Source organism: Moorena sp. SIO3E8, assembly GCF_010692445.1.
Lineage (GTDB): Bacteria > Cyanobacteriota > Cyanobacteriia > Cyanobacteriales > Coleofasciculaceae > Moorena > Moorena bouillonii.
Map to the genome: position 1 here is coordinate 57672 of NZ_JAAHHM010000010.1, position 56643 is coordinate 114314.

65 protein-coding genes (1 of these 65 cut by a window edge) are annotated in these 56643 nt (G+C 43.8%); 22 read left to right on the forward strand and 43 right to left on the reverse strand.

The genetic code is table 11. The annotated features are described in order from the left end of the window. Window positions 1-434: 434 nt before the first annotated feature. The 3 genes from ndhL to trpA are packed head-to-tail and all read left to right on the forward strand — an operon-like array spanning window position 435 to window position 1888. A complete protein-coding gene (ndhL, locus tag F6K46_RS06545; protein ID WP_293051480.1) occupies window positions 435-680 on the forward strand; it encodes an NAD(P)H-quinone oxidoreductase subunit L in 246 nt (81 codons plus the stop codon). A 30-nt stretch (window positions 681-710) separates the two neighbouring features. Next, on the forward strand, window positions 711-1076 hold the full coding sequence (locus F6K46_RS06550; RefSeq protein WP_293051318.1) for a DUF3007 family protein: 366 nt from the start codon (window positions 711-713) through the stop codon (window positions 1074-1076). A gap of 14 nt (window positions 1077-1090) precedes the next feature. After that, the gene (trpA, locus tag F6K46_RS06555; protein ID WP_293051315.1) at window positions 1091-1888 is read left to right on the forward strand and encodes a tryptophan synthase subunit alpha; all 798 of its coding nucleotides are present in this window, start codon (window positions 1091-1093) and stop codon (window positions 1886-1888) included. Window positions 1889-2079: 191 nt separating this feature from the next. On the opposite strand, the gene F6K46_RS06560 is transcribed toward trpA, so the two are convergent. The 3 genes from F6K46_RS06560 to F6K46_RS06570 all read right to left on the reverse strand — a co-directional run bounded on the left by F6K46_RS06560 (window position 2080) and on the right by F6K46_RS06570 (window position 4340). Next, complete coding sequence (locus tag F6K46_RS06560; RefSeq protein WP_293051312.1) at window positions 2080-3078, reverse strand: haloacid dehalogenase-like hydrolase; 999 nt, start codon at window positions 3076-3078, stop codon at window positions 2080-2082. A gap of 405 nt (window positions 3079-3483) precedes the next feature. Beyond that, window positions 3484-4131, reverse strand: coding sequence for an SUMF1/EgtB/PvdO family nonheme iron enzyme (locus tag F6K46_RS06565; protein ID WP_293036114.1), 648 nt, complete (start codon window positions 4129-4131; stop codon window positions 3484-3486). 8 nt (window positions 4132-4139) lie between these two features. After that, window positions 4140-4340 (reverse strand): SUMF1/EgtB/PvdO family nonheme iron enzyme, encoded by a 201-nt coding sequence (locus F6K46_RS06570; protein ID WP_269086982.1) that lies wholly within the window; start codon window positions 4338-4340, stop codon window positions 4140-4142. A gap of 1 nt (window position 4341) precedes the next feature. On the opposite strand from F6K46_RS06570, the gene F6K46_RS06575 reads away from it, so the two are divergent. Beyond that, on the forward strand, window positions 4342-4611 hold the full coding sequence (locus tag F6K46_RS06575) for a hypothetical protein (protein ID WP_293017499.1): 270 nt from the start codon (window positions 4342-4344) through the stop codon (window positions 4609-4611). An 11-nt stretch (window positions 4612-4622) separates the two neighbouring features. On the opposite strand, the gene F6K46_RS06580 is transcribed toward F6K46_RS06575, so the two are convergent. From F6K46_RS06580 to F6K46_RS06600, 5 genes are all read right to left on the reverse strand, one after another. Next, window positions 4623-4964, reverse strand: a complete 342-nt coding sequence (locus tag F6K46_RS06580; protein ID WP_293017500.1) for a XisI protein — start codon at window positions 4962-4964, stop codon at window positions 4623-4625. A gap of 198 nt (window positions 4965-5162) precedes the next feature. Further along, window positions 5163-7397 (reverse strand): pyridoxal-dependent decarboxylase, encoded by a 2235-nt coding sequence (locus F6K46_RS06585; protein ID WP_293051309.1) that lies wholly within the window; start codon window positions 7395-7397, stop codon window positions 5163-5165. Between the two features lie 1161 nt (window positions 7398-8558). Further along, the gene (locus F6K46_RS06590; protein ID WP_293051306.1) at window positions 8559-10691 is read right to left on the reverse strand and encodes a bifunctional metallophosphatase/5'-nucleotidase; all 2133 of its coding nucleotides are present in this window, start codon (window positions 10689-10691) and stop codon (window positions 8559-8561) included. Window positions 10692-10809: 118 nt separating this feature from the next. Then, complete coding sequence (locus tag F6K46_RS06595) at window positions 10810-11100, reverse strand: hypothetical protein (RefSeq protein WP_293051303.1); 291 nt, start codon at window positions 11098-11100, stop codon at window positions 10810-10812. Window positions 11101-11243: 143 nt separating this feature from the next. After that, entirely contained in the window at window positions 11244-11387 is a 144-nt protein-coding gene (locus tag F6K46_RS06600; protein ID WP_293017503.1) for a hypothetical protein, read from the reverse strand. A 51-nt stretch (window positions 11388-11438) separates the two neighbouring features. On the opposite strand from F6K46_RS06600, the gene F6K46_RS06605 reads away from it, so the two are divergent. The 3 genes from F6K46_RS06605 to F6K46_RS06615 all read left to right on the forward strand — a co-directional run bounded on the left by F6K46_RS06605 (window position 11439) and on the right by F6K46_RS06615 (window position 12853). Beyond that, the gene (locus F6K46_RS06605; protein ID WP_293017504.1) at window positions 11439-11567 is read left to right on the forward strand and encodes a hypothetical protein; all 129 of its coding nucleotides are present in this window, start codon (window positions 11439-11441) and stop codon (window positions 11565-11567) included. Window positions 11568-11669: 102 nt separating this feature from the next. Further along, a complete protein-coding gene (locus F6K46_RS06610) occupies window positions 11670-12683 on the forward strand; it encodes a hypothetical protein (protein WP_293051300.1) in 1014 nt (337 codons plus the stop codon). Then, window positions 12680-12853, forward strand: a complete 174-nt coding sequence (locus tag F6K46_RS06615; protein ID WP_293116868.1) for a hypothetical protein — start codon at window positions 12680-12682, stop codon at window positions 12851-12853. Before F6K46_RS06610 ends, F6K46_RS06615 begins: the two co-directional genes overlap by 4 nt. A gap of 27 nt (window positions 12854-12880) precedes the next feature. On the opposite strand, the gene F6K46_RS06620 is transcribed toward F6K46_RS06615, so the two are convergent. The 4 genes from F6K46_RS06620 to F6K46_RS06635 all read right to left on the reverse strand — a co-directional run bounded on the left by F6K46_RS06620 (window position 12881) and on the right by F6K46_RS06635 (window position 14750). Continuing rightward, entirely contained in the window at window positions 12881-13066 is a 186-nt protein-coding gene (locus tag F6K46_RS06620; RefSeq protein WP_293066951.1) for a hypothetical protein, read from the reverse strand. A gap of 11 nt (window positions 13067-13077) precedes the next feature. Continuing rightward, window positions 13078-13209, reverse strand: a complete 132-nt coding sequence (locus tag F6K46_RS06625; RefSeq protein ID WP_293062264.1) for a hypothetical protein — start codon at window positions 13207-13209, stop codon at window positions 13078-13080. Window positions 13210-13378: 169 nt separating this feature from the next. Then, window positions 13379-13861: a DUF2656 domain-containing protein gene (locus F6K46_RS06630; protein ID WP_293062262.1), complete on the reverse strand. Its 483-nt coding sequence runs from the start codon at window positions 13859-13861 to the stop codon at window positions 13379-13381. A 169-nt stretch (window positions 13862-14030) separates the two neighbouring features. After that, complete coding sequence (locus F6K46_RS06635; protein WP_293062260.1) at window positions 14031-14750, reverse strand: metal ABC transporter ATP-binding protein; 720 nt, start codon at window positions 14748-14750, stop codon at window positions 14031-14033. Between the two features lie 125 nt (window positions 14751-14875). Here F6K46_RS06635 and F6K46_RS06640 point away from each other — a divergent pair, with 125 nt between their 5' ends. Further along, the gene (locus F6K46_RS06640) at window positions 14876-15964 is read left to right on the forward strand and encodes a zinc ABC transporter substrate-binding protein (protein WP_293062258.1); all 1089 of its coding nucleotides are present in this window, start codon (window positions 14876-14878) and stop codon (window positions 15962-15964) included. A gap of 88 nt (window positions 15965-16052) precedes the next feature. Next, window positions 16053-16184 (forward strand): hypothetical protein, encoded by a 132-nt coding sequence (locus tag F6K46_RS06645; protein WP_269087090.1) that lies wholly within the window; start codon window positions 16053-16055, stop codon window positions 16182-16184. 356 nt (window positions 16185-16540) lie between these two features. Here F6K46_RS06645 and F6K46_RS06650 read toward each other — a convergent pair whose 3' ends face one another. The 7 genes from F6K46_RS06650 to F6K46_RS06680 form a co-directional block, all read right to left on the reverse strand. Beyond that, window positions 16541-17833, reverse strand: coding sequence for an MFS transporter (locus tag F6K46_RS06650; RefSeq protein WP_293062255.1), 1293 nt, complete (start codon window positions 17831-17833; stop codon window positions 16541-16543). Between the two features lie 9 nt (window positions 17834-17842). Beyond that, window positions 17843-18760, reverse strand: a complete 918-nt coding sequence (locus F6K46_RS06655; RefSeq protein WP_293062253.1) for a sulfotransferase domain-containing protein — start codon at window positions 18758-18760, stop codon at window positions 17843-17845. 39 nt (window positions 18761-18799) lie between these two features. Next, the gene (locus F6K46_RS06660) at window positions 18800-19618 is read right to left on the reverse strand and encodes a sulfotransferase domain-containing protein (RefSeq protein ID WP_293062251.1); all 819 of its coding nucleotides are present in this window, start codon (window positions 19616-19618) and stop codon (window positions 18800-18802) included. 79 nt (window positions 19619-19697) lie between these two features. Continuing rightward, the gene (locus F6K46_RS06665; RefSeq protein WP_293062249.1) at window positions 19698-20231 is read right to left on the reverse strand and encodes a hypothetical protein; all 534 of its coding nucleotides are present in this window, start codon (window positions 20229-20231) and stop codon (window positions 19698-19700) included. Between the two features lie 8 nt (window positions 20232-20239). Then, window positions 20240-21004: an MBL fold metallo-hydrolase gene (locus F6K46_RS06670; protein ID WP_293062247.1), complete on the reverse strand. Its 765-nt coding sequence runs from the start codon at window positions 21002-21004 to the stop codon at window positions 20240-20242. Further along, window positions 20988-21920: a hypothetical protein gene (locus tag F6K46_RS06675; RefSeq protein WP_293062245.1), complete on the reverse strand. Its 933-nt coding sequence runs from the start codon at window positions 21918-21920 to the stop codon at window positions 20988-20990. Before F6K46_RS06675 ends, F6K46_RS06670 begins: the two co-directional genes overlap by 17 nt. Before the next feature lie 115 nt (window positions 21921-22035). Further along, the gene (locus tag F6K46_RS06680; protein ID WP_293062243.1) at window positions 22036-22176 is read right to left on the reverse strand and encodes a hypothetical protein; all 141 of its coding nucleotides are present in this window, start codon (window positions 22174-22176) and stop codon (window positions 22036-22038) included. 26 nt (window positions 22177-22202) lie between these two features. Here F6K46_RS06680 and F6K46_RS06685 point away from each other — a divergent pair, with 26 nt between their 5' ends. After that, a complete protein-coding gene (locus F6K46_RS06685) occupies window positions 22203-22415 on the forward strand; it encodes a hypothetical protein (RefSeq protein WP_293062241.1) in 213 nt (70 codons plus the stop codon). A 27-nt stretch (window positions 22416-22442) separates the two neighbouring features. On the opposite strand, the gene F6K46_RS06690 is transcribed toward F6K46_RS06685, so the two are convergent. The 4 genes from F6K46_RS06690 to F6K46_RS06705 all read right to left on the reverse strand — a co-directional run bounded on the left by F6K46_RS06690 (window position 22443) and on the right by F6K46_RS06705 (window position 27254). Further along, on the reverse strand, window positions 22443-23219 hold the full coding sequence (locus F6K46_RS06690) for a hypothetical protein (RefSeq protein WP_293062239.1): 777 nt from the start codon (window positions 23217-23219) through the stop codon (window positions 22443-22445). Between the two features lie 644 nt (window positions 23220-23863). Next, the gene (locus tag F6K46_RS06695; RefSeq protein WP_293062237.1) at window positions 23864-24574 is read right to left on the reverse strand and encodes a PHP domain-containing protein; all 711 of its coding nucleotides are present in this window, start codon (window positions 24572-24574) and stop codon (window positions 23864-23866) included. Between the two features lie 383 nt (window positions 24575-24957). Beyond that, entirely contained in the window at window positions 24958-26166 is a 1209-nt protein-coding gene (locus tag F6K46_RS06700) for a HetZ-related protein (RefSeq protein ID WP_293062235.1), read from the reverse strand. Between the two features lie 446 nt (window positions 26167-26612). Then, the gene (locus F6K46_RS06705) at window positions 26613-27254 is read right to left on the reverse strand and encodes an L-threonylcarbamoyladenylate synthase (RefSeq protein WP_293018607.1); all 642 of its coding nucleotides are present in this window, start codon (window positions 27252-27254) and stop codon (window positions 26613-26615) included. Window positions 27255-27536: 282 nt separating this feature from the next. Between F6K46_RS06705 and larC the strand changes: the two genes are divergently transcribed. Beyond that, entirely contained in the window at window positions 27537-28976 is a 1440-nt protein-coding gene (larC, locus tag F6K46_RS06710) for a nickel pincer cofactor biosynthesis protein LarC (protein WP_293062233.1), read from the forward strand. On the opposite strand, the gene F6K46_RS06715 is transcribed toward larC, so the two are convergent. Beyond that, window positions 28917-29168, reverse strand: a complete 252-nt coding sequence (locus F6K46_RS06715) for a hypothetical protein (protein ID WP_293062231.1) — start codon at window positions 29166-29168, stop codon at window positions 28917-28919. The two genes, larC and F6K46_RS06715, sit on opposite strands and share 60 nt — an antisense overlap. Window positions 29169-29416: 248 nt before the next feature. Further along, entirely contained in the window at window positions 29417-30391 is a 975-nt protein-coding gene (locus tag F6K46_RS06720) for a M48 family metallopeptidase (RefSeq protein WP_075904318.1), read from the reverse strand. Between the two features lie 254 nt (window positions 30392-30645). Here F6K46_RS06720 and F6K46_RS06725 point away from each other — a divergent pair, with 254 nt between their 5' ends. The 6 genes from F6K46_RS06725 to F6K46_RS06750 all read left to right on the forward strand — a co-directional run bounded on the left by F6K46_RS06725 (window position 30646) and on the right by F6K46_RS06750 (window position 35648). Continuing rightward, the gene (locus tag F6K46_RS06725) at window positions 30646-31101 is read left to right on the forward strand and encodes a helix-turn-helix domain-containing protein (protein ID WP_293018617.1); all 456 of its coding nucleotides are present in this window, start codon (window positions 30646-30648) and stop codon (window positions 31099-31101) included. A 111-nt stretch (window positions 31102-31212) separates the two neighbouring features. Continuing rightward, complete coding sequence (locus tag F6K46_RS06730; protein ID WP_293062229.1) at window positions 31213-32955, forward strand: serine/threonine-protein kinase; 1743 nt, start codon at window positions 31213-31215, stop codon at window positions 32953-32955. A gap of 265 nt (window positions 32956-33220) precedes the next feature. Next, on the forward strand, window positions 33221-33811 hold the full coding sequence (locus F6K46_RS06735) for a DUF2808 domain-containing protein (protein WP_293062227.1): 591 nt from the start codon (window positions 33221-33223) through the stop codon (window positions 33809-33811). Window positions 33812-34192: 381 nt separating this feature from the next. Beyond that, window positions 34193-34462 carry a hypothetical protein gene (locus F6K46_RS06740; RefSeq protein WP_293062225.1) on the forward strand — a complete coding sequence of 90 codons (270 nt, stop codon included), beginning with the start codon at window positions 34193-34195 and terminating at the stop codon, window positions 34460-34462. Between the two features lie 225 nt (window positions 34463-34687). Next, window positions 34688-35056: a DUF4351 domain-containing protein gene (locus tag F6K46_RS06745; protein ID WP_293062224.1), complete on the forward strand. Its 369-nt coding sequence runs from the start codon at window positions 34688-34690 to the stop codon at window positions 35054-35056. 256 nt (window positions 35057-35312) lie between these two features. Then, window positions 35313-35648: a hypothetical protein gene (locus F6K46_RS06750; RefSeq protein ID WP_293062223.1), complete on the forward strand. Its 336-nt coding sequence runs from the start codon at window positions 35313-35315 to the stop codon at window positions 35646-35648. Here the strand turns inward: F6K46_RS06750 and F6K46_RS06755 are convergent. The 9 genes from F6K46_RS06755 to F6K46_RS06795 all read right to left on the reverse strand — a co-directional run bounded on the left by F6K46_RS06755 (window position 35620) and on the right by F6K46_RS06795 (window position 42858). Continuing rightward, window positions 35620-37128: a HEAT repeat domain-containing protein gene (locus tag F6K46_RS06755; protein ID WP_293036614.1), complete on the reverse strand. Its 1509-nt coding sequence runs from the start codon at window positions 37126-37128 to the stop codon at window positions 35620-35622. The genes F6K46_RS06750 and F6K46_RS06755 overlap by 29 nt on opposite strands. Before the next feature lie 56 nt (window positions 37129-37184). Next, a complete protein-coding gene (locus F6K46_RS06760; RefSeq protein WP_293062222.1) occupies window positions 37185-39533 on the reverse strand; it encodes a HEAT repeat domain-containing protein in 2349 nt (782 codons plus the stop codon). A gap of 96 nt (window positions 39534-39629) precedes the next feature. Then, window positions 39630-39923 (reverse strand): hypothetical protein, encoded by a 294-nt coding sequence (locus F6K46_RS06765; protein WP_293062220.1) that lies wholly within the window; start codon window positions 39921-39923, stop codon window positions 39630-39632. Between the two features lie 39 nt (window positions 39924-39962). Then, on the reverse strand, window positions 39963-40721 hold the full coding sequence (locus F6K46_RS06770; RefSeq protein ID WP_293062266.1) for a phosphoadenylyl-sulfate reductase: 759 nt from the start codon (window positions 40719-40721) through the stop codon (window positions 39963-39965). A gap of 502 nt (window positions 40722-41223) precedes the next feature. Continuing rightward, window positions 41224-41418, reverse strand: a complete 195-nt coding sequence (locus F6K46_RS06775) for a hypothetical protein (protein ID WP_070395662.1) — start codon at window positions 41416-41418, stop codon at window positions 41224-41226. Window positions 41419-41558: 140 nt separating this feature from the next. After that, entirely contained in the window at window positions 41559-41687 is a 129-nt protein-coding gene (locus F6K46_RS06780) for a hypothetical protein (protein WP_293062218.1), read from the reverse strand. Between the two features lie 231 nt (window positions 41688-41918). After that, a complete protein-coding gene (locus F6K46_RS06785) occupies window positions 41919-42068 on the reverse strand; it encodes a hypothetical protein (RefSeq protein ID WP_293062216.1) in 150 nt (49 codons plus the stop codon). 28 nt (window positions 42069-42096) lie between these two features. After that, window positions 42097-42576 (reverse strand): cupin domain-containing protein, encoded by a 480-nt coding sequence (locus F6K46_RS06790; protein ID WP_293062214.1) that lies wholly within the window; start codon window positions 42574-42576, stop codon window positions 42097-42099. Between the two features lie 141 nt (window positions 42577-42717). Further along, window positions 42718-42858, reverse strand: coding sequence for a hypothetical protein (locus F6K46_RS06795; RefSeq protein ID WP_293062212.1), 141 nt, complete (start codon window positions 42856-42858; stop codon window positions 42718-42720). Window positions 42859-42879: 21 nt separating this feature from the next. Here F6K46_RS06795 and F6K46_RS06800 point away from each other — a divergent pair, with 21 nt between their 5' ends. Further along, the gene (locus tag F6K46_RS06800) at window positions 42880-43104 is read left to right on the forward strand and encodes a hypothetical protein (RefSeq protein ID WP_293062210.1); all 225 of its coding nucleotides are present in this window, start codon (window positions 42880-42882) and stop codon (window positions 43102-43104) included. On the opposite strand, the gene F6K46_RS06805 is transcribed toward F6K46_RS06800, so the two are convergent. The 8 genes from F6K46_RS06805 to cofG all read right to left on the reverse strand — a co-directional run bounded on the left by F6K46_RS06805 (window position 43040) and on the right by cofG (window position 53156). Then, a complete protein-coding gene (locus F6K46_RS06805; RefSeq protein WP_293062208.1) occupies window positions 43040-45310 on the reverse strand; it encodes a zinc metalloprotease HtpX in 2271 nt (756 codons plus the stop codon). The two genes, F6K46_RS06800 and F6K46_RS06805, sit on opposite strands and share 65 nt — an antisense overlap. 197 nt (window positions 45311-45507) lie before the next feature. Next, window positions 45508-46188: a 2OG-Fe(II) oxygenase family protein gene (locus F6K46_RS06810; protein WP_293062206.1), complete on the reverse strand. Its 681-nt coding sequence runs from the start codon at window positions 46186-46188 to the stop codon at window positions 45508-45510. A gap of 57 nt (window positions 46189-46245) precedes the next feature. After that, window positions 46246-46632 carry an aminotransferase class I/II-fold pyridoxal phosphate-dependent enzyme gene (locus F6K46_RS06815; RefSeq protein WP_293062204.1) on the reverse strand — a complete coding sequence of 129 codons (387 nt, stop codon included), beginning with the start codon at window positions 46630-46632 and terminating at the stop codon, window positions 46246-46248. 518 nt (window positions 46633-47150) lie between these two features. Beyond that, window positions 47151-47984, reverse strand: coding sequence for an aminotransferase class I/II-fold pyridoxal phosphate-dependent enzyme (locus F6K46_RS06820; protein ID WP_293062202.1), 834 nt, complete (start codon window positions 47982-47984; stop codon window positions 47151-47153). Window positions 47985-48098: 114 nt separating this feature from the next. Beyond that, on the reverse strand, window positions 48099-49412 hold the full coding sequence (gene iscB / locus F6K46_RS06825) for an RNA-guided endonuclease IscB (RefSeq protein ID WP_293116873.1): 1314 nt from the start codon (window positions 49410-49412) through the stop codon (window positions 48099-48101). 420 nt (window positions 49413-49832) lie between these two features. Further along, the gene (locus F6K46_RS06830) at window positions 49833-51224 is read right to left on the reverse strand and encodes a transposase (protein WP_293053985.1); all 1392 of its coding nucleotides are present in this window, start codon (window positions 51222-51224) and stop codon (window positions 49833-49835) included. Window positions 51225-51363: 139 nt separating this feature from the next. Further along, complete coding sequence (locus F6K46_RS06835) at window positions 51364-51801, reverse strand: SET domain-containing methyltransferase (RefSeq protein ID WP_293053988.1); 438 nt, start codon at window positions 51799-51801, stop codon at window positions 51364-51366. A 356-nt stretch (window positions 51802-52157) separates the two neighbouring features. Next, window positions 52158-53156 (reverse strand): 7,8-didemethyl-8-hydroxy-5-deazariboflavin synthase subunit CofG, encoded by a 999-nt coding sequence (gene cofG, locus F6K46_RS06840; RefSeq protein WP_293053991.1) that lies wholly within the window; start codon window positions 53154-53156, stop codon window positions 52158-52160. 55 nt (window positions 53157-53211) lie between these two features. On the opposite strand from cofG, the gene F6K46_RS06845 reads away from it, so the two are divergent. Beyond that, window positions 53212-53373, forward strand: a complete 162-nt coding sequence (locus tag F6K46_RS06845) for a hypothetical protein (RefSeq protein ID WP_293079679.1) — start codon at window positions 53212-53214, stop codon at window positions 53371-53373. Here the strand turns inward: F6K46_RS06845 and F6K46_RS06850 are convergent. Next, complete coding sequence (locus F6K46_RS06850; protein ID WP_293053994.1) at window positions 53370-53999, reverse strand: helix-turn-helix transcriptional regulator; 630 nt, start codon at window positions 53997-53999, stop codon at window positions 53370-53372. The genes F6K46_RS06845 and F6K46_RS06850 overlap by 4 nt on opposite strands. Window positions 54000-54418: 419 nt before the next feature. On the opposite strand from F6K46_RS06850, the gene F6K46_RS06855 reads away from it, so the two are divergent. The 3 genes from F6K46_RS06855 to psbA form a co-directional block, all read left to right on the forward strand. Continuing rightward, window positions 54419-55480: a hypothetical protein gene (locus tag F6K46_RS06855; RefSeq protein ID WP_293053997.1), complete on the forward strand. Its 1062-nt coding sequence runs from the start codon at window positions 54419-54421 to the stop codon at window positions 55478-55480. Window positions 55481-55544: 64 nt separating this feature from the next. Further along, on the forward strand, window positions 55545-55754 hold the full coding sequence (locus F6K46_RS06860; RefSeq protein WP_293054000.1) for a hypothetical protein: 210 nt from the start codon (window positions 55545-55547) through the stop codon (window positions 55752-55754). Window positions 55755-56434: 680 nt separating this feature from the next. Then, on the forward strand, window positions 56435-56643 hold the start of the coding sequence (psbA, locus tag F6K46_RS06865; protein WP_293054003.1) for a photosystem II q(b) protein. Its footprint extends 871 nt past the window's final position; the window shows 209 of its 1080 coding nt (coding positions 1-209); the start codon lies at window positions 56435-56437; the stop codon falls past the right edge of the window.

The window sequence follows — 56643 nt, forward strand, 5'->3', positions numbered from 1 at the left end:
CTCTCCCTTTACCCTCGGCTTGACGTTAGGGTAGCTCCCGTCGAGTCTCTGCACCTTCCGAGAGGTTTTCCCGGCTTGGCTCAGGATTGCCTTATCTGTGACCAGACTTAGGTTTCCCTGAATTTGAGAGCATTCACATGACAGATTTCTCTATCAGTGCTCAATTTCCTTAAGTCCGTAGCGTCTACCATTCCGCCACGCCCCCTGGTTGATATCACATAGCGGTGGGTTTGCGTTTACCCATCAACCACTGTGATTTCACTGTTTTCTATTTAACCATGAACTGGGGCTACTATGCAAGTATACTGTTGAAATTTTTGAAATTTTTAAGAGGGGGCAAAGTCTGGCTCTGGGGGAACACAGGGCAGCATGTTCGACCTAAGGTAATATAGTAGGGTTGAGCGATTGACCTGCATGTCACGCTACGCGATCGCATTTTTGTCTTCTGTGTCTTAAACCAAAATTTTATGATTACTGCGATACTATACCTGTCTTTGGCAGGAGCCTACTTATTGGTATTCCCTCTCGCCATATATCTCTACCTACAGAAACGGTGGTACGTTGCTAGCTCCTTCGAGCGAGGCTTCATGTACTTCCTGGTCTTCTTATTCTTTCCCGGTCTATTACTCTTCAGTCCAATCTTAAACCTCCGCCCCAAGCGGCGTCAGCCACAAGGGTAAGTCAGTCACTTAAGCGATCATTAGTAATTCATGCGACGAATTGACGCGATTGGAATTGCCCTTGGTATCTTTGCTACTGGCGGCATAGCCTACTTGATCTTTCAGCTCGCTGGGTACGATCAAATCCAAGCCGGGATTTGGAGTCAAGTCCTCTTGGTTGGGGGGTTAGTTGGGTGGGTGCTAACCTACCTGTTTCGAGCCTTCACCCAAACCATGACCTATAACCAGCAGGTGAAAGACTATAAAGATGCTGTCCTGCAAAAGCGACTCGAAGAAATGACACCAGAAGAACTTGCCCAACTCCAAGCAGAGGTGGAACAGGAAAAGCGTTTGACCAAGGCAGAGGGCGATTCCTCCATATCCCCCCTTAAGCAGGAGGGGCAGGGGCAAAACTAGATGACGAATGACCAATGACAAAAATTTCCGATTGCTTCGGATCCCTGAGATCTAACTCCCAGTGTGCTCTGATTCCTTTTATCACCGCTGGGGATCCCGATTTAGAAACCACAGCCAAAGCCTTGCGGGTACTCGACCAATCCGGTGCTGACATCATTGAACTGGGAGTACCCTATTCTGACCCCTTGGCCGATGGTCCAACTATCCATGCTGCAGCTACTAGAGCATTACAAAAAGGTGTGCAGTTGGATGATGTTCTGGCAATGGTAAAGGACGTTAGCCCAGAGTTACAAGCGCCAATTGTCCTATTTACCTACTACAATCCCATTCTCAACCGAGGGATTAATTCCTTTTTAGAGCAGATTGCTGAAGTGGGGGCGAAAGGCTTAGTGGTGCCTGACTTACCCCTGGAAGAAGCTCAAATATTGCTCAAACCTGCAGCAGAGCTTGGGATTGAAGTGATATTGTTAGTGGCACCAACTACACCAACAGAACGGATTGAAGCGATCGCTAAACAGTCTCAGGGCTTTATTTACCTAGTCAGTGTTACCGGTGTCACCGGGATGAGAACTCAGCTGGAATCACGGGTAAAAGACTTACTCAATCAGATGCGTGGTCTGACCGATAAGCCAATCGGGGTTGGCTTTGGTATCTCCCAGCCAGAACAAGCTAAGCAGGTCAAAGATTGGGGTGCAGATGCAGTGATTGTGGGTAGCGCTATAGTAAAGCGTTTGGCAGATGGCACTCCATCAGAAGGCTTGTCAGCCATTGGAGACTTTTGCCAAAGCCTGAAATTAGCAATTACGGAGTGAAGCCATGGATCCTAGGGCTTGGCATTTACTGTCACGGTCTAGGATACGGATCAGAAACTACTGAGCAGATTAATCGTTCGTATTTAGCTTCTGTTTCATATCCAGATAGGTTCTCGGATTGAAATTCTTTCTGGGATTTATAGCAATCCGTGTAGGAATTGAGAGAATTTTGATGCCATATTCCCTACTCCCTACTTCCTACTCCCTGTTCCCTGTTCCCTGTTCCCTGTTCCCTTTGCTATATCAATTTCGTTTCCAAACACTGTTACGAAATCCTCTTTCATACTGATAACTGTCCAACCACGAGCTTCGGCCTCCCGAAGAGCATTCTCGGCACCTGTATCGTATACATATTCCCGGGGATCATCGTGGTGAACCAGCATCATCAAAGCTGGACCGTCTTGCTCGTCAGTGTACTGAAGCATTTCTAAATCACCATCGGAATTACCAACTGTGATAATTGGTTTTTTACCAATGTAGCGCTCAATCCCCACTACTTTACCTCCTTTAGTATTAATGGGTTGCACCAGTTCTGGCTTCCGAACCAAGACATGGGATCCATCGTCTTTGGTGATAAACTCGGTTTGGATGCTACTACCAATGATGTTTTCAGGGGGAATACCGTAGGCATCTTCGGCATAGGAGCGAATGAAATCAATCCCCCCCCCAGAGCAAATATAGACCTTGAAATCATTACTCCTGAGATAGTTGACCAGTTCAACCATGGGCTGGTAAGTCACCTTTATGTATGGAACTCCAAAGTCTGGATGCTTTGAGTTATCCAAAAATTCCCTAGCCTTCTGTTGATAGTCTTCTGTTGTCATTCCCTGGAGTTGAAGATCGTCTAGGATTACATCCTTTTGACTTAAAGAAGCAAGTTCTTTGAAATCTGGCAATGGATTACCTAGCTGTTCTAGGATAAATAACCGCTGAATAGTTGTGGGTTTTTCAGTCCACAGGGTTCCATCATTATCAAACGTGGCGATGCGATCGCTAGGACGAACGTAGTTATCACTGTTGGGATTGGTAACCTGTTGCACAAAGTTAACAATCCCTTGCTTAGCCGCACCCTGATTCCAAGAGAGTAAGGGGTCATAATCTGCAGCAGCAGGGGGACATCCGACAAAGCCTGCTAGGCAAAACACTGATAATAGAATTGACAGGAAAACTAAGAACGTTCTTTTTTTCATGATTAAGGCTTTTCGCCTGTAATTGCTGTTCCGCTTCAAGGCAAACAAGGCTATTTTTACCGACTAAACCAATCTTGTCAATATAATCTTTTCCCATTAGTTAACCCTGTTCCAAGACACAAAAATGTTTCCTAGAACAGGGTTATAGCAGTCGAATTATAGATTAGGAGGTTAGCGGAACAGCCATGTCTACTCCCTCTCGTAAATCTTCAATCGTACCACGTGACTTTCTCCGTTGGTTTTTAATCGGAAACCAATAATGTTCTATCTCATTTCAATCAGGAGAGTAACCAAGCAAATAATCAATTCTATAGCAATTGTCTTTCCCATGAGGTACAAAGGGATCCCCCTAAATCCCCCTTAAAAAGGGGGACTTTGAATAAATGCTATATAATTTTTTCAGATTTAGGAAAAATTATCAGGCTTAACTAACCTAAATCCAATGTGAGTCGTTCCTGTATCCGGTGATTGAGACTCCCGAGCAGCAGGACGATAGCGACTACAATAATTAGGAGCACACAGGTAAGACCCGCCTTTAATTACATGTTTAGCAACACCCGGTTCTCTCGGGTCGAAGCTTTCTTTTTGATTAGGTCCTGTAGGATTAAGGCTGTGGGCTTTGCCATTGTGACCGATGCTATACCAATCTGAAGTCCACTCCCAGACATTACCAGTTATGTCATACAAACCATAACCATTTGGTTCAAAAGAACCTACAGGTGCAGTGCCGGTGTGACCATCAGCTTTGGTGTTGAAAAAGGGGAAGAATCCTTGCCAGGTATTCGCCTTCTGGGCCGAGTATTGCTCACCCCAGCTGTAGGTGGCATCATCCATTCCACCGTGAGCAGCATATTCCCATTGGGCTTCTGTGGGTACTGACTTCCCTGCCCACTTAGCATAGGCTTGAACGTCTTCATAGGCAACATGGACGACGGGATAGTTCTTTTTACCCTTAATGTCGCTCTTTGGACCAAAGGGATGTCGCCAGTCAGCCCCAGGAGTCCACTTCCACCAGCTCAGGTAACCCACTGGTCTAACCCCATTGTCCGGCATCTGAAAGACTAGGAAGGTGCCCGTTGCTCCTCTGTTAAGTCCGGAAACTGTTCGGAGGAGAGGGGACGCTCTGCTACTGTAATATAACCAGTTTCCTTGACAAATTTGGCAAATTCGGCATTAGTGACTTCGTATTTATCGATGCAGAAGCTCTCAACGGTAACATCTTCGGCAGAGCGCTCGGAAGGATAGTAAACGTCGGAACCCATCTTGAAAGTACCGCCAGGGATTAAGGTCATACCTTCAGGGCAGCTATTTACGGTGGGAGATGCCTTGACTTGTGTGGCAGTGCAAAGGACTAGGCATACTGTCAGGAAACTGAGGAAAAGTTTGAAGAGAAGTGATTTTAACCAAGGAGTCTTCATTGTTGAGTCAGAAAAGCTATTAGTACGTAGGCATTTAGCGGTCAGCGATCCGTTCAGCTATCAGGCGTTGCCCAAAGACCAATGGCACCTCAAGTACCGTGCCCATAGCCCATAAGCTGAATATCACTAAGCCACTCCATAGCCTGTGTAAGGACGTTTATAACTGGGATGTAAACCGAGAATAATATCGTCTTTTGGTATACCCATTTCCACCAAATCTTGTGCCAAATCAGCTTCTGTCATATTTCGCTGAATCCAAATTCTACCATCTTTGATATCTAAATGGATGAAACAGTTATAAACTCGTTTGAGTCCATCCCAGCCGATATCTAGAAGTTGATAATGGTCATGTTCTGTGTCAAAAATAAGTTGACCCTCAATCTCTGAATCTGAATTATTCGCTTCTAATGTGGCATGATTAGTTAATAGTTGGCGAATTATTAATCGGTACTTTTCTAATTTTTTCATAACAAAGGGGAACCATTATAATGAGTAGTAGACTGACACAGTTAAAGTAGTAGAATTGATTTTTGCTAAAAACCTTAATTGACAAGGGATTAAGGGATTTTACTAAACCACCATTTTAGCTGTGTCAGTCCAGTAGAATTGAAGTGAATTGCAGTGAATCAGCAGCCTGGATTTGCCTATATTTCAGCAACCACTTCCCTAACTCTGCATTTCAGCAACCACTTCCCGAACAATATCAAAGAGTTTGGCTACGATATAATCAACAAAGGGTTTACCATCCACATCTTCCGTGATCCACGGGTCCATGATCACCGATCGCAAAACGGAAATCTCCTTGTCGTGATCATTATTACCAGTCCCCTGGGGTAACCCTAACAAGCGTTCCTTGTAGTCGTTGAAAAATACATCCCCGTAGCTGTATTTTAGGAAATCGGTGGTACTGACAATAATCTCATAGTTGTAAATGTCACGACCATCGGTTTTGATGCTCATGCGATCGTAGATTTTCTCGTTGAACTGATTGACCTGATCCAGATTGTCGTTGAGTACGCCGTTTACTTTGTAGTTAAAGGCATAAGTCAGAATGTTCAAGTCAGAGCCGACTTGCCGCAAGGCATCGAAATCATCACCAGTGGGATCGTTGATGATAGATTGAGGGGTTTTGCCAGACAATTTTTTCAGTAATGGTATACGCTCAAGCTCAATCTTAGGCGTAGGAACAACTACAAAATCGGTTTCCTTTTCACTGTACTCCAACAACTTCCAATGGAAGACTTTGCAGTTGTAGAGGGTGCGACCCAGAATTTTGCCGTAGCCTTGGCGAGTAGGACGGATGGCTGCATGACTGAGATAAACCCCTGCCGCTGCTGCACCCGGTTTAGATCCTTCAATGCCATAAGTCCCCAGCACCAACTCTTCTTCTGTGGTTGCGCCGCCAGAGTTGATGTAGGGGGCTTCAAAGGCAATCAAACTCCGCATCGCCATGTTACGATAACACAAGCCCCCCGCCGGATAGGGGAGGTATCCGGTTTTGTGAGGATCAACAGTGATGGTATCGGTGTGCTTGAGGTGTTGATATTGCTCAATCACATAGTCGCTCAGGGGCAACGGGGGCAGGGGTTTATCCTCAGGATCATCTAAATTATCCCACAACAGAGAAGCAAAGTAGCCACCCCAGGCACAGTCAGCATGAAGCGCAAAGTCTACATTCGCTGGACGATATTTTTGATCGCGCAATTTGACAACATCTGCCAGGGGATCGACATTACCCTCCTCGGTAGTTCCAAAGATAGAGACCACAGAGATAATGGGATGCTTGCTGGCAATGTACTCATCAATCGCCTCTTCCAATTCAGCCACATCCATGCGACCATAGACATCTAGGGGAAGGGTGTGCATATTATTGGCTCCCAGCCCCAGAATGGCAGCCCCTTTGGGTAAAGAGTAGTGTTTAGAAGCGGGGACGATAACTACTGGATCTCCTACACCGGTTCCGACTAAAAACTTCTGGGCAAAGTCCAAAAAGCCCATGTTTTGAAGGGAATAGGGAGAAAGGGCATCATTGAAAGCGACTGGATCGACGTTATATTCTTCGATCAAGCGGTTAGAGAGATTCAACACTTCATCTACAGACAAGTTCAACAAATCCCAAGTGTCTAACTTGTGAATTTTCTTAGACTTACCAGAGGGCAAGTTAACTTTAAACTTGTCTGCTAGTTTCGGGTCTAAATCGTTCAGGGCTTCTTTGAAGGAAAGGGGATAGAATTTGAGGTTACGGGCAGCCCAAATCGATTCAATATTGGCAGTGGAGCCGCCACAGGTGAGATGTCCCCAGGATTGAGGGTTGGTAGCACCATAGCCGAACATCCGGCACAAGTCCCGCATCGCTTCCACTTCAAATAGAGTGGTGATGGGGGAGGCTTCCAAGGCCACGTTGTTTTGGTTGTAGAGCATGGCGGCGACATAGCCCACCATACCGGGCAGGGTCTGATCCCAGTTCATATGCCCCTGATAGCGCATACTGAAAAAGGGAGCAGATTTTTTCAGTTCCGCCAGCATACTATATAACTCGGTTTTAATAGTATCCACAGCCTGGACATAACCCGGCTCCTGCTTCATGGTTTCGGTGATGGGGGAGGGGTCGCTGGGGTGGAAGTTGCGTCGCCAAAACACGTGGTCGTTGACCGCCAGTAAAATTAACTCGGAAAACAGATCGACGTTTTCCCCCCGTGGACCAATAAACCAAGCCGCCACTTCTCGCTCGGTTTCATTTTCCCCACCGAGCAAGTCTTGGAGGGTTTGGGAAACAATCCGCTTTTTGCTTGCCAGTTCAGGAATGCTACGGTAACCTAACAACTTACCGATGCTTTTCTTCAAGTTGCTCAGTGCTTTACCGGAATAATCGGGGGTTAAATCAATGGAAAGTTTCTTCATGTTTGTTACTTGTTGAAAATAGATTGAAATAGATGGGGAGATGGGGAGATGGGGATAATTTTGGACGAATAGTCGTTATTTTGGCCAAATTGATCTAAGCATCCCCTTAGGTCAATTAACGAATTGTTAGTCATTTCAGTTGATTGAACTCGACTAATTTGTCAAATTTTCATGATTAAATTTGCTTAAAAATCAGCAAATTTTGGTTTATTTGCCTATCCCGCTATCTCCTCTAATCGTTAATTTCTGGCATTTTGAAACAGCCCTGCCGCAGTATTGGGGGGCTCAATCATAACCAGAATCAGCAACACCGTAAAAATTGATAGCTGGAATCTGCACGGAGCATGTCACTTATGCAGAGCATTTGTACTAAAGCTATAGCTCCCTGATGTGTTTTAGCACGCTCTAATAGTACATAGTTCATATGTTCTACAATTTTGACCTGCTCCCGAATCTGCATAAGTAAATTTATGTTAAGATTCCAAAAATAAATTGTTATTTGCAGATTCTTTATAACTATTACCAAGAATTATCAGTGAAAGTATATTTTTTTAGGAAAGATTTTAGATTTAACTTAACTTGACAATATAGCTTTCACCCATAACAAACATGACCACGATTGGCCGTTGGCCACGCTACGGGAACGCAACTGTGAACAGCATTCTTTAAATTCCGTTCAAACTGATTGATAAAACTTAATATTTCGGTTGTTTACCGAATCAATTAATTGCCCTTTTTTGTGCTACTAGATCCCAAAGGAATACCAAACAACCACCTCCTATCTCTAATCCCTAGCTATTCAACTAAATAGTCATTTTTGTTTCACCTTAAACATAAACGGTTCCCCTGAACATTCAAAAATTCCAACTTTACTAACCATACTAATAAAATAGTCTTTGAGGGGATAATGATTAGTTTTATCTATGATTCGTTTTGTTAAGCATCGCGATCAATTGTCTCAAAACCTGGTATAGCGCTATGCCCAAGTCAGAAGTTAGAAGTCAGAAGTTCAACTCACGGGGTGACAACAAAAATAGCTAGGAAGCCGACAGAATCAGCTACCTAGCCATCAGTAATTGTGGGCTTAATTGATGGGTTTCATTTTCGGGCGGGCAGGATGCCCACCCCAATCATTTCATCCCTTGATTTAGCAATGCTTGGTTATTCGGGAATTACTGTATCTTCCCGGAAAGCCAGATTTTGAATTCGCTCGTCCAATGCCGGGTCAGTATCAGGCTGATTAAAGGCATTAGCTGCGGTGGGGAAGAATTCATGGAGGTATTCGGCTAGGGCATCCTGCTCGGAACCAAAGGAGGCAAAATTGGCAAAACCCTGGAAAGGTTCAGGGATCGCACCATCTCGGATGCCGTTTTTGTTGAGGTCTTCGTCAGGATCTAAAACCCCATCGCCATTGCTATCCGGCTCACCCCAGAAATCGACCCGATTGAACAAAGCTGGATTGGCACTCAAGAAGGTGGATAAGGGAGCGCCATCAGCCACGTAGCTAATGGTAACACCACGAAACGTGCGGCTGGGATCCCCCACTAATTCACCATTCTGAGCCACTACATCGATAACTTGGTCTTGATCGTCCAGGACAACCAAAGACAGAACCCGATCATTGGCAGGACGAGTGCTATCAAAGCTAAATTTAAGCCGACCGACTTGGGGAAACTGGCCGGGAGTCACACCTGGAGCTGTTGCTGCTACCGCATCCTCGATGGTTTGCAACAATTGATCTGCCGTGACAGTAAACAGGGTAAGTCCATTGTTAAAACGGAGGGAGTTTGTAATGTCGAGTTGGGAAACTTCCCCTTCTTCCTTGCCCACCGCAGGATTGGCTGCTGGGGGCAACAGTTCAAAGTCATTGGGGTCGATGCCACCGTTAGCAGCGCTAATTACCCCGATGTTGGAACGGATGCCACCTCCATTTTTGAAGGAAAACACGGTTGTATCATCGACAGTCTTGGCATAGGTCAGGTTAGCATCAGCGGTTAGGTTACCCAGGTTGGTTTCTTCGGTACGGACAAAAGCGCGATCGCCCCGCAGGAAAACTTTGGTATTGCCAAAAATATTGCTATCCTGAGTACTGATCACTTCATCCAGGGTATTGGTAATTTCTACAACCTCTGGATCTGGGGTCCCTCCTACCGCTGCAACTCCTTGATCATCTGTGGCGTAGGCTCCACTAATGTTGGGGTCAATACTGCTGGCAATCAGGATACCGTTTGCATCAAAGTCCACCACCAGACGACCCACATACTTATAGGTGGCATCTGTGTTCACAACAGCGATCGCATTTCCATCTCTATTAGTTTTGAGAATGGGATAAGGACCGCCACTGGTATCTCCCAGCCGCAGATGATCGGTGGCATCAGACAGCAAGGTGTGAGACCCTCCTGCCACGATTATATCTACATCCCGCAGACGAGGGGCTAACTCATCCCGCTCAATGGTCAACTGTTGCATATGAGCCAGGAGAATAATCTTGTTGATGCCCGTAGCCGTCAATTCATCCACCGCAGTTTGGATTTTAGCAGCCAGGGCGTCATAGTCTGTGGGATTTTCCGGGAACACCGTGACTCCATCAGAGGAAGAGATGGTAGGCAGAAGGGGTGTGCTTGCTCCGACAATACCAATTGGCTCACCATTGACGGTAATCACTGCAGTCCCCGCAACTTGTCCTGCCGGAATGGTGCTGACTTCTTGACCGTTTGCACTGATCAGGCTTGATAGGTTAGGGTCTGTGCTAAAATCCAGGTTTGCACTGAGATAGGGAAACAGCGCCCCACGGTAAGCTCCATCTGGTTGAATTATATCCCGCACTTCCTTGCTGCCCAGATCGAAATCATGATTCCCAAAGGTCGAAGCTTGGATACCGAGTTGATTGTGGATTTCGATATTGGCATGACCAATACTAGCTTCTCCCACAGGGGTGTCGTTCAACCTAGGGTCGCTGCCAGCAAACAGGAACGGACTGGGAATGTAGTTATCTCCAGAGGAGAGGACAAGAGTATTGGGGTAGTCCTCCTTGAGGGCATTCAGGACGGCGGAAAACCGAGGAGCATCTTCCAATGCGGCCAGTCCAGCCTCAAAATCTGAAGCATGGAGCAGTTGTAGAGTAAAAGGCTCTGTATCTGAGTCAACAACCTCTGGCTCCGGGTTACTGGTGCCTGTAGAGCCTATATCCGGGATGGGTCGATTCTGTTGTGCTATCACCAGGTACGCAACGATGGCCAAAACTAGGGCGATCGCAACTGCTACCCCTATTTTCCAAATACGGTTCCAATTCATTAAATATACCTGATCTGTGCCTTGTTTACCATATCAAGTTATTACCCTTTTTTGTACGATAGGATGCCGAAGTAATAGCAAACTTCGACATCCTATCTCTAATGGCTAGCTGTTTAATTCAACTGGCGGCCCAAACCAACGAAAAAGTTAAATATCCCTGCTGTTTCGGACCTATTGCTTGAACCGATTGATTGGCGGTAATACGTGTGAAATATAAATCACCAATCTGGAGACCCAAAAACTCACTTTGGAACGAACCGCAAGAAAGCTGCATTATTTGCATTTGGCTATAGGTCAAGAACTCAGTCAACTGTTCCACATCCGTAAAACGACTGGAAATAATCTTGGAACGTCCTGCGGTAGATTCGTTCAAATCTTGACCATAATAATTTGCTGCATTAAAACTCATGACTAGTTCAGATAAAATACATTATAATTCGTGGCATTTGTCAGTAAGGATGTAGTTCACCCTTGGTATTTTAGGGAGTAGGGATTAGGTAGTAATAAAATTAAATCTACCTCATAAGTATGATCAATTATATCAAGCTTTTGCTAAGATATATAGCAATTATCATAGTTATGAGGAAAAAATTTCTGGATTTTAGGGAACAGGGAACAGGGAACAGGGAACAGGGAAGAGAGAATAGGGAATAGGGAATAGGGATGTCCTGCATCAACACAGGGAATCAACGTCAAAGAATACTGTACCTCATAACTGCGAGAAACGCTATAATTTAAAATTATCTCATGAAAGCAAATGCTGATTTATCATACAGCCGTTTTCCTATTAATGAAGTACACACCGATTTTTTGTCTTTTCCCTGTTCCCTGTTCCCTATTCCCTATTCCCTATTCCCTATTCCCTATTCCCTTTGACCATTAATTATAGTTTCACCTCTCAACTAAAAATGCTATAGCTGACGGCTGACAGCTGACGGCTGAATGCTTACTAACACCCTACATTAAAATTCCTTAATTATGAAACCCCAAACTGAGCAAATTGTTACTACCCTTGAAGAACTAACCAAAGATGAATACTACAGCCTAGTTGGTGACGCTCCTTATATAATTATCCCTTGGGAAGTAGAAGATAAAGGTCCCTTTTCAGTGGAACGCTTTCTAGTGGATAACACCGGTCTTATGCCCTTTGCTCCTGAAGAGTTTCTCAGTCAGATTCGCGCAACCCAATCTCAAGCTGTGAGCGACCATTACCAAAATCTGATCGCACTGCTGCAAGCTAACTTGTCAGAGTTAACTATCTATGGCTATCGCCTTCCTACACTACCAGAAGAATTGGAAGAGGGATTTCCCCTTCAACAAAGTGTCTTTGGCTCCTTAGGAATTCCCATGCTAATTGGTTCATCAACAGCAGGAGAGTGGATTGGATTAGGTATCAAACAAAGTTGGCGGTGCAACTCATCACCACAATTTATGATTCCGGATCTAGAATCTCTCCAAGACAATACCGCTGCACTGGTTGAGCAAATCCAATCTATCACCAATCAAATTACTCACCAAGCCCAAGCAGAGGAAGAATTAAGTTTGGGAGGTTTCGAGGTAGTGATCACCACTAGTCGCAACGAAGTTATGCAAAAATTATTGGATACTACGGGATTTTTAGAGATTAGCGAAATCAATGAATTTATTAGAGTTCGAGATGATTACGGCACGGAGATAGAAGAGTATCAGGAAACAATAGCACAGCTAGAACAAGAACTAGTAAAGTTAGAGGAAGAAGGAGACTTATCAACGGAACAATACCAAGAGGTTCAAGAAGAATTGTCAGAAGAAAGAGCAGGATTAGAGGAAATCCAAACAGAATGCAAGTTCGAGTTAGACTTGAGAAACTTGTTTGCCACTCAACTGCTTAATTCCAAAACTTACCATCTTAACTTCAATCTGTCTGGAGAATGGTGTACAGTTCACTATGCCTTAGGGGAAACTCACGATCACGATTGGGTAGTAGTAGCAACAATTAGTTATACTCTTTGAGGGAATCACAGGAGTGGGCGCGGGGAGATGGGGAGATGGGGAGATGGGGAGATGGGGAGATGGGGAGATGGGGAGATGGGGAGATGGGGAGATGGGGAGATGGGGAGGTGGGGAGGTGGGGAGATGGGGAGATGGAGAAGCAACTGGAACTGCAAGAGCGCGCGCCATAGANCCGCATAAATTCAAAACCAAGGGGCTCAATCAGCCAATTCATAATAAATAAAAGGGAACAGGGAACAGGGAACAGGGAGTCTGGAGTCGGGAGTCGGGAGTCGGGAGTCGGGAGTCGGGAGTCGGGAGTCGGGAGTCGGGAGTCGGGAGTCGGGAGTCGGGAGTCGGGAGTGTGGGGAGATGGGGATATTTTTATTAAGTGTCAATAGCATTGATAGCGTTTCTAGGATTTATGAGGTACGCTTTTCAACCTCAAAGTCCCCCTTGATAAGGGGGACCAACGGGGGATCCCTTTGTACCTCATGGCATAGCGATGCAGCGCGGTCTTGGGGGTTTCCCCCATGAGCGACTGCATCAAGACAGATAATTGCTATATAAATATATCATTAACATAAATATATCATTAACAATCTTACCTTGCGGATTTTCAATAACACCAAAAATCCTCCAAACTATTTCATCCTGCTCCCTGCTCCCTAAAAGCAAATAATTTGTACCTCACCCAATTTAAAACTGCTGTAACTTTAGGATGCAGTATTATTTATTTTTTCAATCTTGAAAACATTGTCGATGGTTTTACCAGCTGTTTTTTCATCCCATCCTAGGGCTGTTAAAAATTGAGCTGCTGAGGTAGTTTCTACAACATCAACTCCCCATTCTCCGGTTTGGAGAGTATCAGGAGCATTACTTAAGGGTGGAGTTTTCTTTAAGCCTCCCAATATTAAGATATCTGGCATAAAATCCCCCTTTTTTTGACTAATCCGCTTCTCGTCTAGAGCTTGAGCGCACAATTCTCCAACTTGAGGTGGGGTAAGCTCTTGAGTAGGGAATAAAATTTCAACCATCCAATGGGGATGATCTAACTTACGACACTTTAAGGATGGATAGTTACTTAATCCTTCAGCAAATACCTGAGTAAATTCTTCCCGGTTTAGTTCAGGAAAACTATCGTCTGATAGTTCAAAGTTATGGGAAAGCAACATCCGACCAGTTTGAGAGTCAGTCATGAGTCCTGTAATATCCTGTTTGATCAATTTTCCAGCCCAGCAAGAATCAGTATATATTAGGTTGGGTTCATTGCTGAACAGTGAACCCTAACAGGTATTACTCTCTGACTTTGGGACTGACCGAGTTAGCGCACTCCGCACTCAGACCTAAGCACTCAAAACTCACCCCTCAAGCTGCGGCCAAACTCATCACCTTACCATAAGCCTTGCTCAGGTTTTCTGGTGTCAGCACTTGGGCCCTTGAACCCACAGCAATCAGTTGCTTATTCAATAAGAGGAGTTGATCATAATGAGCTAAGGTTTCTCCTAAGTCATGGCTGATCACTAGTAACGTTTTGTCTTGGGATTTAAGTTCAGTAAAAACCTCAAAAATAATATCTTCGGTCTTTTTGTCGATGCCCACAAATGGCTCATCAAAAAATAATAACTCGGCTTGTTGAGCTAGGGCCCGCGCTAAAAATACCCGCTGCTGCTGTCCACCAGAGAGTTCGCCAATTTGACGGTGGCGATACTCGAACATACCCACCCGTTCTAACGCATTCTTAACAATTTCCTTAGATTGGCGACTAGGAGACCTAAACCAACCGGTGTGGACTGTACGACCCATCATGACTACATTCCATACCGTAATCGGATAATCCCAATCAATTTGCGATCGCTGAGGAACATAAGCGACTCGTTTTAATTGACTCCGGAGGGGACGGGCTGCCAATTTCACTACCCCCTTCACTGCTGGAATCAGTCCCAGCATCGCCTTCACCATAGTACTTTTACCAGCACCATTGGGTCCCAGTAAGCCAGTTAATTGTCCTGGCTGGAGGGAGAAGGATATATCACAAATCGCCCAAGTGTCTCGGTAACAGACTCCTAGGTTATGGACTTCTAACATTAGGTTTTGTGAAAATGACTACCACTATCATAGTGTAGCGTGGCTGCAACTGATTGTCGTTCTCAGCCTAAGCCTTGTAAAATGATTCTTGTTCTTGATAGCTACAAATTTAAGCGGGTTGATCTATGCTGAAACCCTTACCAGTTAAACTTCGGACGCTCTTAGCTAGTGGTGCTCTCGCCTTTGGGGTAGCACTAGGTGGTTGTAGTCAAACCAGTGAAACCTCATCAAGGGAGAAGCCACTAGTGGTAGCATCCTACAGTGTGCTTTGTGACTTAACAACAGAAATTGCTCAAGATACCATTGATATGACCTGTCTGATTGAACCAGGTCAAGACCCTCATACCTACAAAGCTACCAGCTTAGCTCGCCAATCCCTAGAGCAAGCCCAACTAGTTCTATACGGTGGCTACGACTTTGAACCAGAAGTTATTAAATTAGTTCAAGCCACTAATACACCAGCTCCTAAAATAGCGGTGCATGATCAAGCTGTGCCTAGTCCAATTATGGCGGAAGCACATCACCACCATGATCACGAGCAAGAAAAGGATGACCATAAGGATGACCATAAGGATGACCATGATGATCACCATGACCATGACCATGAGGAAGAGAAGACAGGATCTGCTCACAGTGATGAGGAACTAGAGCCCGACCCCCATATTTGGCATGATGTCCAAAATGGTATCAAGATGGCAGAAGTAATTCGTAGCCAACTGGCAGCAGTTAACCCAGATGATCAGGAATTGTATGCTAAGAATGCCAAACAGCTAACCACTGAACTGGAACAGTTGGATGCTTGGGTAAAAGCACAAGTTGCTACCATACCCAAGGGGCAACGCCAACTAATCACTACCCATGATGCCCTAGGGTACTACATTAACGCTTACGGTTTTTCTGATTCTGATGCGTTGCAAGGGCTTAGCGCAGAAGAAGCACCGACAGCAGCACGGGTGAAAGAACTGGTACAGAAGATTAAGAAAAGTAAGGTACCAACAATTTTCGCCGAAGTAACAACAAATGATAAGGTTATTGGCACTGTCGCCAGAGAAGCAAAGGTTAAACTCTCAGAGCAAAAGTTATTGGTTGATGGTCTAGGAGAAAAAGGGAGTGATACTGGAACTTATATTGGCATGATTACTAGCAATACCTGTGCCATTGTGGATGGGTTGGGCGGAAATTGTTCTTCTTTTGATGGCAAAGCTGCTAAATGATTGGCGTTGCTGAATTAAGGAATGAATGGACGATCATCTGGTTTTCTTAAAGCCCCCTAAATCCCCCAATTTTGGGGGACTTGTCTTGATGCAGTCGCTCATGGGGGAAACCCCCTGTTCCCTTGCTGCATCGCTTGAGAGTTTTGTTCCCCCCAGAATTGGGGGGCTAGGGGGGCGAAACCATACTCAGAATCAGCAACGCCAAATGATTGGTAGCTGATATATAGCGTTAATTGCATGTATGAGGTACAATAATTAACCTCAAAGTCCCCCTTTTTAAGGGGGATTTAGGGGGATCCATTTGTACCTCATGAGTCCTATAAACGCTATAATTCTCCTCGAATACCGTTGGCACTAAATCCGCCATTTCTGTAGAGGCGATCGCCCCCACTAACCCTCCTTCCTGACTTCTGGGATTTGGAGGTATAGCAGAAGTCAGAAGTCAGAAGTTAGAAGTCAGAAGTCAAAAGTAAGCTAAGACTAGGTTTGCTGAGTTTAGGAATGTCCTAAGCTTAATGCGTAGTGCTATATTAGATCCAATGGCGATCGCCCAGAACAGGAAGCATCTCTATCGACTTATATCATCAGCTGACGGTTGCGGTAACACATCACAGCACTCAGCAAACACAATAAAGCGCTCAATAAACCAATCATTTGATAACTGTCAATATTAATAGCACCCAGAGAAAATCTCCATACTCCTAATGTAAAATTTAAATAAAATCCAACAAAAAAGGGTACTAGATTGCCCAGAATCATTCCGGTACTATTGAAGAAAGCCAATGCTGTAACTGCCGATCGCTCCGTGGCAGTATTGTGTACCCCAACGAGCAATGCCATTTTCAATCCCGATTGTAAAAAACCAGTAATAATAGCAATTAAGACCAGGCTGAGAGATGAAAACTGCCACCAACCATAGGACAATTCAATAGGTTGCACAAATAACCATAGCACTCCGACAGTTGCCAGCATTAAGACGATAATATATATCGTACGCATAAAGCCAATGCGATCTATGAGTCGCCCCCAAATTGCTATCCCAGTCAGAGTTCCTACTATATTTAATGTAATTAACTGGGAAATATAATTGGCATTAAGCTGTAACCCAATTGCTAAATAGGTGACAAACAGGGGCAAAGAAGAAAGAAAACATAAAGTCAAAATAGTTATTAATAAACGGTATTTTTTATTGGAAAATATTTCGCGGATATCATCTAAAAAATTCTGGTTGATTTTATAGGGAGATTGACTATTTTCATAAATTTTGATTTTATAAGTTATGAGTCCTGCAACTAAACAGTACATCATCAGCAAAACAACTATATATGCGTAATCATGAAGTGCTAATTTTTCTCCTAGCGTCACAGAAAGAATAGCAAAAAAAAGTAAATTAAACCCATGCACAGTCAGTCGCATTTTCCCAAAAAACCATCCACGCTCTTCTGGAAGCGTAGATTCCCGAATTATGGGTTGAAAAGCTACTCCTTTTGTAGTATTATGAACGAGATTCATAAACAAAATAATAATACAAAAAAAACCAAAACCAAAGAGTTGATTTTTTCCATACACTATAGGCACAATCAGCATTAATGGTAGTAGTAAAAATAGTAAAGCAAAACCAATCATCAGAGTAGTTTGACTACCCCAACGTTTTACAAAATAAATACCTGAAATCTGTAGCGGGATAAGTAAGGAAGGTAAACCAATGGCAAAACCGATTTGACTTTCTTGCAAACCGAGGATACTGGTTGCGTATAACTGAAGTAAGCTGGCATCAATAGCACCAAAACTGGTCATAAGAGGGATAATTGCAATATTCGACGCAATCAAAAGTTTTTGATTCTGAGAGCGTTCTTTTTTATTAAGCATATCGATTTGTCACCATTTAATATCAAGTTCTGGCATTAATTGCCTCAGTTTTTTATTCCAAGGAGCATAATACTCATCTAATAATGCTTTTGCTTCCTGTGGAATTGGTTCGTAGGGCTGAGCATTTCCTTTTGAGGCTTGCCCTCGAAGCACCCACAAGCCACGGGAATTTTGTTCAGCCAAGGATCGGTAATCAAAGGGAGGCAATTTTAGAAATATCAGGATTTTATCCATCACTTCAAAGGGCGATCGCTGAAAATCTTCTAATAGCACAACCCATAGCTGTTCTCGCGAAAAATAGTTCAACCACGTTTCCAAATGCAAGGCATAGTGCCCTACGTTTAACAGGCGATCGTAAAGATCGGGTTGGCTTGCTGACAATCGTCTTTTAATCAAAGAGACAAAATCAGTATCGACATATTCAGGAATGGCTCCTATAACGTCTTGTTCTGCCCTTCCCATTTGATAAGCTGAGTAAGCCCGTGCCGTTGGATTCCTCAATAAAACAATGAATTTTCCAGAGGGCATCATTCCACGAACCAGTTCGGGAATAGGCACACTTCGATTCCATTTGTCTAAGTAAGCTGGTGTTTTTTCAAATGTATAAATACAACGAGACAACAACTGCTCCTTGTCTCTTGACAGTAAATAAGCAGGATTGAGTAGATAGCGTATCCATTCAGTTTCAATATCTATTACTTCATCAAAAAAATGGCACTCTTCAGGCGCACCTTTAAGATTGGGATGCTGATCGAGCCAGGTATGCAGTTCGCGAGTGCCGCATTTCTGCGCGCCAATAATCAGAAAATTTGGGACTGCATAATAAGCATGGGTTTCATCGGGCAATGGATAAGCGACAATAACTCCCGCATCTAGATCGTCAAGGGTAACATCAGGATAATAGACTATTTTTGGGGCAATCACCATTGGTATATCTTAAGATTAAAATTTGTAATATTATCAAAGTTAATACAGTAAATAATTTTTATACTTGTCTAGCCAATGGTTTATGGTAAATGGATAATAGTTTTGAAACTTTACGGCATTTTCCCTACAAAGCTGAATCATTTTTATCAGATTATCATAGCTCAAGCCAAATTTTAAAGCTAGCTCAATGTTATTCTCTGAGGAATTAATGATGTCTGGAGCGATGTTTAGATTATTCTCAGCTTTCACAAAGTTGTCTTTGACAGTGTTGATACGCTCTAGCACGAAGGGATTACTTGTTTCTATTCCTAAAAAATGCTTTAATGCTTCTAATGACTTTTTTCGGTACTCTTCTTCGACTATATTAATGATCACAATATCTTCGGGAGCGAAATAATCATAATACTGAGATAACTGTAGGGCATAATCGCTATAATTAATATATTTATTACGAATAGTTGAAAGGGCTTGATTGATATCCAATTTTTCTCTATCGACTAACAAGTTATGAAAAAAATGGGAAATCGATCGCTGTAATGGATCTCGAACTAGATAAATCAATTTAACGTTTTTCAAGACTTGCTTGATTCGCGCCGGTACCCCTGGATAGTCTGGATACTTTGTATAGTGGGTAGAAGCTTCCAGCTTTATTCCATTTAAGGGAGGAAACATTGCTAAATACCAGTCGATACCTCTTTCCCAGTTGCCTCCTCTATCTCGATCCACAAAAAATTTAGTATCCTTCACTCTCGATGGGTTGATTGATGGGAAGTTTTTAGACAAGGAATGAAACAGCGAAGTTGTCCCGCATTTCATCCCACCAATAATAATATAGTGTTTGCTTATATCCCTTTTCATATATCAAATTCAGATTAGAAAGTCATCATCAGTACCAGCATTAAAAGTGCTGTGATAACCATTCAATTTTCAGGAACGCCTAAGCATTATATTTTTTTTTCCACTCTTTTACGGCCATAGCATAATTTCCTGTAGCACTAATTATGCTCCAAAATTTACCAAAATCTTCCTGAGCATTTTCTAAGTTAAATTCCATTTTATGACTTTTTTTTTTGATAAATAATTCAATATTAGCATTGACTGTGTTACAGTAATCAATACAAACATCAAGTCGTTCGTAATTAAACTGTTTAGGAAGGATGATTGATTCTGAGTAACCTTTGATTATAGGACTATCTAGGCGTTTTGCATAACTTTTAGCAGTTGACATTATATCCCGCTTTAAATGTACATAAAAAGCACAATCTCCATAGTTTTTATCTAAGGAGCCGAGAAACCACGACAACCTATTATCTACTTCAATATGATTTTGAGAATATTGAAGGCGCTTATCTCCTATCAAAGATATTCTAGATTCGTGAGATACTGTATAGTTTTGAATATGCTGACACGCTTGAGCAAATGTTGTAGAGCCACATCTTCCGGTACATAAAACAAAAACATTTGAAAACATAAGTTATGTCAACTCCGGATAACAAGACCATCGTAAGCCATAACGATATTGTGATGAAAATCTTTTATCGATGCAAACAGCAACTCTTTGGTTTTAGGATCTGGATACTGTCGAGCGCCAAAATGAGTTATGATCACCTTCTCAGCATGAGTAGCAGTTAGCACTGCCTTAAGTTGTTCTATGTCAAGATGAAATCCATTTGTTTTCTTTCCTCCAACCGGGCAAGATTCAAGAATGAGAATATCACAATCCTTAGTTATACTCAAGAGAGAATCACATAAAATGGTATCAACACAATAACAAATAGATTTGTTCTCTAATTGCAATTGAGCGCCTATCACTGGAGTATTATGTTTTAAGGCTTGAGTCTTTATGGTAAAATTATCGAAATTCAAGCTTGTATCTTTAGCCACTCGAATATCAACAGGAAATTTTAGTTGCTCTCTCGGCTTCACAAACGGAAAAGAAAACAAAGTCTCCAAGTAACTCTTTAGACTTTCATGGATAACAATCGTCAAAGAAGCGGGCTGGAACATCGGTAAAATATGTAGCCCATAACAGTGGTCTAAATGTAGGTGTGAAAGCATAACAGTAACATTTTTATCACGAATGCTTTCTCTGTCTATTTTTCTAACCCCAGTGCCTAAGTCGAACAAAACAATATCTCTATCATTTACGAATACCCCTACACAATTAGTAGCACCTGATGTGCTGTCAAACCAACCGGAAGTTCCATAAAATACGATTTCAAATGCTTTAGTCTCCTCTTTCATCAAAGTATCTCCTTATTTTTACAGCATATTCGTTGTTTTCATCGTACCATTGCCATGCTCCCCATTGATTAATTTTTAGATAATCAGCGATCGCAAAACTATTGTCCTGAATTAATTTGTGGCGATCAGAATAGCGACGATTTTTATAATCTCCCTGAACAATATGATAAATCGTATTTTCTAGGTAAGACACTCGTCCTTTAATGGTATGAAAAACTTTGTCTCCCCAAGAATGATATAGATTAGAAAACGTATGATTTAAAAAAAGCGCTTTAACAAAAATCGAATGATATCCCATAGCAGAGGCCAATAAAACCTTGTCGCCACCTCCCAAAATCATAAAGTCGGGGAAGCCTATTTCTCTAATCGTGGTCGCCTTTGCCGCCCATCCAAAGCCCGGATTACATCCAAGACTTAAGCTGATGCCACTTTTACTGAAATAATCCTTAACTGTAATATCGCGATTGAAACTGGTGACCACGGATTTGCGGCTAAGTCCAGTTAGGGAAAAATGGCCATTCTCAAGCTTTACATCTTCGACTCGATTGAAGATCTGAACCAGTCGGTAGCTTTCCAGTTTTTCTTTTAATTGCTCTTGCCAACCCTTGTTAGTAAAAAGAAGATCTGCATCAGCCCAAACAACATATTGATGCTTTTCATTCAAATGGGATAACGCTACGTTATAGAATCTTTCTTTTTGCCAAAGTACAGAAGCAGAGGTAATCTTGATTATTTTAAGATTCTGCGAGGAAAAAATACTGTCAGTATCTAAGCCATAACAAACCAGGATTATATCAACGTCTTCCCTTAAGTAAGCTAGTGCTTTGACAAGAGCCATATACCTGGATTTATTTTTTGAAAAATTAAAATAAGCTAGAATAACGACCGTATCCATAACTGCAGTTAGCCTTTTCATTGGTACTACTATACAATGGAAAAGCTATCCCCATAAAAAATATATAGGAACCCTAAATCATTTGACAACTGATTTAGGATTCCTAATATAGCCACTAATTGCATTCTAGTGGTTTTTAATTAGGTGAGGTACATGTTTTTAGGGAGTAGGGAGCAGGGAGCAGGGAGCAGGGAGCAGGGAGCAGGGAGCAGGGAGCAGGGAGCAGTGAAGTCAGAAGAGGTAAGAGGTAAGATGGTAACAATTGTTTGTACCTCATTAGACTAAAAAAACATATATTGTTCGATGACCAAATGGCTTCTTGATGCCGTCCCTCATGGTTTTGAGGCTGTGTGGGGAAGCAAGTTGGGCAGGCAGCCCCGTGAAAACCACGCCAGTGAGCTCTTGGGGGTTACCCCCAAAACCTCACTGCATCGCTCTTCCCTGATCCGAAGTTCCCTATTCCCGACTCCCGACTCCCGACTCCCGACTCCCGACTCCCTACTCCCTAAAACCTAGGACGAAAGTACCTCACCAAATGCTATATTATCGGTAGTAAAATTCAAAATCTTTTAATGCTGCTACCCTGGCTCGATTAAAATTATAGTGATAGCCCAGTTTGCGTTTCAAGGAATCCCAAAACGTTTTCTGTGTTTTCTCATGAGAAGCATCCAGATGTTTCTTGACTTCATTAATCCTGTCCCAGCTAGAACTTCTGCTAATCGTCAATCCAGCCTTAGCAGCCGCCAGTCCTAAGATAATACCTTCGCCACCATGAATACCTTTTAACTCAAAATAGCGCCCGATTATACCCCATTGTTTAATAAATTCTTTTTCTTTGCCACCATCTCTAGAAACAAAAACTAAAGATTCTCCTATATAAATTGCCTTGTCTAATGGGATATCTAACTTAGAGGCTATCTGTTTAAGGGGCTTTAATCTTTCCGGATTATACTTTTCTACATGCTTGACAAGATTTGCTTGATGTCCTGCTGTAATTCCGGGCAATACTTCAATGATTTCAGGTAAGCTACCTATAATCCTGGTGTCAGCATCAATTTGTATGGCGACACGAAAACTTGACAAAGCCTTCTCAACCTCAAAACGTTTGTCATGATAACAATGAAGAATTCCTGTTTGCTGGTGTTTAAACGCTGAAACGTTCTTACAGTTATTAAAATCGTTGACATCATCTGTGGCAACTATTAATAATTTTCCTGGAGCATACTTTTCTAAATCTCCTGCTAGTTTTTTGGCAAGAGAGCGATACTTACTACGGAGAGCTAAGGTACAGAAGCAAAAATCTTTTTCTGGCTTAATCATAGTCTTCTCCAAAAATCGTTTTTTTGTTCCTATCTCTGGGTGCGCCTTCCCTTGGCGACAGAACATCGCCCCTTATCGCACCACTTTCTCAATCCAGAGTCTGAGCTGAAACTTATCCAGCTGATTTTCCGACTGCCAATCACCATGTAATGGCTTCAATAGTCGTGGCTGAAGCTATAGTCTCAAGCTCTAGCTACCTGAGCTATCTCAGGAGAGCTTACTTATATAATTCCCAGAAATATAAAGCTAGTCACAGTATTGATAGCAAAAGTCCCATCAATCTGGACTATCAGTCGATTAATAGAGGTTGACAAATTAAATATTGTATGTATCGAACAGATGCGGGGAAAGTTTTTATGCAAGATTGCTGCCGCTTTTGTGTTCCCGTAGCGTGACCTTTCGGGCAAAGCCCGACACGGCGCGATTGACCGTTCGCGCAGCGGCTCTTTTGGAGCATCCCATTTCCCCCACGGCCTAAGATAGCCCAGCCTTGAAAACAACCCAGCCGTAACTAGTCCACCTCTGACATGAGAATTAGATCACAGATGACAGTTGTGAATGTATCGCTAGATGTATACCAGTTTACGGCTGAAGTCGTTTACTGATATTGACCACAACCACAGAAGTCAAAATAGATTTCCGTTTCAAATACGCTTGAGCAAGCTTAACCCATGAGTATCAGTGCCACAGGTATTAAATAGATTGTAGGTAGCACTCAACTGCAACACAAGCTTAGTTTGTTTTGGACTAGGTTGCCAGGGTTCAGGATTAGTGTAGGCATAGTAAGTTTCAACACCATCAATGCCTAAGTTGGCTATAGCAGCAATTAACTCATCTGCTGACTTACGGTAACGGGCTGGATGAGCCAACACTGCTAAACCACCAGCCTGATGGATAGCATCAATCACTGCACCAGCCTCAGCATCATTACCGGTCGGTGCGATGCCAGTGAAATAGCGCTTTAAACTAGGATGTTCTGGATCAAAGGCATAACCGAGGATATGAACGTCATCATTCAGGAGGTTGGCGGTAATTTCGACACCAGTCCAGAACTGGGGTAATGAATCACAGAAAGATGACTCCTGCTGCCATTTTTCTATACAAGCTTGAGCAACTTGATAACCACTAACGGAGTGGTGATCGGTGATGGCAAGTCCCTTAAGACCAATGGTAATTGCCTGTTTGATCAACTCTTCCGGTTTGAGCTTACCATCAGAGTAAATCGTGTGCATATGGAAATTGTAGCGATAGGGACAGCTATCAGGCTCAATCGTTTCCCACACTTGCCGGAGAGCTTGTTGATTTTTTGCTGCTATCTTAGGTGAAGCAGACCCTTGAGCAATATTGACTACCATAGATACTTACTGTAATGACTATTGGTTGATTGACCAGATTGGATCTGCAGCCGCGAAATACTTTTAAGGGTCTAGGCCAATGGTTTAATCGCTCTAGGTTTAATCGCTCTAGGTTTAATCGCTCTAGGTTTAATCGCTCTATGCTTCTGACAAGCCTATGAAGCGCCCCGACTTGAGCACGGAGGCTGTCAACTGCCCCTGGTGTACCTAATCCCGAATTCCATTAGCCTAAAACCTAGAATAAAAATAAATATAAATACGCGGTACGAGTTTTCAGTTGTTAACATAACCTTAGCAAACTTAATACTTTGTCGGTGTTGGGATAACTACTTAACCTTTACCTAACTCTCCTCCTTACTTAGTTGCTCCAAGGAGATGTAAGTCTAATTGCCATGGCCAATTTCTGAGTTACGAGTCTTCCAAGCTAGTTCCAACACCTTAGTCCAACGCTTTTGCACTTGTTTTTGAGTACATTTGAGGGCTTTGGCAATTTCTTGATCACTCTTTTGCGCCTGTTTCAGGGGCAGTAAGGCTTGCTGTTGGCTATCGAGTTGAGCCACAAAGATATCCCACTGCTTGGATGACATCCCTAGTTTTTGATCCAGGTCTGCTCCTAGCCATTGGTGTACCAATTTCCACTGAGCTGAACGAGAGAACTTTTCTACATGGTACTTAAAGCGCTGTTGTAGATAATCCCGCTGACGGGGTGTTAGACCCATGATTTCGTCAATCTCTGGTGCAGCCAGGTCTTGCAGCTTTAACACTAGATAATTAGCACAGTCATTATGACCGTTAGACTCTAGGTATTTGATCAACTCAGAGATAATGCGATCGCGTAAAACAGCATCGCTGGGGTCAATGGTTTTCTCAATCAGGTTTGAGCGTACCTGTTGTACAGTAGCTGAACGGTTGTGCTCTTGGGCTTCTTCATCCCTACCATACTCCACAGCCTGTTCAATATCCACAGGGGTTTCATTAGGCTGACGTCGGGAAAAGCTTTGTGCTCTGAGTACAATCAACTGCTGGCTACCGCGACCTCGTAGGGTAATGCGTCGCTTAGCATATTGCTCACTAAAGCCCATGTACTCTGCTAGTTCTAGCTGGGTACGGGGAGTGTAGTCACAATCGACAGGATTTTCCCGGCGGAAGGCTTTGAGGCACTCAGCGTAAAAGTCCTGTAAAAAGTCCTCAATCAAATTGTATCGAGCAGAAAAGTTTAACTGAGATTGGGACGGTGCCACATGGCGATAAACCATGGTACTCAGGTTACTATGGAGTTCCACACGACCCTGCCGAGAACCTAGTTTGTAGTATGACAGACATTTGTGCAGTCGGTGACGTGCTAGATTTAACTTCCAAGTATCAATTTCACCGGAATTCTGGATGCGATCGCTCTTAGTACAAATCCGTTCTACCTCCAAGGTGATCCGGTGGGCAACCGCTTGAATACTTCTGGATTTAGTTCCAATTTCCGACTGGAGTTCCTCCACTAAGACCTGGGTCAAGTTTTGGGTTTGATGATCTAGAGTAATTTCCGGAGCCTGATTGTTAGTGGCGGAATTTTGATTATTAGTAACAGTTTTGACTTGCATGGTATTGCCCCCAAAAATAGATTCACAGAATTGCCATGAAACAAGCAACAGAGGAAATGTGTGTGAATGTGATCTACAAACCTTGGAGTGGTTCGCTGTCCTTTGTCCTTGTCCACCCTAAATGTAGACTCGTGAGTCTAGCCCTGGTCGGGTGAGTGTGTGACTCTCTCAGCTGACTAGTTTTAACCCCTAGCACTGCTGTAGTTTCCGTCGGATTACCTAAGGCTGAAATCATTACTATATATAGCGTTCAAGACTTTCGATCATCAAGCTGATTTAGGATGACCAAAACCTGAGCAGTGGTCAATCCAGAAACTGACTGAACTAGTGATGACTTTTCCGTAAACGACTAACGTTTTCTTGTAGTCAAGTGGTGCTTAATACTCTCATTACCCAACCTGAGCTGACTAGTTAATCACTAGCTAAATAACTAGCTAAAGCACTAGCTAAATCCAAGCGATCGCTTTATCCCATCCCAAACCCTGCCGCACCATCATCGGTTCTGAACCAGTCAGGTCGAGGATAGTTGAGACTTTAAATCCCGGTTCTAAGTCATTGTCCACAATGATGTCTACGAGACCATCGAGAGCATCAAATAGTTTAGCCGGTTCCAATCCCACCGTCGGAGTGTCACCATCCTGATTGGGTAGATGAGCCGAGGTAGAAATAATTGGATGACCTAGAGCTGAAAGCAACGCCTGACAAACGTTATGATCTGGGACTCGGATACCAGTAGTTTTACGATTGGGACTCATCACCAGCTTAGGTACTAACTTGGTTGCTGGTAACAAGAACGTATACGGTCCGGGAATCAAATGCTTCATAATTCGGTAAGCTGGATCACTTACCCGAGCATATTTAGCAATATTGGACAGAGACGAACACAAAAACGTCAGGGGTTTATCATTGGATAGTTGCTTCAAACGCCTAACTCGTTGCACTGCGGACTTCACATGTAAATCACAACCAATTGCATAGACAGTGTCAGTGGGATAGAGCATCACTGCACCATCTTCGAGATACTCTCTTATTTTCTCTATTCGACGTATTTGAGGTGTTTCCGGATGGATAGTATAAATAGTAGCCATAAATATTGTTGAATTCCTCAATATTGAATTGCTAAAGCCTAACCTTGGGAAAATTCACCAAGGCCAGACATAGACACGGTTCTGCTAAAGGATTAAAAACTACTGCCACCTAAGTGTGTTGCCAGTTTGGCTTTTTCTGACTCAGAGGTCAGTATAGTTAGCAAGATCTGGCCATAATTCCCTGATCTAGACCTGTAGGGTTTGTGGAGGATGAATTGCTCCAAATCCTTTTGTCTTAATTAATTTGTTTTAATTAATTTGTCTTAATCAATAGGATCTAGAATGACAAAGCTAGCTTACTTAGATTGTCCCACTGGAATTGCTGGTGATATGTGCCTAGGAGCACTAGTTTCTGCGGGTGTACCGTGGGAATATTTAGTGGAAAAGCTAGCAAGACTCGGAATTGAGCAAGAGTATCACTTAAGACTTAGCCAAGTACACCACAATGGTCAGTTGGCAACCAAAGTTCATGTAGATTTACCAGATCAAGACCATCAGCATGATCACCATCAACAGGAACACGGCCATGAACACCACCATGAACGCGGCCATGAACACCACCATGAACACAGGTCAGGGATAAGAGATATCAGTACACCTGAGCTTAATCATCATCATCATCCCACACGACACTTACCAGACATAGAGAAATTAATTACAGCAGCAAAATTACCCTCAAGAGTATGCCAGTGGAGTCTTGCTATCTTCCGGAAACTAGCAGAAGCCGAAGGAGCTGTTCATGGTATTTCCCCAGACAAGGTTCACTTCCATGAAGTAGGCGCTACCGATGCCATTATCGATATAGTTGGTACTTGCTTAGGCTTAGATTGGCTAGGAATTGATCAAATCTATTGTTCTCCACTGCCCACTGGTGGCGGGACAGTATGGGCAGCTCATGGTCGCCTACCGGTGCCAGTACCAGCAGTACTGAAATTGTGGGAATCCCGTCAGGTGCCAGTTTACAGTAATGGGATTGAACGGGAATTAGTAACACCAACAGGAGCAGCTATTGCCGTTACCTTAGCCACTAGCTTTGGTTCACCACCAGCAATGACTATCCAAAAAATAGGTAATGGTGGCGGTTCTCGACAATTACCCATTCCCAATATGTTGCGATTGTGGATTGGTGAGTCCTCAGAAGCCGTCAAGCTTAGCAAGTTCAAGGTTAAACCGTCAAACTTACCCCCACAAAGCCTACACCAGTCATCCCTTTCTGCTAACTCTTCTTCTGCTAACTCTTCCCTAGAAACTATCTCAGTGCTAGAGACTCAAATAGATGACCTCAATCCTCAAGCCATTGGCTATGTATTCCAGGAGTTATTTAACGCTGGTGCTGTGGATGTGTTTACTCAAGCTATTGGCATGAAGAAATCTCGACCAGGTATCCTGCTCAGTGTCATCTGTCATCCTCAAGATCTAGACGCCTGTCAGGCAGTATTATTCCGAGAAACCACTACCTTAGGAGTGCGACGTCTAACTCAGCAACGAGCGATCTTACCTCGGGAAATCCAGCAGGTACAGACTAAGTATGGCCAAATTAGTGTGAAAGTGGCTTGGAGCGATCGCTCACCTCACAAAACGATTATGAATGTCCACCCAGAATACCAAGATTGCGCTAAGTTAGCCAAGGACAATAACTGCTCTTGGTTAGAAGTACATCACCTAGCACTCTCCACTTGGTATTCTCAACATGGAGCAAAGGGAGCAGGGAGTAGGGAGTAGGGAGTAGGGAGTAGGGAGCAGGGAGTCGGGGGTCGGGAGTCGGGAGCGGTGCGATCGGTGGAATGGGCATCTTGCGTGGAACTGGCATCTTGCCAGTTTCATGCTTATTTTCGGGCGTGGAACTGGCATCTTGCCAGTTTCATGCTTATTTTCGGGCGGGCAGGATGCCCACTCTTTGGGTGGAACTGGCATCTTGCCAGTTTCATGCTTATTTTCGGGCGTGGAACTGGCATCTTGCCAGTTTCATGCTTATTTTCGGGCGGGCAGGATGCCCACTCTACTACTATTGATTCCAAGACTGACGCAACGCCGGAAAATTAGCCTATTCAACAGATGCGACCCGTGGCGAATTTAATTCTTAATGGTAAGAGCGCACCTAACAAAATTTTATGAATACGACCTCTTTCCACTATTCCCTGTTCCCTATTCCCTGTTCCCTCTTACTTATTCTTAATGCGATTAATTTCCCGTTGCAATTCCTGGATTTGACGCTGCAACTGTTCCGCTTCATTGACTGAGTTGTTCGATGGTGGATTCGAGTCAACGTCAACTGCTCCCTTTTTGGTAACACGTTGATAATTACCCTGACAAATTTGACGATATTCCTCTGAAATTGCCCACTTTCGCAGGTAGTGTATGCGTTCAACTGGAAAGGGATGGCTCAGAAATTGACGATTAATACCACCATTATAGAGTAAGAACTTATAGATTTGATTGAGACTGTCTTGGTCTAGTTCTTGATAATTTTCTGATTGACGGATAAATTCATCAAGACTGCATTCCTGTAGATGCTTAGCACTGCCACCAGACACTTTCATCATCGTTTGCATCACAGTCTTCAGGTCATCTATCACTAGTAAAGCAGCACGGTCAGCGGATAATTCAGCTTTGCGACGCCATTCATAAAAGGCGAAAATTAAGCCAGTGCTGACGATATTCCCTAAGCCAAAGGTCATTTCACTTAACATAGAGGCAGCATTCATTGCCCACATCGCCATCTGAATTAAGATGGTGTGACCGCACTTGATATGTCCTAATTCGTGAGCCAGGATAGTACGGATTTCTGCTTCATTCAGTAAGTCTAATAAGCCAGTGTTGATAACGATGTAAGGATTATCTTGACCTAAAGCATAGCTATTAACCTGAGCGTTTTGACTAACAAATAGGGCTGGTTCGGGATTTACATCTAAATCCCGAACACATTCTCGGAATAAGTGATAAATATTGGCATACTGGCGCGGTCCGACTTGGATACTGTTGCCCATAAGATAGACAAACTGGGGACGCTCGTAAAGAAATTCCACAAACTTACGAGAAACTAAGTCAAAACCAGGGACACTGCGTAAAGCTTGCTCCGCTTGTTGGTCAAGGGGGTGCTTGAAGGCGTCGCTGGAAATTCCGGGATAGGTGGCCATAGTAGTCCAGTACTTTAGTGGTCTATTTCTTTAGGCTTTAGGCTTTAGGCATTAGAGATTAGACATTAGGTACTAGGCTTAAGTCCTAACTAGGTTTAAATACTAGGAATAAGTAATAAACCCAAAACCCAAAACCCAGAACCTAATACCTAAAACCTAACACCTAAATCTGGGTTGTGTCCTTGCCAATTCTTTGATGATTCGTTATAATACTGATATCGGAAGAGTAAAGGAAGTGAGAGGAAAATTAACTTATGAACAAGTGTGTTGGTACTACTGAAGCAGCATCTCTGTTGGGTATTTCTCCTCGACGATTACGGCAATTGCTTGACTCCGGTAGAGTAAGGGGTGCTTATAAAAGCGGTAAGTTCTGGATTATTCCCCTGTTCAACTATCTGCCACAAATTACCAAGAAGAACCGGGGACCGAAAGGAACTTGGCGTAAAAGTCGTCCTCCTGCTTTAGCGAAAATTAATGTCAATCGTAATCGGATTGGCTCCAATAACCACAAAAGCCGTGAAGAGCGGCTGCCAGTGATTTCGGTAAAACGAAGTGGCGACAATACCTATGGCAACCAGGTAGAAATCCTCGGTCCGTGTAGGATTGTGTATCAGCCGGATAACCCTCTTGATTGTGGAGCTCGTCTGTGGATCGAAACCTTCAGTGATATTCACTTTATCGGTGGCAGTTTTCCGGCCAGTGGTGCTTAGGACAAACGTAAAGGTCGTTTCATCAAAATTTCAATTCAAAAACCACTCATAACTAATCAGAAAATTCCTCAGTTCGATAAAATCAAATCACAATGTCTCTTGAGCTGTATTGTGCATCTATTTGTTGCTGAATCAATTCATTGCATTAATCCCAATTGCCCAGCACCCTACCCTCAGCCAAGGGATAACAACTTTTGCAATGGTTGTGGAGCAAAGTTAAAGCTCAAGAATCGCTACTTACCTCTCCAGCTCTTGGGTTCAGGAGGATTTGCCAACATATACACCGTTTGGGATTTGCGGTCGAATACAGAAAAGGTGCTGAAGGTATTGCTAGATACTAAACCGAAGGTATTGCAGCTATTTCAGCAAGAGGCAGATGTTTTGCAACGTCTGGATCATCCAGGCATTCCCAAAGTTGACCAAGATAGCTATTTTGTCGTTGATCTAGGTCTTGAGCCACACCCAGACCTGCACTGTTTGGTGATGGAAAAAATCAACGGTTCAACCTTGGAGCAAATGCTTATAGATCATCCTCAGGGATGTCCAGAGATATTAGTGCGGGACTGGCTCTACCAGGCAGCAGAAATTTTACAGGTCTTGCACAGTTGTGGAGTGATTCACCGTGACATCAAACCCTCAAACTTAATGCTGCGGGAAACCACGGGAGAGCTAGTGGCGATTGATTTTGGGGGAGCTAAACAATTGAGTGTGGGTTCTGAGTCTTCTCAGAACGATTCGACTCGGTTGATTACTCCAGGTTACTCTCCACCGGAACAGATAGCTGGTAGAGCAATTGGACCGCCTGCTGATTTCTATGCCCTCAGCCGAACCATGATTCATTTACTGACGGGTATTGAGTTGAAGGATTTACAAGACCCAGTAACTGGTGAATTTCGATGGCGAGAGCAGGCAGTGGTAAGTCATGACTTGGCGGACTTGCTGGATGAAATGCTCAGCGTAGTACCCCAACAAAGACCAACAACTACGATTGAGATTCATCTGCGTCTAGGTATGACTCCTAGCACTAGCTACCAGCCTACCCAAGCACCAGTATCTTCGTCTCAAGGAAATCAGGTAGCTGCTCTGGGGTTATCTAGCTCTAAACTAACACAATCTTTGACAGGCTTGACTCACTCGATCACATCCGTAAAACATTTCTTTTTAGCAGTAGTGATCACCATCGCACTAGCCTGTCTCGATAGTGCCTGGGAGATGTTCCTCGGAGCTTTTGGGGGAGTTTTTTGTGCAACGGTTGGGTTTATGGTATTGAATTGGACAAGTCTTGGGGAGAAAGTGACAAATTGGCTCTCTGGGGAACTGTCTATGATCTTGCCTTCGCTACAAATAACAATGTGGCAAGAAATGCTATTGTTTGCGGCGGCTGGCTTAGGTACAGCTTGGGGGTTGACGGCTGCAAGAGGCTTTGGTCAGCAGCGGCGTTTTTTAGTGGCAGGGATAATGGGTATTTTTGGTTATAGCCTGGGATGGTTGATGTGGCAGGCAACGGTACCTACGCTATTATTGCTGTCTTATGTACCTGACCAGGGGTTGCTGCCATGGATTACTGCGGTTACAGTAATGCTCCTGGTACTAGGATTAGGGCTACCCAGTCATAATCTTGTTCATGCCTTAGTGGTGGCAGCAGGAACTGGTGGCGTATTTGGGGGTCTAGTGTCATCTGATCTATTGCCAGCAGGATTTGTGGTTAATATCTTTTCCTTTTCTAGAACCGGTAAACTGGATTTCTATCACCCGATGACTTTTTTTGCTATTTTGGCTATATTACAAGGATTTTGGCTAGGGGTGAGTTATTACCTGCTAGTGCCAGTAATGCGTTGGTTTGGCTGGCGTTAAGGGAATAGGGATTAGGGAGTAGGGAGTGGGGAGTAGGGAAGTTGGAAGTGGTAAAAAATTCTGTGTATCTAATAGGTATGAGCAAAGCTATATTCGGTTTTATTATGGTTTTCTAAGGTAGATATCACGTAATTTTAACGGAAGAGTCTGATACTTAAGATTAAGTCCGGTAGAGTAGTTATCCTTGAAGGGTATTGGTTAATTAACAATTTTTTGTTAAATAGTCAATTTCTTTCGGACGCTTTCTTGATTAGAGGTGATTCAGATGACTAACACTATAGCACGTTGGGAATTAACTAAGGCTCGTCTTATAGGCTCTGGTGCTTTTTTATTGGGTATATTGCTACCAACTACTCTTTATGGCTTACCTGCTAAGACGATTGAAATCGGTAATGGTAAGACTGCGTTTAATCGTGCTCCGCGTTTAGTTAGGGCAGCTACGAGCTTTACTAGAGTAAGGGTGCCAGCAACGTACCAATTCACCCTCAGATTACCGGAAGATGCTGGAGAGTCTTTGCAAGCTGTAACGATTACCCAGAATAAAACTAATATCGAGAAAGTCAATTTTGATCCGAGAAAGAGTCGTGCATTTGTGGGCGATTCTTTTGCTGGTGGCTCATCCCTGACTTTGGCTAATATTGGGGGAAGTGAATCGTCTAACTCGGATCAAGTAACTGTTGTGTTTGATCCACCGGTTACTCCTGGTGAAACCATTACAGTTTCGGTTAGAGCTAAGGAAAATCCTGAGTTTAGTGGTTCTTATTTATTTGGAGTCACTGCTTTTTCCACTGGAGACAATAGCCCTGGTTTATTCCTAGGTAGCCGTAGGTTGTTTTTTGATGAGTTTGGAGACTAACGACAAGTCTAGCAGATGTAGTTAGTTCCACATGTAGGGTGGGCAGTGGATTACACCGATCGCTTTTAGCGATCGCATTTCTGATCCCAGTCACCTGATCGGTATAATGAAACACAGGAAACTTTAGAAGATGGGGAGTCATATCAGCAACTGGCTCCCCTTTTTACTGGCTGCATAGCTATTTACTAAAATTAAAAACTTGTGTAGTTTACTTATTTTATAAATCCTAGAAATTGCTTTCAGTAATTTTAGTATTAATCTCCCCATAATCCGCTATTTTACTATACAATTTACTACACTGAATACCATGACAGCAACGAGAGCAGTGATCTCTTTTTGATGAGATGGTTTTTAGGATTAGTCTAGAAGTAAAAAATAGAAATGAGCGAACCAATAGCTGACTATGACAATCCTTGTAAAGAAGCATTACAAGCCTATTTCGATTCATTTTTGCAGTTTTGTTTTCCCCAAGTTCACACTCTGATTGATTGGAATCAGACCCCCCAAGCCCTTGATACAGAATTACAGCAAATAGTTGGTGCAGCCGAATCAGGAAAACGGATCGCTGATAAATTATTCCAGGTGTGGCTCTGTAGTGGAAATGAAACTTGGGTCTTGATTCATGTAGAGGTACAAAGCCAAAAAGAATAGTAAGCATTCAGCCGTCAGCTGTCAGCTGTCAGCTTACTTAAAATAAACCTTGAACCGGAGAATTTAATAGTTCGAGATTAATGAGAATTGAAAGTCTGGGTAAAAGCCCAAAGGCCAAGGCCAAGGCTTACCTCTTGTATTCTTGGTTTGCTCCTCTAGCGTCGCCACAGGCCCAAAGCTGATAGCTGATAGCTGATAGCTGAATGCTTACCTAAAAACGATATAGTGAAGCTGTTCCAGTGTATTGACCAAATGATGGCTTTACCGGAAGAGTTAGAACTGGAGCTGAATCAAGAACTTGAACGTTATCAGGAGGAAAGACAGATGCCTTTGATTAGTCGAGTGGAAGAAAGGGCAATGAAGAGGGGTCTGGAACAAGGACTTCAAGAAGGACTTCAACAAGGTTTTCAAGAGACAGTGGTTAAAATTTTACAAAATCGGTTTGAATCGGTATCACCAGAATTGGTGGCAGCGATTAATGCCATAGAAGATATTTCTGTGTTGAAACAGTTGATTGATCACTCTCTTAAGAGTAACTCCCTGGAGGAATTTGAGCAGCTCTTGGCACAACATCAGGTTAGTCAGGACAATTGAAGAGTAAGGAGACGGGCAAGATGCCCGTTCCACCAAGTTGATGTAGGGTGGGCAGTGCATCAAACAGATAAAATTACCTGGGCGGGTGTTGCTAAGCACTGCCCACCATGGAATTAATCACTTGCAGCCACTGTATTGACTAGATCATGGCTTGACCGGAATAGTTGAGAAGTTGATGTAGGGTGGGCAGTGCATCAAAAAGATAAAATTAGCTGGGCGGGTTTTGATAACCACTGCCCACCATGGAATTAATCACTTGCAGCCACTTGAACGTTATCAGGAGGAAAGACAGATGCCTTTAATTAGTCGAGTCGAAGAAAGGGCAATGAAGAGGGGTTTTGAAAAAGGATTTCAACAAGGACTTCAACAATGTCGGCAAATTTGGCGACAGACAGTAGTTAAAATTTTACAAAATCACTTTGAATCCGTATCACCAGAATTGGTGGCAGAGATTAATGCCATAGAAGATATCTCTGTGTTGAAACAGTTGATTGATCACTCTCTTAAGAGTAACTCCCTTGAGGAATTTGAGCAGCTATTGGCACAACATCACTCCCGACTCCCTACAACTCAATGGAATAATGATCTTTAGCACCTTCTCCCGGACCCTGAGTCCACCGTGAATCAGGTTTCCAAGCACCATTAGCTTCTTCCCGGCGGCGAGTGCGGACAGTGAGCTGATTACCGTTAATTTTCAGTAGATTATATTGCCAGGGATAACCAGTTCTTAGTTCAAGGGTGGGTGCCCCAAAGGTGCCAGCACAAATTCCATTGAGTTTGCGCCCACCTGGACTGAGGTCGTAACGGAAAAGACTGGTTTCAGCTTTGTGGATGTGTCCGTGGAGAAAGAAGCGGAATTCAGCAACGGCTAGTTGTTCGATGAATCCTTGGTCGATAATCCTATCGCTTCCAGCACTATTGAGGGGATGGTGCCAAACCGCTATTTTCAGGCAGTTGCGGTAGTCTTTATTACGACGAATCTCGGTTATGGCCTTGCTCAGAGCACCTGGGTGGATGCTAGCACGGGCTTTGAAGTGGTGATCGAGTTGCCAAGCGGAGTTTAGTCCTAGGATCAGCACGTTTTGGTCTGGAAAATAGTCGATAATGGCTTGCTGGTGATAGTCGAGGGGATAGGGTTGACCTTTGATGGCTTGATAGAATTGACTGAAGTGGGCAAAGCGTTGTTGGTATTTGGTTTCGTCTCGGACTCGAATCACCTGATCAGTGACTTTGATGTAGTCACCGTCTTGGAGTTTATCATGGTCTTTTGTGCGATCGCGTAAATCATAAGCATCCTCTGATAGTGTCCAATTGAGGTCATGGTTACCGGGAACTAGAACAATTTGCTTGGGGTCTAGGGGGAAGTCTTGGCGGAAGTTGTGGAGAAACTGTTGTGCAGCTTTGTATTCTTCTGGAGTGGAATAATTGGCTATATCACCGGAGAGGATAAGAGCATCAAGCTTAGGGATTTCAAGGTCTTTCTTGAGGTCTTGGGCGAGTTGGTTTGACCAATTCTGAGCTTGGTCAGGGGTGGTGATGTGGAGGTCCGAGAGGTGGAGGATGTATATGGTTTGATTGGTAATAAATTTGGGAGGATCGGGTTTGGGAGTAGCTGTGGGATTATCGATTACCTTGTAAAATTGGTAGCGCTTTTGACTGGCTTCAAGGGCTTTAATGGTTTTCTGAAAAGTATCTTGATCATTAGTTGCTGCAAGAGTTGCTGCAAACTCTTCGTTTTTCAGTAGATTAATCAGTTTAGGAATAGTAGCATCTGTACCAATTTCACCCAAAGCTTCTGCCGCCATTACACGTAGATATGAGTTATCATTATCCAGGCATTTTATTAACAGTTCAATACCCATTTCTATCCCAATTTTACCCAGAGCATCTGCCGCACTTGTACCCACAGATGGATCGGGATCATCCAGCAATTTAATTAACGGGTCTATCGCCACTTCTGTCCCAATTTTGCCCAGAGCTTTTGCTGCACTTATCCGCACAGATCGGTCGGGATCATCCAGGCATCTAATTAATCGGTTAATCGCCTTCTGTCCCAATTTTACCCAGAGCATCTGCCCCCCTTCCACGCACATCTAGTTTCTGATCATCCAGGCATTTACTTAACTAGTCAATCCTGGCTTCTCTGCCCGATTTTTTTTAGAGCATATTCTGCACTTTCACGCACAGATGATTCGGGATCACCCAGGCATTTTTTTAACGGATTAATCGCTACTTTGTTACCAATTTTTCCAAGAGCATCTGCCGCACTTATCCGCACAGATGATTCGGGATTATTCAGGGATTTAATTAATGGATCAATCGCTACTTCTGCCTTAATTTTACCGAGAGAATCTGCCGCATTTATCTGCACAAAATAGTTATCATCATCTAGCAATTTAATTAACGGCTCAATCGTCATTTCTGTCCCAATTTCCCCGAGAGATTCTGCCGCTCTTCCACGCACAGATGAGTCGGGATCATCCAGGGATTTAATTAACGGCTCAATCGTCATTTCTGTCCCAATTTCCCCGAGAGATTCTGCCGCTCTTCCACGCACAGATGAGTCGGGATCATCCAGGGATTTAATTAACGGCTCAATCGCCACTTCTGTCCCAATTTTGCCCAGAGCTTCTGCCGCCCTTTCACGCACAGATGAGTCGGGATCATCCAGGGATTTAATTAACCGGTCAATCGTGGCTTCTGTCCCGATTTCCCCCAGAGCAGATACCGCCATCTTCCGCACAGAATAGTCGGGATCATCCAGGGATTTAATTAACCGGTCAATCGCCACTTCTGTCCCGATTTCCCCCAGAGCAGATACCGCCATCCTCCGCACAGAATAGTCGGGATCATCCAGGGATTTAATTAATGGTTCAATCCTGGTTTCTGTCCCTATTTTACCTAGAGCAGATGCTGCACTTATCCGCACAGATGGGTCGGGATCATCGAGGAATTTAATTAACGGGTCAATCGTTGCTTCTGTCCCTATTTCCCCTAGAGCTTCTGCCGCACTTATCCGCACATATAAATTCTTATTATCTAGGGATTTAATTAGCTCAGGTATTGCTTTTTCTGATTGAGTTATTCCCAACAGCTGAACCTTAAGAGATTTCGGAACGTTTAACCGAGCGACCAACCCGACAGTATCTTCCTGAAACTCCGGTTTTACTGCTCCTGCTAACCTCGCTCCTAGTTGACGATCAACATCTAATCCTAACCTTACTACCCGCTGGGCTTGGGCTTGATTGTCTACTAATTGCAGCATCATGACCAGAGGTTCTGTCCATTTCCAATAATTGAAATAGTTTTGTTGCAGCTGCTGATCACTAAGACGTGGTAATTGCTTCAATAAATATTCTGCTGTATAGTATTCTTGGATTATTGGGTGTCGAAACTCAATCAACTCTCCTGATTGTTGAATCAAGTGATAGTTAAGTAAGTCATTAAGCCAAGTCTTGGCACAAATATTAGGATTAACAACAGCTTTCTTAAGTAGATAATTAGTTAAAATTTCTTCGGCTTTGGTCTTGGAAATAGCAACGCTTATCTCCTCGGGGTTATTCCCTGTTGTCATCACAAACCCTAACTGTTCCAGCAGCTCAGGCCAAAATTTTCTTGATTGATTATCGGAAACCTTAACATCTTGCTTGATTTTATCAGAATAGAACTGGGTAAATGAGCGAAACACTAACCCCAGATTGGACGGTATCTCTCCCCTATCCTGAAACAGGGAACATAGCATCATCAATAGTAGGGGGGTTTGCCCAAACTCCCGTAAGCGATCGCCCAACTGCTGGAGCATTTGCTCTCCCTTTTCAGGCAAATACTTTCGGACAAACTCCGATATTTGCTCTGCACTCAAGGGTTGCATTTCCAACTTCTTTTCAATCCCCAAGTCACCACCAACTCCTAAATCCCTAGTGGTTAAAATCATGGGAGTATTTTCCTGGTAATCCTGCCGAAACTGAGTCAAATCTAGGCGTGCTGCTTCTGACGGTAGCTCGTTCACGCCATCGATCAGTAGCAAGAATTGTCCCTCAAACAGTAGTCTTTCGATATCGGTAGAGTCGAGGAGTACACCATGGCGCTTGATAAAATTCCGCACTAACTCCAGCACCGATGTCTGGTAATATCGCAGTTCCACCAGCACCGGAATCCCTTTTATCCCCTTATCTGCCAGCAATTGCACTAAAGCAGTGGATTTGCCTGAACCGGGACGTCCCACCAGTAAGACATGGTCAGCAGCATACTTCCGCAATCCTTCTAGAACAGGCAATCGTTCAGTTTCTTCCCGATTCTGGTTTCTTTGTGGCTGCTCCGACTTGATGGTTTCGACCATTAGGTCAAAGTTGAACAGCATGGGGGTCTGTTGCTGTTGCTTGCGCTTGCGGTCTTCGACATCGCTTAGGGTATAAACTTGCCACCTTTGGGCGTAGGTGTTACGGATTGATTCTAGATAGGGATCCCAATTGACCATGTTGAAGGTTGAATGGGGTTAAAGGTTTAATCGGGTTGAAAGTTGAAGGTTAGTTGGTTGTTCGCGTAGCGTGGCCAATAGGCCAAGGTTGTTCGCTTAGCGTGGCCAATAGGCCAAGGTTATCAGGATTGAACTAGAATGCGTTCGCGTAGCGTGGCCGTAGGCCAATCGCATCTGTGATAGATAGTAGCAAACTGGCTTGATGCCTGTTCTACCTATTAGTTGTAGAGGCACTATTGCCATAGTATGCGTTCGCGTAGCGTGGCCGTAGGCCAATCGCATCTGTGATAGATAGTAGCAAACTGGCTTGATGCCAGTTCCACCCATGATTTGTAGAGGCACTATTGCCATAGTAAGCGTTCGCGTAGCGTGGCCGTAGGCCAATCGCATTCTAATTCCCTACTCCCTACTCCCTACTCCCTATTAAAATTAAAGCGAACTAGAATCAAGACTTGCAGCTTCACCAGGAGTTTCAGGCAAGTGTATACCACACTCTTGCTTAAGGCCATGAAAACGGGTATCCCGTTCATCCTGATCATCAAAGGATAAAGGTCGGCTGGAATGCCAATCACCGACGGTTGTATAACCCTCATCAAACATAGGATGATAGGGTAAGTCATGAGCTGTCAGATACTGATAGATATCCCTAGAGTGCCAGTTAAGAATTGGCAAAATCTTGTGCTGCTCTCCCTGCTTGTTAACCCAGCCCATCGTCTTGCGGTGGTCAGTCTGTTGCTTGCGCAATCCTGCTAACCATCCCGTTGCGTTCAGTTCCCGCAAAGCGCGTTGCATCGGTTCCACCTTGCGGATCTGGTCGTAGCGGTTGAGGGATTCCACATCCTGCTTTTCCCAGAGTCTGTCATACAACGCTTCCATCCGTGCTGGACTCATGGCAGACTGGTACACTTTAACATTCAAGTTGAGCCGTTCGATCAACTCCTGGGCAAATCGATAGGTTTTCACCGGTAGGTAGCCCGTATCTACCCAAATTACTGGTATATCTGGCACCACAGTAGTGACCAAGTGCAGCATGACCGCTGACTGGATCCCAAAGCTGCTACTCATCACTAAGCCATCACCAAAGGTTTCAGCTGCCCATTCTACGATTTTGGTAGGGCTAGCCTCAGCAAGTTGCTGATTTACTGCTTCCAAATCCAGCTCAATTTGGTTTGATGTCACCCCGGTCATGGGCTCTAACTGCTGAGATTGAGGCTGATTTGTTTTCCCATTCCCATCGAAGTGATCAGGGCTTTCGATAGGTGCAGCCTGTTGATTTCCAGAAGCTTGATCAGAAGCGATCAGATTCAGTCGCGGCATGGTGGTAGTATCTTGTTTGTACTCTGGATATATTGCTATGGTAGTTTATTCGTGAATAATCTCTTTGGGGAGAGGCAAGAGGCAAGAGGCAAGAGGGTGGGGAGTGTGGGAAGTGTGGGAAGTGTGGGAAGTGTGGGAAGTGTGGGGAGTGTGGGGAGAGGGGAGATGAAATTAATGTGTAGTAGTAATTTCCAGAATTGGTATAGGCTCGATCATACTGATGAGGTATAGTCAATTTTATTACCCCTAATCCCGATTCCCGACTCCCGACTCCCGACTCCCGATTCCCTACTCCCTACTCCCTACTCCCTACTCCCTACTCCCTACTCCCTACTCCCTACTCCCTACTCCCTACTCCCTACTCCCTATAATCCTAAGAGTCTTCTTCAGTGATCGGCTCCCCGATATCAAAGATAATCACAAATTGAGCATCGGGCATTAGCCGTTTCAGAGCCTGCATATGACCCTCTGCATCGGATCGCTTGCGGAACCGAGCAACAATTACTCTTTGCATCTTGGGCAATAGGCGCACCACCACCCATGGATGTAGGCGTTCAGCATAGGACATAATCTAATGTATCTCCTGTTATAAGGGGTTCTAGAGCCAGCCTTCAGCCTGGAATATCTTCAGGCTGGCTCTTCCCGTTTAACGTTTAACGTCTGGGGCAATTTTATGATAACATAAAAAAACCACTATTATAACATATTTTAAAAACTTTTGTAACAAATTTTGGAGGGAATCGGGAATCGGGAATCGGGAATCGGGAGTCGGGAATCGGGAGTCGGGAGCCGGGAATAGAGACTCAATGGAGAATTTCTAGATAAGACCTCTTGCAAAAGTAGTTTTCTGATAGTGTTTGCGTCAATTCTTATCCACTGTTCCCTGTTCCCTGTTCCCTGTTCCCGACTTCTGCAAGAAGTCTATATAAAAAAACCAGCCATTGACAGGGGCTGGTGATACTTGCTGTGTTGGGAGGAGAAAACCTAGGGCCAATACGCTTACAGTGTGCCTTTATCCCTGGCTGTGAGCTCAAGGTCTTAAGGACGTAGTGGTCCTCTGGTAATCAGTTATGTAAATAAATGTAACGAAGATTTTAGAATCACGCAACATTTCTTAATAGTTTTTTTACGGAGTCGGGAGTCGGGAGTCGGGAGTCGGGAGTCGGGAGTCGGGAGTCGGGAGCTTCCGAGCAAGGCCAACGGCTGACCGCTGACCACTGACCGCTGACCGCTTACACTTTATTCTTCATTTTTCTGGATCGATTAAAATAGTTTTTGGTTGCTCAACATCAAATAGAGAAGCCGACAGGAGAATAACTGGTTTGTTGGTTTTGTTTTCACCATAATGAACCATTCCGCTAGATTCAACTAGAGAATCTCCAACCGTTAGTTGTGTAGTCTGCCCTGCTTGCATAATTAATTCTGTGCCATTAGCTTTCCTTACTTTAGCCTCTCCTTTCACAACAGTAAACGTTAACGTGCCAGCCTCTACTAGTGCAATTTGCATGCCGGTATGAGTATGAGTAGGGAGTTTTGTTCTAGGTTTGATGGTATGGCGAATAAGTTGCAGAATTTCCTTTTTTTCTTGATTCGGATAACCACTACCTAACACTTCACTGGTAACCGATTGAGTGTAACTATTGGGTGAGGATGTTTCTTGGCTGTTAACAACTATACATCCAAAAGTTAAGATAGCTAATGGTAAAATTATAGACAGTTTTTTCATACTATAGTGTTTGGATTTGGGTTGTGAATACATGAACTAGAAACATTGTCTAGCAACTATGATCCCAGTGATTGATCCGTTCTGCGACCCTGCCCACCCTACATCAACTATGGTCGGCAGTGATTGATCCGGTCTGCTTCACTATTCTGATGGTGGGCAGTGTCTAGCAACTATGATCCCAGTGATTGATCCGGTCTCATGCACTGCCCACCCTACATCTACTGCCGACCCTACATCTATATCAACCCCATCCGATGGTGGGCAGTGTTTAGAAATTATCATCCCAGTAATTGATCCTGTCTGATGCACTGCCCACCCTACATCTGCCCACTGCCCACCCTACATCAACTTCCCGATTCCCGATTCCCGATTCCCGATTCCCGATTCCCGATTCCCGATTCCCGATTCCCGATTCCCGATTCCCGATTCCCGATTCCCGATTCCCGATTCCCTCGTAATAATTTCAGGCTCCTACTTGGAAAATCAGATAAGCGCCGGATAGGGCTGCTACTGTGGCGAGGATGGTAATCCAAATCGGATAGTAGCTGCGAATTACTTTATCGTCTTCGATACTGATGGTTTCAATATCAATCCAGGGATTAACACCCCGACGAAACCAACCAGTGACGATTACATTCTGGTTAACTAAATTACTAACACGGGTGGGTTGAGGTAGGATATTACCTAGTGGTCCGAGATAGGAACAGTAATTTAGTCTGACTAAACCTGTTGAGGTTTGTAATATTAAATCTTGTCCGAGCCAATTGCGTAATCCCGAACGTCCTAATAGTTTTCCGCTTAAGATAACAGGACGACTATCGGGAGGTAGGGTAGCGTTAGTGGCGAAATAATCTCCTAAGTCGGGGTCAGTACCGATATTAGTAGGTTTGAGGTCGGGAAAGTAATTATTAATCCAGAGAAAGACACTGATACTAAAGGCAATTAAGATACAAGCATCGATAAAGGAATTGGCATTATGTAGCCAAATTAACTGCCAAATGTCGAAGAGGTCAGACAGTTTACCAATTATCCAAAGTATCCCTCTTAGGGCTGCCCCCATTATTACTCCAAAAATTAGGGTACTTTGTAGCAGGGGTAAGGCTTTGTAACTGTTGCTGAGTTTAGAGAAAAATTCAGCTCGATTGCGACTGGCAGGAATTAGGGCGGGTAAATCTAGTTCCGGATTAAGCTTGAGAAAGTGGGCATAGCGCTTAGGTAAATGTAAGCGTTCTCCCAGTAGGGGATGGGCAGAGTTGATGATTAACCAGTAGCGGTAGGGATTAGTACAGTCCCATTTTAAGATGTCTTCAAAGGGGGTGGTGGGGGAAAAACTGCCGATAACTATGGCTTGCTGATAACCGACGGGCAGTAAGACATCAAAGCTTTCTAATAGCCCACTGGTTTGGCCGGAAATTTGGATGTCTTCGCTTATCCCTAGGGCAATTTTTAGTAAGGCGCGGGTCAAGCCATTGGGATTACCTGTGGTTGAGATGGCGATGCGATCGCTATAGTAAACTCTAGCTCTAGATAACCATAGCAGCGGTAAGCTCAATACCCAGTAAATGCTGTAACAGAGGGAAGCAACAGTACCGGTAATTCCTAAAAGGATTGCGCTTAACCATCCCCTAGCACCAGGTAATTTAACTAGCAGTAATTCCTTTAGCTTCTCTGCCCACTGAGGGATTTGCCAATAGATAGTGTAAGGGATTTGAATAATTAGTACCCCTAGGGACATCAAGATGAAATCCCGATTGATAATATGTCCTAGCTGACCAGCGTAGATGTTGGCAATTTCATCATCTTTGAGCTGGTCTAATAATCCCTGACTAACTACAATGCGAGCAGTGCGAGGTAAGTTACCATAGGTCAGGGCTACGGTGGCGTCTGTGGGTAAGACTTTTAAGCTCGGTAAGGGCAGACGTCGTTTGCGGCAAACCTTTTGGATGACTTTAGCGGATTCTGGATGGCGGGAAGCTAGTTGAGTTAGGGATAACGGTTCAAGACCATGAAACTGTTTTAGCAATCCATCCATTAACCACGGCGATAGGATAAATAGGATTGCTATGGTAATTCCTACGGCTAGGGTTGGGTCACGGTATAACAATTGGAAGGGTTGGAACCACGGTAACTCTACCAAGATGGAATTGATGGTTTCCATGGCGAATTCGACGCTTAAGCGCAGTAGCCAGAAAAATGCGATCGCAACCGTGATTGCTACTAACCACAACCGTTCCATCTTGGGAGATTTCAGGGGATGCCAATGCTGTGCTCGTCCACAGTTGCGCCATCGAGGACGAGGAGTGTAGAGGGTGGGAATATCCGGGGGAGAGTAGGGAACTGGTAATAGGGAAGAAGATGAAGCAGTCTGGTTTGGTTTACGGCTCAGTTTCAGTGGGCTAGACGCCTGATCCTCTAGGGGAGTAAACCCTGTGGCATCAGTAGGGGATTTAGCAGCAACAGGATACTTGGTAATTAACTCAGCCTCAGTTTTAGCTGCCCATTCCTGTATCTGGGGGTCAGGGTGTTCCCTCAGGTGTTGGCAAAGTGCGATCGCTTTTTCTGGCTGACCATGCTTAGGATAAGCCTGCACTAGGGATTGAGAGGCTTCCGTCACAATGGAGTCATCCAACTCCATCTCACAGACACCTTCTAAGTGTGCGATCGCATCCTGGTAATTGCCCTGTTTCAGAGCTTCTAGACCAGCTGCCAGAGTTGGATTAGGAATAGATGCCATGAGGTTTCTAGTAGTTTGTCCCTATCTTCCTCTAAGATACCCTTGGGCTACAGATTTGATCTCAACATACCTCGCAGCATTAGGGAATTCCGTAAACAAAATACCAATTAAAGCAGGGTGGGCAAAGTTCTTTTATCTATAAAACAAAAAAAAAACAAAATGTTTTTGCCCACCCTACATGCTGATCGCTGTTTTGACTAGACCGGGATTAAATTACCCCAAAATAATGCTTTCGAGGAATCATATCCTCGAACCCGATGAATGTTTGCTTTAATTGCTTCCTTAGTTAAATCCTGCAAAAGCGTGCCTGCCTGAACCATCAGGTAACCTTCCCGATCTGGAATAGAAAACCAGCCATACTCTTGTTTGTAGCCTTCAAACCCTGCAATCGAAATTATAATCGTAATTAAGGATCTATCCTTATGAGGTGCAATCGAAATCTCTTCGGAATCGACCTTTTTGATGTATTTCATATACTCTTCTTCTCGATCGTAAATATACAACCCATAGTTTTCTTGTTGTGAAAATTCTTTTAAAAATTCTTCCGGGTATCCTAAAGCACGAGAGATGATGTCCAGTAGCTGGTTAAAAAAATCAAAGTATTGCTCTGTCGTTGTAATTTCTCCCACTTCAAATCGGCTATAAGTTCCATGAAAAACCGAACCTTCACCGGTGTAGGCATCTTCTCCGTAATACACCTCAACTGAATCCTGGAGATTTTCTAGATCTTGATCTATTCTGACTCTAGCTTCAATCGGATCCTTAACATAAAAAAAACCAAACTGATTCAGGTAATCTCTTACTTTATCGATGAGATTCGCTTCTGTTCCATCCAATTCATCAATTATCGGATATCGTTCGAGTTCAATAACAGTCATAATTCAACTCCTTATTTTTGTTATTTTCCAGATCGAAAAGGCGCGATTACTGATCCATCAGAAATTTTTTACAGCCGCTTCAATCTCCTCTCTCGGTCCTAATGCCACCAAACGCAAGTATCCTTCTCCACAATCCCCAAACACGGAACCGGGGACGCCCACAATCCCGGTCGATTGCAACATTTTTTGAAAAAACTGCCAGGATGACAAGCCTTGGGGTGCCTTCACCCAAACAAAAGGACTATCAATGCCACCAAAGCACATTAGCCCCGTTGCTGACAAACCCTCTCGGAGCAAGCGAGCATTTTCCAGGTAATACTTTACCACCTCCTGACATTCTTGTTGCCCTGCTGGGGATAAAGCAGCGATCGCTCCGTGCTGGGCAATATTGGCCGTACCCCAAAACTTAACAGCATGCCGGAGCCGCCACAAATCATTTAACAAAACTCGCGGAATTCCCCACCTTCTTTCAAGGTGGGGATGGATAGCGAGACGACGGCTTGTTGCGAATCGTGCTATAATGAAGTTGGTCGATGACCCGCCTGACTGACTAAAAGGCTACCTTACAAACGGTCTAATATTCTGTAAGTTTTTAGACCTACAGGTGTACAAAGTACTAGCAGAGCTCAGGGTCAGAAGTTACCGCAAGAATAAGGCAGCCTTTATGGTTGGTCGGCTATGGGTAAAAGGGTTAAAACTTTATGATTAAGGCTGCCTTATTCTAAGGTTTCGTCTCCGGGAAGAGACAAGCCCCGGCTGGTTGACCACAGAGTCGTAATTCCAAGGTGAGTCTGTCGAGAGAACTATACGTCTGCGGAAGGCGGATGTCTGCCTGTGGACGCTGAGTAAGACCAATTCCAGCAGGCGCGCGCCTCTGGTTGAGGCTTCGGCGGATGAAGCGGGAAACCCAAAAGACGAATAAGACCGTCCCTGATTTGAGTTGAGTATGGGAAGCCCCAACCTCAGCGAAGCAGGTTGGGGTACTTCACTTCTCCTGGCACTGTATTTTTAATGGTTAGCCCTTGAGGAATAACGCACCACCCCACCCTCAAACCGGTGAAATTTGCCGATTTGGAAAAACTGCCAATTTCAATGGCGCATTCTTTGGCCCCTTCGATTTCATAAATACTCTGGGGTATGTTTGGGGTCGTAATAAATGCGCTGTAAACAGCATCGAAAATAATTACAGCTTGGTGACTTCTGGCATAGTCCACAAAAGCTTGGAGCTGTTCGGGAGTAGCAACCGCTCCCGTGGGGTTATTGGGAAAGCACAGATAAATCAGATCTACTTTTTCATCCGGAAGCTTGGGCACAAAATTATTGTCCTCGCGACAGGGCAAGTTTACCAATGGACGACCTGCGACTAAGGTTCCTTCCACAAAAGAGGGGTAAGTGGGGTTTTGTACTGCTACTGTATTATCTGGAGCAAACAGTTCTTGAATATTTACCGAAACCGATTGAGCGCCATCGCTGATAAAAACTTCGGACGGATCGATGTCCATTTTTTTCTGGTAATAGTCGGCACAAACTGCCGATCTCAGGGCTGGATTTCCGGTAATATCTTCATAACCCGTATAAGTTTGGCGATCGCCCAAGCGATTTGCTGCCTCTACTAAAGCCCGCACCACTGTAGGTGGCAAAGGCTGAGTAGTGTCACCAAAAGCCATCATAAATAGTTGTTGTTGTGGATGGCTTGCTCGATAGGCTTCAACCTTACCCCAAACTTGGTTAAAAACGATTTCGGTATAGGTTTTTCCTCCACTTAACTGACTCAGAGATAAATTTTTAGTAGCCATCTTGAATACGGGAAGGGGACTCCCGTTATAAACGTTAGTTTTAGCGGGAGGGGAATTCCCGCAGATTAACAAGTTGTTCGCGTAGCGTGGCCTACGGCCAGCGATAGCGAATCGTTATTGATTAGACATATATTCATAGCCGTCAGCCTTGAATATTGTTTTTAGATACTTTGGATGCACATCAATCTTTCTGTCAGATGCCTGTTCGCGTAGCGTCGGCTTTGCCGAAAGTACAAAGCTTGGACGATAACGAATGGCGATCCGACCTGTATACTGTCCGGCGTATTTCCCTTTTTTGATATCAGCTTTGACGATATCTCCTGTCTGAAAACCTTTGAAAAACTTAGCAGAGGGAGCATGAGCCTTTGGGAAACCGTATTTATTTGGTCGGCATCTTTGACGAACACCATGACCTTTGGCTGTAACTGTTAGTGGCTTCATTCCGTTTAGTAATAATTTTTTAGGAGTAGATTTACCCACACAAATAGCATCAGTCCAATGAGTCTTCTCAATACCTCTGGTTTTTCGGTTGAACTTGGTCAAGCCACCAGTACCTGTCTCAACAGGCAGCCCAGTTAGTTTTAGTCTTCTCCATAATTCCCAACGGGTTGCGTTGACGGCTGCTGCATCTTTCAAAGGGGTTTTTGCTTTGGCTAATACCTTTTTGAGAGTTTCCGGTTTTTTTATTAAAAATTTCTCAATCGGATCATTGCCTTTTTTCTGATTACAGCACCGACAAGCAAGAGTCAAATTACTAACTCGATTACTACCACCTTTTGACTTTGGGATAATGTGCTCAACCTCTAAAGGTGTATCAAGAGCGCCACAGTAAACACAGTTATGCCCCCACTTAGCAAGTAGATACTCTTTCACCTCAAACCCAAATAGTTCACCGTGTTGATACTCGATCCCTGACACTTCTGGATTTTGCATTTTTTGAGTATCGAATCGCACCAACTCTTGAGATATTGCTGCTATGGGGCACAGTTTTATTAGTCGTCTAGTCCAAGTTTCAATATTGAGTACTTGACTCATCAATGATGGAGGCAACCAACCTTCTGGGCGCTTTCGGTTGAGAAAACGAGGTTTACGATAACGAGTCTTTCGACTTCTCCTGCCTCGCCTTAAAGCTCTTCTGGATTCCAAAGAATTTTTGATGTTCTGCCCTCGATGATTGATTTCTAATGCGCTTGTTACCTGTCCAGTGTGTTCTTGGACGACAGCAATTCCGGTTGTTTTTGAACCAGGGTCTATTTTGATTCTGTGTGGATGAGTGACAGAATTATCGATACTCCTGTCCTGCATGATGATAGTGAATGGATAACGCTTGAATACTTTAGCTCTCCCTTTTTTGAGTAATTCTCTAGCTCGCGCTGGATGGCACGGATCTAAAGGTTGTTTATTTTGATCTAGAACGAAAACTCGCATTACTTTGAACACTCCACAAGTGGGTAAAGTTTGCCTTGACAATGTTATAAGAGCTTGAGAGGCTAACAACACTTCCTTAACTCATTACAGATGTTTAATTGCTAGCAACAGAGCTGAAGACTGGCACGCATCTACAGGTGTTATGACTCAAATAACGTAGACCATTATTAGGTCTCAGTCTGGTCAACTATGAGCTTTTTCAAGCTCCCGCTATAGTCCGATAGGACTTAGCGGTGAGTTGTTGACTGAATCGGAATGGATAACAGATGAGTAACTATCGCCTTGGTAGCATCTGCACCAAGAGCTTTAGCATTTTTTTCGTGAGGGCTCAATCGCCCTCAACACTAAATGATTTATGGGTTATATCATGTCTAGGCTAAATTCCTAGCTTTTGCTCTATGTACTCCGAAAGTTGATAGTTTATGAAGCTTCTCCCACCTGGCTATCGCCGAGGTGGGAGTGTCCTATGCACACCTTAGAACTACGAAGCGTCCATAAGTCACACAGACAAGCCCAGCTTCTAGGCGGTCGTCCAGAACTTTTGCTGGAACGACCCTCGTTGTCATTTCTGCGAACGAGCTTAAGTACACCTCTAGCCCCGATGTTGTAAGCGCCATTAAGATCGGCATTGAATAGCTTAGCTGAAGGGAAGGTTGCTAGGGCATAATTCCTTGAATCACGTCTAACCGTGCCAGAACCGTCATAGGCAAGCTTTGAAGTATAGGCAGCTACAACTTCTATTACCTTTCCACCCAACTCAGTCCACTTCATCTGTGTAAAGTCGCGAATTTTTGCTTTGAGCCATCCGTGAAACCTTTGTCGTAGATTAGACCGCTTCCTTCCACCTTTTGGTTTCCATCCTTTGAGGTTCTCAAATACGACCGCTTCAGAATTAAATTGTTCAGCAATCTCAACAATTCGCTTTGAGACAATGTGACCAATTTGGGTGTTGATTCTTTGGCATTTTTGATAGGTTTTAGAACAAAAACCTTTATGAAGTCTTCCGCCCTTACCCATAGTCTTAGACGCCCGCATAGATAAGGATTTTAGTCGTTTGTCCCGACGGTCTATGTCTCTCCCAGGATGTATAAACTCCCTGTGGATTACAGTGCCGCTATGGGTCACAACTGCTATTGTTGCGGCAGTGTTAATTCCCAGATCTACCGCAGTCACATTGGATTCTGGTTTCCGTTTTTCTGGCTTACAAGTAAACGGAACCGATAAATGACAAGCCCTTTCATTGAAAATCAACGAAGGGGACATCATCTTGTTACTGGCACAGGCGTGCCTTTCCCTCAGACCAGCAATTTGAACAGTAGTCCAAACCCAGTCTGAACCGTCAAAAACCTTGATTTCGGCTTGATCAAAACCATGTAGTTTATAGCATTGGCCTTTGTACAAGGCAGGATAACAGCCAGTATCAGCGTTTAGTTTTGGTGGCTTGCTATCCCTCCTTTTTCTTGTACCCGACTGCCATTCGCGGTAGCGGGTTACATAACTACTAACCTGACCAGCAGCAAAGGAGATCGCAGCACGACGGTAATAGCTAGGGAATTTGTAAAAAGATTTGTTAAATTGCGCGTATTTGATGTTAGGACGTTTGGCTGTTTTATGCATCAGCCTCTCAACGGCAGGGGTTAGCTGATCAGCTGTTAAACACCCCAACTCAGACCAATGAGTATAAATAATTCCGACCAAATACCGACAAGCTTGGCGATACACTTTAATCGTCTCCCTGAACAATGTCCTTTGAACGGAAGTCACATTAAGCTGCCATTTGTCAGTTCGTATGACTTTGGTCGGCGTTTTCACTGGTCTAATAAACTTTCCTACACTTAATATCTTAGCTTTTAAAAGATTGGACGACAATTAAACAATCAGTGTTCCAGGTTTGTAGTAATTACTATTGGCGTGGACTAACCCCCACCTGAACGAGGTGGGGGAATGCGTCTCACGTCCTGTTCAAAACCTCTAGGGGTAAGTGGGCAGCACCTTGAATGTATTCCAGGCAATTTTCACTTCCACACATACAATCAAATCCCCGATCCATAGACCATTCCGTTGATGGATAAAAGAATGTGAATTCTTCTCCTATTTCTATTTTTCGGAGTGCCCTAACCACCATATTTTTAGTATCGAAGCAAACATTGGGATCGCAACTATGATTTATGTATTGCAAAAACTCGGGGTCGAGCATAATATGTTGGTGATCGCTAATTTTGACGGTTAAATAGTTGGGGCGATCGAGGACTTCTTTAGGGCCAAAATTATGGATGAACTGTCCGGGCATAAACTCGACGGTGGCATGTAGGGATTTGCTCCCAGTTTTGGGACACTCGCGGATTTCTGCAAAATCTTTTACGTTTGTTATTTGTCCAGTAACCTGCATTAATCTCAATTCTCGGATAACTACAATCTCTAATTTACTTTTGGGGATAGACGTTATTGATTGTTGCCATATTTTAGACTATTTTGCGTTCTAATATATGGTAAACTTATCAAAACTTAGCTCTGATTGCTCAAAACTGAACTTGAGTTTTATGGTCACTGCCAAATCGTTATACATTCTAATATATCATCTATCGACAAGGTTAAATAAAATAAAGTCTAGGCATATGCCTGGCATGCCAACCTAATTGCTCCCTTGGAAACCACACCAGTTGCAAATGTAACTCCCCATCTTCCCATCTGCTCACAGCTCCGACACTTCCGTGTTCAACACGTCTACCAATTACCCATAACCAATTACCTATCATCAATCCGCCATCTCTCAACCACTTGTCGCAATCGCGCAGGTAACCAACTGTCATACTTAGGATAAACTGGCAAACGCGCTACTAACGTCCATCCAGCTGGTTCGATCACGTCTCGCAATCGATAACTATGGGGATGAGGATAATCGGGATTCACCTCATCCTTGGGACTAATTCCTCCTAAATCCCGTGCGCCAGCCTCCAAACAAGCTAATAGAGCAGAAGACCGTTGAGGCAATTGCCCAACAGTATCAACTAAATTGGGAGGAATTTGGATAGTAATATCCAAGGGCAAAATCTGACGGGCCTTCCGAATCACCTTTAGCAGCTGATTAATCCCGAAAGACTGACTATGAAACATTTCTGTAGTGCCCTGACTATAAGGTTGCAGGATGACCTCTTGGATATGACCATACTCACCATGAATTTGTGCGATCGCATTTAAACTTTCCCACCAATCCTCCTCACTCTCACCAATCCCCAACAACAAACCGGTCGTAAAGGGAATCCCCAATTCTCCCGCCCATTGCAACTGTTGTAGTCTAACTTCTGGTATCTTACTGGGAGCATAGCAATGAACGGTTTTGAGCAACTCCGGTGTCAATTGTTCCAACATCAACCCCATAGACACATTCACCTGCTTGAGTGCCGCCATCTCCTCCCAACTCAAGGGTCCAACATTAGTATGGGGCAAAAATCCCAGAGACAAAGCCAGGTCACACAAATCATAAATTCGTTGAAACCAAGCTTTGCGCCGTGAAGACCTAGGATGAACCTCACCACTGAGAATCAGAATTTCACAAACACCCTGAGACTGAAGCAACCTTAACTGATTTTCAGCATCCTCCAGAGTCAACCAAGGACTGCTACCCGGTTCAGCACGAAAATTGCAGTAGCTACAGCGATTAAAGCATTCATAAGTGGGAACCAAAGTGTAGGCAGGGCTGTAGGTAATGATTTGGGAATCAGATTGGCAATCAGAAACGTTCATAGGAAAAAACACCCGCGCAAGTTAGAAGTCAGAAGTCAGAAGTCAAAAGTAAGCTATGACTAAGTTTCGGAGTTTAGGAATGTCAAACATCTTAATGCGTAGTGCTATATCAATGTTCCCTGTTCCCTGTTCCCTGTTCCCTGTTCCCTATTCCCTACTCCCTACTCCCTACTCCCTACTCCCTACTCCCTACTCCCTACTCCCTACTCCCTATTAGCTACTAACTAATGCCTGTTGTTTAGCATAAATATTTTTCATATGCTTCTTAACAGTATTGGTAGTAATATAAAGCCGAGCCGCAATTTCTTTGTAAGACAGTTTAGCTTTCTTAAGCAACCAAACTTCAGCTTCCCGGTTAGTCAATCCATATTTTTTAGCATCAGTAATAGCAGCATTATAGCCAGAACTATGGCGATTCTCTAGAGTGACTAACAGATAATGCTGTGCTTGATTATCCAAGACTAACCATCTGACCCTAACTCGAAACTTTAAGGAATTATCCGTTTGGATTTCCGACTCAAGAATCATTTTTTGCCCAGAAAACCAATCGCAACTATCAATTAACCCTTCGCACACTCGCCAAATTGACTCAGGGATAGAACTCATCTGTGACTGATATTGACAGAGTTGACGACAAATGCGACGCCCACGTTCATTAGCATGAACCCACTTTCCTTGAGACGTCAGAATCAATACACCGTCAACAAACCCTTCAAGAATAGCTTGTAGAAGGAATTGAGAGTTTTTCGATTGTAAACTAGAAATTTTAGACTTATTTTCTGAATGACTGAGCTGAGCGAAACTTTTAACTTGCTGGTTAATCTGGGACTGTAAGCTATACATGTTGAATCTCCTTCAATACCCATAACGCATGCGAATTACCCAAGAACTCTATACAGAGATGGCTGAATTGAGTAACTCGTCGTGGCTTACTTATACAGTCATTTTTATAGGCGAACTCCTGTAGCTACAATGAGCAAGCTACAGATTTCCCAAGTTCGTTGCATTTGTTTGCAATCAAGGGTAGCCGGGTGAAGGGACCGGAAGGAAGGTGAAGTTTTTCGACAGTTATTGGTTTTTTATTTGTTTTGTGGAGTGAAAATCCGAAATTATACTCTTGAGGGGTGTTGCTATATATATATATCTCTCAATAAATACCATTAGATTACGGCAATGTGTAGAAATCGTGAATGGGCTAGCTAAGCCAAGTCATGAAACTACCTTGCCACAATTTTGTCACTCTATTACATGATCCATGAGCAATGAATCCAGCATTTATCGATGAGTGGTTTCCAGATGAGTTACAAGACAACTATATATATAAACTGATCAACCCACGACGGGTCGGTTTAACTCGCTGTCGGGCAGAGTATTTCGTGCGATTGTGGGCTTATCTACTCCTCAAGCAACAGGAATTGAGTGGTCGCTTAAGAAAACCCCTTAGCCAATTGACCATACCGAAAGGGTTTGTGCCCTGTACTAATCGAGAAGCGGCAGAACTGTTCTATGCTAACAAAGACCGAGGAAGCGATCGCGCTGCTGGGATGATGATTGATATCCTAGTGGACCTCGGATTAATTGAGAAACTCTTTGATGGCAATACGATTTGTATCAGAATTCGCCCTGTTGCCCATTTAACATCATCTAACCCATTAGCTGAGGCCATACAGTTCCAAGTTGATGGCTTTAATCCCCGCACTGATGCTGTGATCGTGGCGAATTTCTTGGCTCGCAACTACAACTGGATGAGTAATACAACCAATTATATCCCCTTCAAAATTACCAAGCTGCTACGGAGCTGGGCACATCAATACCCCAGTAGTATGCGAGTGCTACGTCGCTGTGATACCTCTGCTCCCGTTGGATTCTATATGCTCTATCCCACCGCCAGTGAGTCTGAGGAAAAATTCTTCCTTCCCCCTATCAATAGTCTCTATTTGAGTTCCAGCTCCACTATCGACCCCCTAAAAATGGCTACCCCCGGAAATCCGGATTGTACTTCGGTCTTAGTCAGGAGTTGGATGATTGATACTCCTTATATAACTCACCAAAATGTGTGTCGATTCCTGGAGGATGTGCAGCAAACCCTAGTGGGTATGGAAGCTGATTTTCCGAACCTTTGGGATTTATACGCCATGACCATCCATCCCAGTTATCAAGAGCTGTCAATGGCGATAGGATTTCAGAAAATCGGTGATCAGACCAATTCCTCTGTGTCATGGCTGTATACATCAGTAGACCAATTTTTGAATCTAGCCATGGAAAAGGCCATATCAAAACTGGAATTTAGGTGCCATGGCGCTGAATCAAGACTGACCGGGTGACAAGCTGCTTGAAAATATCAATTTAATAGTTTGGTGGAACAGGCATCGTTGTGGAACCGTCAAGTTGCTGGAATCTGCATATTCGTGGAACGGGCATCTTGCCCGTTTCATTTTCCGGCGAACAGGATGCCCACCCCACAGGCATCGTGGTGGAACAGGCATCGTGGTGGAACGGGCATTGTGGTGGAACGGGCATCGTGGTGGAACAGGCATCGTGGTGGAACGGGCATCTTGCCCGTTTCATTTTCCGGGCTATAGCGCTACGCGCAAGTGAGAAGTCAGAAGTCAGAAGTCAGAAGTAAGCTATGATTAAGTTTCGGAGTTTAGTAATGTCCTAATCTTAATGGGTAGTGCTATAGCAATTAAGTATTACGGTGGGCAGTGCATCAGACAGATAATAAAGCTTGCAAAGGGCTTTGCTAGGCACTGCCCACCCTACGATTCTCTACATCTGGTGACAAAAGCGATCGCACCTTTTTTATTAAGTAATGTTAAGTTGTTATAGCAGTCAATCAGACAGATTCAGAAGCTTGTCATAGCGTTGGTAGGCAGTGCCCACCCTAGGATTAATCCCTAGGATTAATCAAAATTTTCCCAGCTCTGAGCAATCATTGACTAAAGCAATCACTGCTATTTTTGTTAAGCAATGTTAAGCTAATATAGCACTGGATCAAACGGATTAACCAAGCTGGCCATATAATGGCCTAAGTCTTGCCCAGTATAGGATTAATACCTTTGATTCATCCCTCGTATTAAGCAAAATGGTGCCAGCTTTCAGTAATCATTAACGAAAGCGATCGCATAGTTTTTATTAAGTAGAGTTAAGTAGTTTTAAATAAAGTTACGATTAAACCCCGAAAATGTATTTATCTTCAGCATTGTATTAGGATAAATACAGACAGGCAAAACAAGCCTGCTGAACCTAGATAATCTAATAAACGCAATCATCCGAACATGACTACCACATTAAACCAGCGTAACGCTAACGTGTGGGACCGGTTCTGCGATTGGATCACTTCCACCAACAACCGCCTTTATGTAGGCTGGTTCGGTGTACTGATGATCCCTACATTGCTAACCGCTACCATCTGCTTTATCATCGCCTTCATCGCTGCTCCTCCTGTGGACATCGATGGCATCCGTGAGCCTGTTGCTGGCTCCTT

Excerpts from the sequence above, each read along its gene's own strand:
- F6K46_RS06550 (WP_293051318.1), top strand. The coding sequence starts at position 711 with ATGCGACGAATTGACGCGATTGGAATTGCCCTTGGTATCTTTGCTACT.
- trpA (WP_293051315.1), top strand. The coding sequence starts at position 1,091 with ATGACAAAAATTTCCGATTGCTTCGGATCCCTGAGATCTAACTCCCAG.
- F6K46_RS06560 (WP_293051312.1), bottom strand. The coding sequence starts at position 3,078 with ATGAAAAAAAGAACGTTCTTAGTTTTCCTGTCAATTCTATTATCAGTG.
- F6K46_RS06565 (WP_293036114.1), bottom strand. The coding sequence starts at position 4,131 with ATGCCGGACAATGGGGTTAGACCAGTGGGTTACCTGAGCTGGTGGAAG.
- F6K46_RS06570 (WP_269086982.1), bottom strand. The coding sequence starts at position 4,340 with ATGGGTTCCGACGTTTACTATCCTTCCGAGCGCTCTGCCGAAGATGTT.
- F6K46_RS06580 (WP_293017500.1), bottom strand. The coding sequence starts at position 4,964 with ATGAAAAAATTAGAAAAGTACCGATTAATAATTCGCCAACTATTAACT.
- F6K46_RS06585 (WP_293051309.1), bottom strand. The coding sequence starts at position 7,397 with ATGAAGAAACTTTCCATTGATTTAACCCCCGATTATTCCGGTAAAGCA.
- F6K46_RS06590 (WP_293051306.1), bottom strand. The coding sequence starts at position 10,691 with ATGAATTGGAACCGTATTTGGAAAATAGGGGTAGCAGTTGCGATCGCC.
- F6K46_RS06595 (WP_293051303.1), bottom strand. The coding sequence starts at position 11,100 with ATGAGTTTTAATGCAGCAAATTATTATGGTCAAGATTTGAACGAATCT.
- F6K46_RS06605 (WP_293017504.1), top strand. The coding sequence starts at position 11,439 with ATGAAAGCAAATGCTGATTTATCATACAGCCGTTTTCCTATTAATGAA.
- F6K46_RS06610 (WP_293051300.1), top strand. The coding sequence starts at position 11,670 with ATGAAACCCCAAACTGAGCAAATTGTTACTACCCTTGAAGAACTAACC.
- F6K46_RS06620 (WP_293066951.1), bottom strand. The coding sequence starts at position 13,066 with ATGCTATTGACACTTAATAAAAATATCCCCATCTCCCCACACTCCCGA.
- F6K46_RS06625 (WP_293062264.1), bottom strand. The coding sequence starts at position 13,209 with ATGCAGTCGCTCATGGGGGAAACCCCCAAGACCGCGCTGCATCGCTAT.
- F6K46_RS06630 (WP_293062262.1), bottom strand. The coding sequence starts at position 13,861 with ATGACTGACTCTCAAACTGGTCGGATGTTGCTTTCCCATAACTTTGAA.
- F6K46_RS06635 (WP_293062260.1), bottom strand. The coding sequence starts at position 14,750 with ATGTTAGAAGTCCATAACCTAGGAGTCTGTTACCGAGACACTTGGGCG.
- F6K46_RS06640 (WP_293062258.1), top strand. The coding sequence starts at position 14,876 with ATGCTGAAACCCTTACCAGTTAAACTTCGGACGCTCTTAGCTAGTGGT.
- F6K46_RS06645 (WP_269087090.1), top strand. The coding sequence starts at position 16,053 with ATGCAGTCGCTCATGGGGGAAACCCCCTGTTCCCTTGCTGCATCGCTT.
- F6K46_RS06650 (WP_293062255.1), bottom strand. The coding sequence starts at position 17,833 with ATGCTTAATAAAAAAGAACGCTCTCAGAATCAAAAACTTTTGATTGCG.
- F6K46_RS06655 (WP_293062253.1), bottom strand. The coding sequence starts at position 18,760 with ATGGTGATTGCCCCAAAAATAGTCTATTATCCTGATGTTACCCTTGAC.
- F6K46_RS06660 (WP_293062251.1), bottom strand. The coding sequence starts at position 19,618 with ATGAAAAGGGATATAAGCAAACACTATATTATTATTGGTGGGATGAAA.
- F6K46_RS06665 (WP_293062249.1), bottom strand. The coding sequence starts at position 20,231 with ATGTTTTCAAATGTTTTTGTTTTATGTACCGGAAGATGTGGCTCTACA.
- F6K46_RS06670 (WP_293062247.1), bottom strand. The coding sequence starts at position 21,004 with ATGAAAGAGGAGACTAAAGCATTTGAAATCGTATTTTATGGAACTTCC.
- F6K46_RS06675 (WP_293062245.1), bottom strand. The coding sequence starts at position 21,920 with ATGAAAAGGCTAACTGCAGTTATGGATACGGTCGTTATTCTAGCTTAT.
- F6K46_RS06680 (WP_293062243.1), bottom strand. The coding sequence starts at position 22,176 with ATGAGGTACAAACAATTGTTACCATCTTACCTCTTACCTCTTCTGACT.
- F6K46_RS06685 (WP_293062241.1), top strand. The coding sequence starts at position 22,203 with ATGACCAAATGGCTTCTTGATGCCGTCCCTCATGGTTTTGAGGCTGTG.
- F6K46_RS06690 (WP_293062239.1), bottom strand. The coding sequence starts at position 23,219 with ATGATTAAGCCAGAAAAAGATTTTTGCTTCTGTACCTTAGCTCTCCGT.
- F6K46_RS06695 (WP_293062237.1), bottom strand. The coding sequence starts at position 24,574 with ATGGTAGTCAATATTGCTCAAGGGTCTGCTTCACCTAAGATAGCAGCA.
- F6K46_RS06700 (WP_293062235.1), bottom strand. The coding sequence starts at position 26,166 with ATGCAAGTCAAAACTGTTACTAATAATCAAAATTCCGCCACTAACAAT.
- F6K46_RS06705 (WP_293018607.1), bottom strand. The coding sequence starts at position 27,254 with ATGGCTACTATTTATACTATCCATCCGGAAACACCTCAAATACGTCGA.
- larC (WP_293062233.1), top strand. The coding sequence starts at position 27,537 with ATGACAAAGCTAGCTTACTTAGATTGTCCCACTGGAATTGCTGGTGAT.
- F6K46_RS06715 (WP_293062231.1), bottom strand. The coding sequence starts at position 29,168 with ATGCCAGTTCCACCCAAAGAGTGGGCATCCTGCCCGCCCGAAAATAAG.
- F6K46_RS06720 (WP_075904318.1), bottom strand. The coding sequence starts at position 30,391 with ATGGCCACCTATCCCGGAATTTCCAGCGACGCCTTCAAGCACCCCCTT.
- F6K46_RS06725 (WP_293018617.1), top strand. The coding sequence starts at position 30,646 with ATGAACAAGTGTGTTGGTACTACTGAAGCAGCATCTCTGTTGGGTATT.
- F6K46_RS06735 (WP_293062227.1), top strand. The coding sequence starts at position 33,221 with ATGACTAACACTATAGCACGTTGGGAATTAACTAAGGCTCGTCTTATA.
- F6K46_RS06740 (WP_293062225.1), top strand. The coding sequence starts at position 34,193 with ATGAGCGAACCAATAGCTGACTATGACAATCCTTGTAAAGAAGCATTA.
- F6K46_RS06755 (WP_293036614.1), bottom strand. The coding sequence starts at position 37,128 with ATGCTCTGGGTAAAATTGGGACAGAAGGCGATTAACCGATTAATTAGA.
- F6K46_RS06760 (WP_293062222.1), bottom strand. The coding sequence starts at position 39,533 with ATGGTCAATTGGGATCCCTATCTAGAATCAATCCGTAACACCTACGCC.
- F6K46_RS06765 (WP_293062220.1), bottom strand. The coding sequence starts at position 39,923 with ATGCGATTGGCCTACGGCCACGCTACGCGAACGCTTACTATGGCAATA.
- F6K46_RS06770 (WP_293062266.1), bottom strand. The coding sequence starts at position 40,721 with ATGACCGGGGTGACATCAAACCAAATTGAGCTGGATTTGGAAGCAGTA.
- F6K46_RS06775 (WP_070395662.1), bottom strand. The coding sequence starts at position 41,418 with ATGTCCTATGCTGAACGCCTACATCCATGGGTGGTGGTGCGCCTATTG.
- F6K46_RS06790 (WP_293062214.1), bottom strand. The coding sequence starts at position 42,576 with ATGAAAAAACTGTCTATAATTTTACCATTAGCTATCTTAACTTTTGGA.
- F6K46_RS06795 (WP_293062212.1), bottom strand. The coding sequence starts at position 42,858 with ATGATAATTTCTAAACACTGCCCACCATCGGATGGGGTTGATATAGAT.
- F6K46_RS06800 (WP_293062210.1), top strand. The coding sequence starts at position 42,880 with ATGCACTGCCCACCCTACATCTGCCCACTGCCCACCCTACATCAACTT.
- F6K46_RS06805 (WP_293062208.1), bottom strand. The coding sequence starts at position 45,310 with ATGGCATCTATTCCTAATCCAACTCTGGCAGCTGGTCTAGAAGCTCTG.
- F6K46_RS06810 (WP_293062206.1), bottom strand. The coding sequence starts at position 46,188 with ATGACTGTTATTGAACTCGAACGATATCCGATAATTGATGAATTGGAT.
- F6K46_RS06820 (WP_293062202.1), bottom strand. The coding sequence starts at position 47,984 with ATGGCTACTAAAAATTTATCTCTGAGTCAGTTAAGTGGAGGAAAAACC.
- iscB (WP_293116873.1), bottom strand. The coding sequence starts at position 49,412 with ATGCGAGTTTTCGTTCTAGATCAAAATAAACAACCTTTAGATCCGTGC.
- F6K46_RS06835 (WP_293053988.1), bottom strand. The coding sequence starts at position 51,801 with ATGCAGGTTACTGGACAAATAACAAACGTAAAAGATTTTGCAGAAATC.
- cofG (WP_293053991.1), bottom strand. The coding sequence starts at position 53,156 with ATGAACGTTTCTGATTGCCAATCTGATTCCCAAATCATTACCTACAGC.
- F6K46_RS06845 (WP_293079679.1), top strand. The coding sequence starts at position 53,212 with ATGACTAAGTTTCGGAGTTTAGGAATGTCAAACATCTTAATGCGTAGT.
- F6K46_RS06850 (WP_293053994.1), bottom strand. The coding sequence starts at position 53,999 with ATGTATAGCTTACAGTCCCAGATTAACCAGCAAGTTAAAAGTTTCGCT.
- F6K46_RS06855 (WP_293053997.1), top strand. The coding sequence starts at position 54,419 with ATGAATCCAGCATTTATCGATGAGTGGTTTCCAGATGAGTTACAAGAC.